Raw genomic sequence first — 55,701 nt, 5'->3', positions numbered from 1 at the left:
ATGATCGACGTTCCGATGGACCGAATCGCGGAACCGGAGGAGATGGCCGGCGCGGTCGCGTTCCTCTGTTCCGACGACGCTTCCTACATCACCGGGCACACGCTCCCGGTCGACGGCGGGCAGGCCGCGGACTGACTGCCGGCCCTCCCCGTCGGGGAACACTCAACACGCAACTATCCGAGGATTCGGCGGTATCGGTGCCGCGGTCGGATTACGCGTTCTTCCTCACGTCGCAGGGAAGCGACTCGAGACCGTAGAGACCGTTCAACGGCTGGAGATCCGATAGATCCGCGTCCAGTCGGTCGAAGCGCTCGAGCAGTTGCCCCAGGGCGACGTCGGCTTCCATCCGCGCGAGGTGGGCGCCGAGACAGAAGTGAACCCCCGTCCCGAACGCCATGTGGCGGTTCGGATGCCGCTCGGGCCGGAACTCCTCGGGCGCGTCGAAGACGTCCGGATCGCGGTTCGCGGCGCCCAGCCAGAGCGTGACGACGTCGCCGGTCTCGATCCGTCGCCCGTGTAGCTCGACGTTTTCCACGGCGATCCGCTTCAGCGATTGGATCGGCGACCGGTATCGGAGCACCTCCTCGATGGCCCGTCGACGGTCGACCGCTCCGGTTCGGATCGCGTCCGTCACCTCTGCCTCCTCGACGGACCAGATCGCGTTGGTGAGGAGATTCGTCGTCGTGATGTTGCCCGCGAGGAGCAACAGCATACAGAACCCGATCTGCTCGCCCCTGGTCAGCTCCTCCGCGTTCGCCGCGAGCGTGATCAGATCGTCCCCGCTGCCGCCGTCGCGCTCTTCCAGCAGCGTCGCGAAGTAGCCGCCCATCTCCCGCTGGGCCCGCTCCTGTTCCCGTTGCACCCGTTCCAGTTCCTCCTCGGTGTCGTCTTCGGGTCGCGCGACGAGCGCGTCCGACCAGGCTTTGAACTCCTCGCGGCGTTCGGCGGGGATCCCCAGCAGTTCGGCGATCACGATGACGGGAAGCGGAATCGCGAACTCGTCGACGAAGTCGAACCCGTCCTCGCCCTCGAGGTCGTCCAACAACTCCGCCGTCACCGCCTCCACTCGCGGCTGATACTCCCGGATGGCGCCGGGCTGAAATCGTTCGTCGACGACCCCGCGGAGTCGGGTCTGTTCCGGCGGGTCGGTCGAGATCATCGTCTGCAGCATCGGGAGGTCCTCGTCACCGTCGCTGTCGCCGTCGTTCGAGGCCTTCTCGGGGTCGAACGCGCGGTTCGCCGTGAACGTATCGTGGTCTCTGAGCACGCGCTCGACGTCTTCGTACCGGAACACGTCCCACGTCTCTCGCTGCTCGTCGAAGTGGACCGGACTCTCCGCTCGCATCTCGGCGTACCACTCGAACGGCGAGAGCTGCCCCTCGCGGCTTCGGATCGCGTTCGGTGACCGGCCCACGCCGACGACTGAATCGGGGGACTGCATGAGTTAATTGACTAATTAATCAGCCATAGCTCTTTTGGTGGCGTCCTCCGGCCGTGGAATTCGATCTAATACGCGGGAGAACCATCGCTGTCGCGGCGACGGACTCGAGACGGATCGAAGGGACTCGAGTCGAGTCAACGTAGCGACCGAATGCGATCCAGACGAAATCGGAACTGGTCGTTCGCTAGTTCTCGCGGGAGATATCGGCGAGAATTTCGTCGACGATCGTCTGCACCTGATCGACGGCGTCAGAGCGATCCGTCGTCGTCTGCGTGTGGATCCCCTGTTTGAGGAGGAAGAGGAGGTGATCCGCGGTCTGTTCGGGATCCACCGGTCGGAACTGCTCGCGTTCGATACCGGCGCGGATGATCCGCGCGACCGCGTCTCGGAGCCCGTCCTCTACCGCCGTCGTTTTACTGCGGAAGTCGTCGTCCCACGTCGCGTGCGCCCACAGTTCGACGAAAACCCGCGCGATCGCCGTCTCGATATCGGACGGCGGGGCGGACATCACCGCTTCGACCTGCGCCGGTTCCGGGTGCAGAATTTGGCCGACGAACCGCCGAAGTTCCGTCTCCGCGTCGGTGATCGGCTCCTCGGCCCGCTGGCCGAGGAATATCTCGACGAAGACGTCGAGCATCGACAGTAACAATTCGTCTTTGCTATCGAAGTAGTGGTAGATCAGCGACGGGTTCTGGCCCAGTTCGTCGCCGATATCCTTGATCGAGAGGTCCGCGTACCCGTGTTTGACGAGCGCGCGAAACGCGGCCTCTCTGATTCGTTGTTCGGTTTCGGGCTGACCGCTCATACTCGTCCGTAGGGAATCCCCTCATAAGCCGATATCTAGTCGACCGGTGCGACGCGCGCTTCCGAGCGGTACGAACCGAGTTGATCGACCGTCGAAGAGAGAACTTCGGCCGTCTCGGTCGCCGAACTCCGAAGGACCGGCGGAGCGATCGACGTCAACGATCGTCACAGCCTCGGAGAATGGATTTGTTGTGTGCCTTTCTTTCGGCGTGATTCGTAGTGGACCACCTGCTCCGTACATTTGCGAATTTACCAGTGGAACTAACCTTGATACAGATTGTGTTCCAAAACTACATTGGAAACAGAGCGCAGACATCTCAATGAATGCTCCGTCAGATTACGTCTTCATCCCATGTCCAGTGAGGGGCATCACCACGTCTGCATCTCGCGCAAGCGTTCCGCTTTCTCGATACGTCGCAAGTGCCGCAGGTGCGATTGCAGAGGTTGGTTCCACGTAGAACCCTTTCCTGTGGAGGCGATCTAACTCCGTCTGCACGGCTTCCTCCGGAATCGCAATCGCATCACCGTCGGTCGCAGCGATCGCATCTAGGAGCTGTTGTTTCCGCGTCGGCTCCCGGATCTGGATGCCGTCCGCGACATCGTTCTCACCCTCGGGAACCTCATGGAGTTCGCTCGCAATCGGAGCGTAACCGGCGGCTTGCGCACCGAGTAGACGCGGAACTGAATCGATCCATCCCGCTTCAGACAACGCCTCGAAACCACGGTACACGCCCAGGAACAGGGTCCCATGACCGAGTGGCATCACAATCGCATCAGGGACGCTCCAGTCACGTTGGAGTGCGACTTCGTACGCAAACGTCGCCGTTCCTGCGAAGAACGCTGGACTCCACGAATGACTCGCGTACCACGCGTCGCCAGATTCGACGGCATTGATGCAGGCATCAGTCACAGCTTGGCGCCCGCCTTCAATTCGAACAGGCGTCGCACCAGCCCGTTCGATCGCTCGGAGCTTCGACTGTTTCACCGACGCCGGGACATAAATCTCCGCATCAATACCTGCTTGAGCTGCGTAAGTTGCGATGGCAGCACCAGCGTTCCCCGACGAATCTTCCACGACTCGATCTGCGCCACACGCTATCGCATGGCTAATCGTCGTGGTTGCACCCCGATCCTTGAAGCTCCCTGTCGGGGAGACGTATTCGAGTTTGAATTGAGCGTCCCAGGTCGATGATGGGATCAGCGGCGTCATTCCTTCGCCGAGAGAGGGACCTTTCTCGACGGGAATGAACATATCAAAAGACCAGAGTCCGTCTCGCGTGTCGAACTGACCGGGGTCTGGCCGGTCGTGCTCCGGAAGCGGTTGCTGAGCGAAATCAAGGACACCGCCACACTCACACCGCCACTGATCACTGTATATCCGGCCACACGAGGAACAGACAAGTTCTGGGGTAGTCATACTCTTACTTTGTCACTGGGAATCATATGAATACCGATAGCGGTAGCGCGACGTCTTGACCGAAGACGGAAGCGGTCTCATCCCTTGGAGCGGCTCTGGTAGAAAGAGGACGCACTGATCGTTCTCTCCCAGCAACGTCCCGAGTAAGGCAATGAGAGGATATTAGAGACACGCGTCGAAAGCACCCTCAATGTCAGTCGTTGTCATTTCTACCGGTGGGACGATAGCTTCAACCAAGGACTCTGGTGGTGGAGCCAGTCCTGAATTGACCGGTGAAGACCTCATCGCAAGCGTCCCAGGGCTGAGCGATGACATCGAGTTGACTACAGACGACTTCTCGAATATTCCCAGTCCGCAGGTCTCAATCAGCCAGATGCACGAGCTCAGTGAGCTGGTAGCCGAGTATGACCGTGATGATACAGTGGATGGTATCGTTGTTACACAGGGGACGGACACCCTCGAAGAGGTAGCGTACTTCGTGGACCTCTGTTATGATGGCGATACGCCTGTCGTATTCACGGGCGCGATGCGGAATCCATCGCTGGCGAGTCCTGATGGTCCAGCCAATCTCCTCACGGCCATTCGAACGGTGACGAGCGACGGTGCTCGGGGACGTGGAGTCCTTGTCACTTTCAATGATCAGGTTCACGCAGCCAAGCTCGTCACGAAGACCCACTCGATGAGACTAGATACGTTCCAGTCGCCCGAGCTGGGCCCGCTCGCCGTTCACGACGAAGAGACGATCCGATGGCGAGCCAGCGTCGATCCGACTCCGACAATCGACGTCGATCCGGAGACACTGACGAACGAGGTCGCTGCCCTCACGGTGACAGCAGAGATGCCCCCTTCGCAAATACCTGAACCGGGTGATTTCGAGGCGGTAGTACTGGCAACTACCGGTTCGGGCCACATTCCGCCAGGAATCATTCCCCCGCTGGAAGCCCTCGCACGAGAGGATCTCCCACTTGTAGCTACGACGCGTTGCACGGAGGGGAGACTCGCCAGGTCGACCTATGATTACCGCGGTAGTGAGCAGACACTGTTGGACTTGGGCTGTTACTTCAGCGAGCGAAATCTCCAGAAGACGAGAATCGCGACGGTTGTCGCGCTCGCTGGTAGCAGCGTCGAGACCGTGTTTGACCGACCCGCAAGGGAGTAACGATTCGGTGCCGACTAGCCCGAATTCATTCGTTGCTGTTAGCGGACCTTCCCTCTCGCCTGCACCTCCCATAGCTCCTCGACCTGGTCGTCTCGGGCGCCGATGATGAGGTCGTGGAGGTTGATCGTCGTGCAGACGTGGGGGACGATGAACTCCAGCCGGTCGCCCACTGCAAAGGACTCGTCCGAGTTGCTGGTGTCGATCCACCCATGTTCCTCACTGGCGTTGGCGTATTCGATATCGTCCCGATTCTTCGGGACCGGCATCTGTGGTTTGTCCAAGGAGAACGTCTTGCTGCCTCCGTCGACGACGAGCCGGTCGTCGTCCGGAACGGAGATGACCGTCGTGATGACCGTTGCTGCGCAGTCGTCCTTCGATACCTCCCACGGGCGGAGTTCGAGTTCGCCAACGTCGTTGAAGGGATACATCCCGGGGTTGATTTCTGTGACCACCGGATGCTTGCCACTGTACCTCGACGTCGCCGTCCCGCCGACCTTCACCTCGTCCACGGGAATTCCAGCGGCCTCGATGTCGTCGACTACGTCCTCGGCAAGCTCCATCGTCTCCCTGCACAGTTCGTCGAATTCCGATTTGGTCTCCGCTTCAGCCTTTACGTGCGACTCGTACGCGAGGATGCCGTCGAACTCCAGATTGGCCGCCTCGTCGATTCGTTCCGCGAGAGCAACGGCCTCTGAGCCAGGAGCGACGCCAGTCCTGTGCAATCCCACGTCGACTTCGAGTATGACGTCGGCCGTTATATCGTGGTCTTGAGCGGCGTCCTGAAGAAGGTCTATCGTCGCGGCTGAGTCGACCGTCGTTGCCAATCTCTCGACCTTCTGTGAGAGCCAGCAGAATCGGTCGAGTTTTTGCTCGCCGACAACCTGATAGGATAGGTAGATATCGTCGATCCCGTTTCGCGCCATCGTTTCCACCTCGCCCAGCGTTTGACAACAGATTCCACCACCGTCGGTCATCTCGTCCTCGAGTGCTGCGAGTTCGGCGTTCTTGTGCGTCTTGATGTGGGAACGGAGCGTTACGCCGTTCTCGTCGGCAAATGCGACGTATTCTTCGATGTTACGCTCCATCGCATCGATGTCGACGAGCAAGGCCGGAGTTTCTAGGTCCTCGACCGGCTGATAAAGCGCCGGCGCCATCTCATCCGTCGTCCAAGCAGGCATAGTCCAAGGTAGAGTACCTCGAGATATTAATCCGTAGGAAGACACAAGAGATGTAGGAGAGTTCGTTCGAAACTAGCTTACCGAATTACCTTCAAAGGGAGGAGGTCTCTCCATCGGACACCCCAAAACGCCTATCCGGGGGTGGGAGAACGCTCGAGATCCCGAGAATGCGAGGTAGCCTTTGAAGATAGCCACAAGCGGAAGAGCTACTCGGAACGGAGTGGGGTCAAGGGGTAGAAGAATGAATACCATGCCGACGACGCCACCTATCGAGACGAGGAATACTTTCCGCCTGGTGTATCGTAACCCGCCTTTTTTCGTCATGAGCGCTCCGACGCCAGCAAAGAGAGCTATGTCCCCTTCGATATGTAGCCACAGTGTCCACTCTTCGAACATTGGCATATGTAACACTCAAAGACTGATCTCATACTGGTTATCACGCAACCCAATAGGTCCAGTTCTGATGAATGACTAATACACCCTCTGTACTGAACGAGTCGACAGCATCTCTCGCGGTGGCGGAGTGACCGTGGAGCACGTCGCTTGTCTGACTGGCTTGTTGGGTGACGATTATGGTTGGTCAGAGACGGCTGTTGACTGAAGCGTACCTTGTTGGGGTGGAACTCAGGACGGCGCTCGAAAGCGGGCAATCGTTTTGTAACGCTCTTCGAATGCTGAAGGACTCGTTCGATGCACTTGATGACGGCTATCCCGAGTGGCATCCAGCCCCTCATTCCTTCGAGGGGATAGTGCGATTGTTCCTGTACCGGGAACTCACGGGCGAGAGCTATCGCGAGCTCAGCAAGTATCCTGAACTTGCAAGCGTGTTTGGCCTCGAGAAAATCCCTGGCGAATCGGTGCTCTCGCGGACCTGGCACAACCGCTTCGACGACGCCACCAGGACGTTCGTCACCACGGCCGCACACTACGTCGTCAAAGAGATTCACGACCGTGACATCAACGTACCCGAAGCCCGACCGAAAGCCGAGGTGGTGACCCAAGACCGAGACCCGAGTGCGTTCCCGGACGAGCCGGCCGAGGACATCCCACTCGAGTTCACTGCCGAGCAGATCCAGCGGACGACCCGGCTGGCTCGTGACCACGGCTTCGACGGATTCGACTCCAGTCGTGGCGCGAACGCCACCTACGAGGATACCCAATTCTTCGAGTTACAGACGTTCATGGGGATGGTCGGCTGTGGCACACCCCAGGGCGCCAACCGCTTCCAGTATCGGCACGGGCCGGACAGTGGACCACACGGTGATACACACCTCAGAACGGTCAAACAGTTCGACCCCGAGACGTTGATAGAGGGATTCGACGCGGCGACCGACCGGCTGCTCTCGGTCATCGAGTCTGAAGCAACGTTCCGACGACCGGTGACGGCCGCGATCGACATCACGAACATCCCGTACTACGGCGACGTTGAAGGGATGTCGATGGTCAGCGGCACGAAAGACGAGGACTGTCGAGCCTTCAAATTCGCGACGCTGTCGATCATCGGGCAGAATATCCCGTTGGTCTTGGGGGTAGAGCCGATCAAGGAGAGTTCGGAGTGGGATAAGAATCCGCCAAACAAGATCCATCGTGTCGTCCGACGACTGGTGAAACGAGCCCAAGACCACGTCCCAATCGAGACGGTGCTGTGCGACCGCGAATTCGACTCACAGCACGTGTTTCAGACCTTGTCGAATCTCGGCGTGAACTACCTCATCCCGAAGCGAATCAACAGCACGGAGCGGGAGGTCATCGAGACGATGGACGAGGACGAACAGGAGGTCGCCGTGGAAACAGCTTCCGTCCACGTCGAAGCGGGAAGCCACCAGATGCGGTTCCTGTACGTGCCCTCGACGAAAGGCGATGGCACAGCAGTCTTCGCGACGAACCTCAGGGTCGGACCGGAGGAGGCAGAGACAGTCTGTCGCCGATACAGCCGCCGCTGGCAGATCGAAAACGAATACAAGAGCATCAAGCACGACTTCCTCGCGAAGACCTCCTCGAAGGACTACCGGGTGCGGTTGTTCTACTTCGTGTTCGCCGTACTCCTCTACAACATATGGCGGCTCACCGATTTCCTGCTGAAAGCTGACGTGGATGGACCGATGGACTATGCACCTGTGGTGACTGCTGGTGAATGCGTCGAGATCGTCGTCTCAGCGTTGATTCCGCCCGACTAGCGGACTGAACCCTGCTGGGTCCGCTGTCCTGGAGTGGGAACACTGTTCACCACCGCCAGAATCTGTCCAATATTTCATATTCTCTCGATAACCCCATCCAAAAGACGAGACATTACTGGTGAAACGGGAAATAGGTCCACAAAATGGCGGAGACTTTGACGAAAACTAGACTATCCTCCGAAACTCTGACGATCGTGAAATGCTGGGTTTCGTATATCGATATATGGTTTGCCGTCCTCGAGAACGCCGTATTTGATTCGCGCCGGTTGGTACTATCCGACGTCAAGCACCTGCTCGTCGGCTTCCGAGCTCTCCGGTACGCGACTTTTGGAAAACGAGCGGCAGCGGCGAGGCGAGAGGTGTGTCTCCCGATCTCGGACGACGCTGCGTCTCGAGACCGAACGCGCTCCGCGACCGAAGGGACTCGAGAACTGGAATCGGCGATGCAAGCGGAGTTCGCGCACGGACGCCGCGAGGAGTCGACCGGACCGTCAGGCGACGAACTCGGTGATCGTCTCGAACGACTCGTCCTCGATCGAGTCGGCGAGGTCGTCGCTGTCGATGTCGTCGGGGACGTGCTGGGGGTACTTCCGGCGGAAGTAGCCCACGATGTTCGTCAGATCTCGGCGAAGGAACTCGCCGGCGTTCTCGTGGTCGGTCGGCACGGCCTGGGGCCAGTCGAAGATCTTCACGCCCTCCTCGTTGACGAAGACGTTGTACTCGCTCATGTCCGCGTGGACGTACCCGTTCGCGTGCGCGTTAGCGATCTCGGAGACGAGCAGATCGAGGACCCCCAGCACCTGATCGGCCTCGAGTCGCGTCCGGGAGAGTTCGACGCCGTCCATCTTCTCCATGACGATGGCGTGGCGATTTTGATCGATCGGCTGGGGGACCGAGACGTCCGGGTAGAGCTCCTCTAAGATATCGTGTTCCCGCTCGGCGGCCTTCCGGGCGGTGTACATCCACGAGACGTGGTCGTTCTCCGAGGTGTAGTCGCGTTCCTTGTGGACCTCCCGGAAGTTCGTGTACCCCTCGCGGTGGTACTTCAGGGCCAGGGGCTTGTACGAGCGCACCTCGTAGACGTCGCTCTCCTTGCCGACGCCCAGCGGCGAGCCGAACTCGCCGATGGTATCGCGTTCGACGAGCGCGCGAAGGGCAAGCGCGTCGTACCCCTCGAACTGGAGGGTGTAGCCCTCGTACTGGATCGTCTTCTTCTCGATCAACCCGCGTTTCAGACAGCGCTCGAGCCGGTAGTCGACCTCCTCTTCGGTCAGGCTGGCGAACTTCGGGAGCTTCTCCCGCTGGACCCACTCCGAGAAGCGCATTCCCTGTTCGACCCCCGAGAGGAGATAGAAGTCCTCGTCCTCGAGCGCCGGGAGTTCCCCGGCGACGTTCCGCACCATAGCCCGGGATAGCCGGTGAGTACGTAAAAACGTCGTGACGTGGGGCGACTGGGCACGGTGGCTGCGGTATCCGCGATGGAAACGGATGCGCAGGCTCGATGCCGCTCGTGTGGCGCGTGGCAGTAACTGCGTGGATACCTCGGCCTGGTAAATCACATATTGCGATATAGAATTAACGTACTCGATCTCGAACGGGCGGCTTCAGTCGTCGGTCGCCGCGACGCGGTCACGCCCCGTTCTCGACGGGCCGCGTACACCAGTGACAGAACTCGAGGTCCGGGTCGAGGGACTCGCCGCAGTGATGGCAGGCGATCACGTCGACCTCGTCGGGGACGACCGTACGTGCTCACGGCCGCGCTCGTGTGTCCATGCGAGCGAGCAAGTACCGTCGAGGATTTGAGTCCCACGACGACCAGCATCGGTGCGACGGCGACCAGCGACTCGCGGGTCGGCGTTCCGGTCGTGAGTTCCTCGCCCACTGCCGGATCGACGAACAGCGCGGAGACGAGAAGCGAAGCGACGAGCGGGTCTCGCTCTCCTCTCGAGACGATCCGATGGGAATCGACTCGACCGTTCCGGACGACCTACGGTCGTCGAACGCGATTGGTCCCCGGTTTCGTCGGCCTGCGCTCGAACCACGGCCAGACATCAATACGAACGGTTCCTTTCCGAAAGAAATTTACTGCTCCGGGCGAGAATTTCGGTTGCGAACTGATGTGAACCCTCGGCGTAGCGACGTCGATCGCCGTCGACCGGTAACCGATACGAAGCGCCCCGAGAACGATTTCGGCCGTCCTCGCCTCGAGTTCGGAACGTCCCTGTCCCGCGATAGTGAGTGATTTCCGAGATGAACGTCCCGACGTGCCTCCGACACAGCGGATTGATCGCTCGTATCGAGTGGACGCGCCACCGCCGCGACTCCAGTAGTTCCGAAATCACACGACGCGGGTATCACGTCGCGTTATCCGTTCTCGCTGTCGGTCTCTGCTGGATCGCGTACTCGTTCGGGCGCGATCTCGCTTCGGGAGCGGTCGCACGGGTCGACGACCTGTGGGTCGTCGCCACCGTCGCGTTCGGTGTCGTGATCTGGCGAAGCGCAGTGTTGGTCCGAACGCGGTTCGAACGACTCGAGCCGGAATTTCTCCTCACCGGTGTTTCGACGAGGGTCGCCGCTGTTGGTCTCCTCCTGTTCGTCACTGCTCGAGCGTTCGCCGCACTCGCCGCGCCGACGATCGGCGTCGCAGTCGGACTGGCGCTCGGGCTCCGATCCCCGACGGTAGCCGTCATGATCGTCGTTGCGGTAACGGGACTGGTAACGCTCGCAGTCACGCTCGGCGCCGCAGGGCGGCTCGCCATCCTGCTCGTCGGACGGCGACTCGTTCAGGGCGGCCGCTATCGGGATCTACTCGTCGTCTTCGGGTGGATCCCGCTACTCGTCGTCGTACTCGTTCTTCGAGAGCTCTCGGTGTCCGTCCTCGTTCCGTTCGCGTGGCTCGACGGCCTACCGGTAGCGTGGTTCGTCGACCTCGCGCTTCTGGGCGCGAACGACCTGGCGACGGTCGATCCGTGGCACGGACTGAGTGCGCTCGGAACCGTACTCGTCGGGGTACCGCTGTTCGCGGGCGAGACGGCTGCGCTGGCCCGACGAATATGGGAAACGGAACCGGTCGACAAAACCGCCGCTTGCGGTTCGAAGTCACTGCTCGCTGAGGGGCGACTGGAACGGTGTCTCATCGATCGCGTTTCGCGGCCTACGCTCATGGTCGCGCGGGCGCGATGGCTCACGGAGCGGCGCGTCCCGCGCGGCGTTCTATCGACGGGATACGTCCTCCTGTTCGCGGCCGTGATCCTGCTTCCGGTGTTCAGTATCGCTGGACTACCGCTGCTGTTGCTGATCGGAATGTGCCTCGGCCTCGCGGCCGGTATCGTTCCCAGTGTCGATCCGATCGGCGTCGAGTATCGCACTCTCCCGCTGCTGCTTACGACGGTCGACGGGCGACAGTTCGTCGGTGGTCTGCTTCTGGCCGCGCTCGGAATCGGACTGCCGCTCGTCACGATGGTCGTACTTCCGCTGGGACTGGCGAGCGCTGCCGGCATCGCGGAGACGGTCGGAGTCGTACTGGTCGGCGTAGCCGTCTGCGCGTGTACTGCCGCGGTCTGTGTCGCGACCGGAATGGACGCTGATCGAGACGAATTCGTCCCCGTTCCGTTTTTCTTCACTGACGTTCCGGTGTACGCGCAAACGGGATCGGTGTCGTTCGTCCGACTCGGTGCCGTCTTCGCAATCGTCTCGCTCGTTACCCTACCGGCGGTCCTCGGAAACGCACCGTCAGTGTACGAAGCCGCGGGAGCGACCGGACTATCGATGGGTGCCGTTCGACTCGGCTCACTTCTACTGACGGTACTCGTCGCTGCCGGCGTTTCGAGAATCGCCTTCCGAATTGCGGTCCGACGGTTCCGGACGTATCGACTGTGACGTGTCCGGCGTTCGATCCGTACCGAGCGATACGAACGAAGCGGCGACGGAGAGCCCACAAACGACGCTGCCGAGTCGATGATCGAACCGCGATCGCTGCGGTGGTCGATCGATTCCCGAAGACATCTTGCTCGGGGCGGCGAGCGTGCGGTTCGCAGCGGGGACGGTACTCGAGGCACCGGACGGGTGCCCCCGATTACACACGTTAGCGCAGTCGAGTCGACACTGATTCAACGGTGGTCACGCGTCCGGCGCCGTCGCGATCGGTTTGCTCCGATCGGTGTCTACCGGCTACCAGAACTCGGGAATGTCACACTCACGTGCACACGCCGCCGCAGCGGTAGCACCGACGCAGACGGCACACGGTGCACACGTAGGAGCCGTCGGTACGGAGGCACACGGCGTACACACGTTCGCGCAGGTGAGACCGAACCCGAGGCAGCCGATCCAGCATTCGATCCCGTCGGAGTCTGCGAGCCCCACACCACTCGTGTCGGCGGGAAGCCCGTAGACGGCCTCCAGGCTATCGTCCGGAGCGATCTCGACGAACAACGTCGACTCGGAACCGCCTGCGTTCGTAACGGGAACGAACGCTCGAGTAGTCCCGGATTCGCGATCGAAGTTGGCGGCCGCGTCCTCGAGTTCGACCTCGACGACACCGGCATTGTTGAGCGCCTGCTCGAACTCGTCGCTCGACTCCAGCGTTTCGATGGCGTCCTCGGTGACGGCCTCTCCCAGCAGGAGGTCCTCGACGATCACGTCGCCGTCGTGAGCCGTCGCACGCACGAGCGAGTTCGAATTACGCTCGATCTCGGCGATTTCCTTTTCGGGATTGTAGCTAAACGTTTCGTCATCGCCAACCGGAAGGGCGATCCACTCTTCCGTGACGTGTCCCGGACCGGAGACGGTAACTCGCCTCGCTTCCGTCGGATCGGGTTGATCGAGACCGGCGGTCTCGAGGGCGGCACGGGATACCGCTTTCCGGAGGATTTCGGCGACTTCTCGTTCCGGGACCGACTCGTCGTCGGTTCGCGCCTGAACGGTTCCGATTCCGATGGCACCGATGCTACCGGTCGCGCCGATTCCTCTCAGGATGTCTCTTCCACCCACATTGAATTTTTGATCTACCATACTGTATTTCACTCATTACTGTATGGAGACATATTTTACACTAGGTGGAGATAGAATATAATATATTGCATAGCGACGTACTGTCCGTAATTAGAACCTGACGTATCGATGTCGATTCCGAATCGACGGAGCTACCGGTTCGTCGTCGACGATCGGTCAACACGAGCGCCCCACCGAACAGGAGACGCTCGGACCGACAGTTTTCGTCGAACGAGTTCCCGTTCAGAACGGGTCACTGCCACGCGAGAACCCTCCGTTCGACCGCGCGGAACGCGACGTCCATGCCGACGTAAACGATACTGATGAGGAACATGTACGCGATACTGGTGTCCAGCGCGAGGTTGTTCGAGGCGTTGATGATCTCGTAGCCGACGCCGGGCGCGCCGAACAGTTCCGCGCCGACGACGATCATCCAGCACCGACCGATGCTCGTTCGAACGGCAGTGAGAATGCTCGGTGCGGCGGTCGGGAGAACGAGATTTCGGAGCAGCGTTCGATCGGAATCGACGCCGAGCACGGACGCGACCTCGAGGTACTCCCTCGGGACGCCCTCGACGCCGCTGTAGGCGCCGTAGAGGGTGATCCAGAACGCGCCGATGAAGACGATAAACGCCGCGCCGGTGTGGTGGATCCCGAACCAGAGGATGGCGAAGACCACCCACGCCAGCGGCGGAGCCGGTCGGAGGAGTCGGACGACCGGCCGGAGGTAGTCGTCGACGCGAGTCGACCAGCCCATCGCCACGCCGACCGCGATTCCGGCGGCGTTCCCGACGACCAGACCGGGAACGTAGTGAAACAGACTCTGGCCGAGTTTGTACAGTCCGACCGGGACCGCCGTGGTTCCCGCGACCGGGAGGTCGACGGCGGTCCGCCGGACGAAGAGGTCGACGAACGCGCCCGCCGACGCGACCGGGCCCGGGAGGAGATACGACGGCGTCGTCGCCCGCGCGGCGAGCCACCAGAGGGTGAGGAAGGCGGCGATCCCGACCGTCCCGCGGACGAGTCGGATCGGATCGCCGCCAGCGAGTCGCGCCGTCCGACCGTCCGCCTCGAGGTCGATGTCGACGCTCATTCGCGAACCGCGTCGTACGCGTCGAAGTGGAACAGTTCCTCGGTCGAGACCACCGCGTCGGTGTTGCCGACGTCGGCGACGTATTCCGCGATCCGTTCGGTCGGATCGGTGATCCGGTGCGGGTCCGAGTAGAAGTTCGCCGCCTTCGACTCCATCGCCGCCGCGGCGCGTTCGTCGCTCGTCCCGGAGCCGATGACCGCACTCGCGTGTTCGGCGGCCGTCTCCGGGTTCTCGCGGATGAACTCGGTCGCCTCGAGGTGCGCCGAGACGAGTTCCCTCGAAAGGTCCGTCGCCTCGAGGACGCGCTCCTGGGCGAACATGACGGTGACGGGATGGTCGGGGAAGACGTCGCCCGACCACGCGACCGACTGAAAATCGCCGTCGCCGTCGCCGATGGCGGTCGCGTACGGTTCCTGAATCATCGTCGCGTCGAGGTCGCCCGACGCCATCGCCTGCGGGGTCCTCGCCGGCGGCACCGTCGATTTCGAGACGACCGAGTCCAGCTCGCCGAGGTCGAGGTCTCGCTCGATCCAGTAGCGCAACACCACGTCGGGAACGCTGCCGTCGGGTGCCGCACCGATCCGCGGTTTTCGTCCCTCTCGAGACTCGAACCGCGAGAACGCGTCGCGACCGTGCTCGTCGCACAGGGTCGCGAACGCCGACGTTCCCATCACGCGGAATCCCTCGCAGGAGTTCACGGTCAGAACGCCCGCCGCTTTCCCGCGATCGACGAGCACCATCGCCGGCGTGATGCCGAAGAAGGCGACGTCGATTTCGTCGCCGGCGAAGGCTTTGACGACGTCCGGCCCCGACGCGAACCGTTCGGGCGTCACGTCCGCGGAGACGTCGTCGTAGAGCCCCTCCTCGCTCATCACGTAGTGGTGCATGTTCGGATAGATCGGCACGTACGCGACCGACAGCGACTCGAGGCCGCCGCTTCCGGCGAGCGAATCGAGGCAGCCGGCCGTCGAGAGGCCGAGCGATGCGACTGCGGTACCGCGCTTCAGGACGGTTCGACGGCGCTGATCCAGCATTTATAATAAAACACCACCTGTTGATAATAGTAGTTCCTAATTTAATCTACCGAGTTGTTATGGGATCGCACTCTGGCTCACCGGAGATGCGATACGGACCAACGACGGTGGCCGTCCGTCGATCGGCAGCGAGACGACGCAACCACTAACACGGTCGCCGGCGACCGGTGGCGTATGAACGACCTCGCCGATCGGGAGTGGCGGCTGATCCGGGACGAGCCCCGCGAGGGTGCCGTCCAGATGTCTCTCGAGGAGATCGCGGCGCAAACGGCCCTCGAGGACGACCTGCGGACGGTTCGAGTCTACTCGTGGGAGCCGAGCACGCTGTCGCTGGGGTACCGACAGGACGCCGACACCGTCGACTGGGAGTACTGCGACCGCGAGGGGATCGACGTCACGCGCCGCCAGACCGGCGGGGGCGGGATCTACCACGATCGGGACGCGGACATCTCCTACACGATCGTCGCGCCCGCCGAGGAGGTGCCCGGCGACCTGATGGACTGCTACGGACTGTTCTGCGAGCCGGTCCTCGAGGGGCTCCGGGAGATGGGCGTCGACGCCGACTTCGCCGCGACCGAGCAGGCGTCGATCTACCAGCCCTCCTGTTACCTGCGGGACATCAACCCGGCCCACGACGTGGTCGCGCCCGCCGACGCGGGCGCGGCGGCGAAGAAGATCAGCGGCAACGCACAGTACCGCCAGCGCGACGTCGTCATCCAGCACGGGTCGATCAGCTACGACCTCGAGCCCGAGCGCCACGTCGGCGTCTTCGATACCGATCTCGAGCCGGAGACGTTCGCCGACCGCGTGACGAGCGTCCGCGAGCAGGCGGGGATCGATCGCGAGGCGGCCGTCGAGACGCTGGCGACGGCGCTGGGGGAGTGGTGTGACGCGGACGAATCGACGTGGCGGGAGGCCGAACTCGAGGCGGCCCGCGACCTCGCCGACCGCAAGTTCGGCGCGGACGCGTGGATCCGGAATCGAGAGGTGCTGGAAGCGGACGGCGAGTAACGGCGAGAAACGGATCGGTTGCGAAGCGGCGCGGATCGGCCGCCGCGTCGGCGAGGTCCTTAGCCGGCGATGGCCTTCCAGCTCCAGCCGGCGAGGATGATCAGGACGATCGCCATGGCGAAGAACACGCCCCACTGCGCGGCTCCGGAGTCGGCGATCGGGGCGAAGATATCGACCAGCCCGGTCGCCTGCATCGCGCCGAGCACGAGCAGCCACAGGCCCAGGATCGAGACGACCGCGATCCCGATCCAGTTGCGAGTCATCCACTTCGTCTCCGACTCGGCCTCCTCCTTGGAGGTCGTCGGCTTCTCCGTCGGCTCTCGATCCGGTTCGGACATAGGGGCGCCTACCACGGACGCGCGGGAAACGGTTCCACCTGCAGGATCCGGGGTTCGATCGAGTCCGCCGAAAGCGGCGCCGTGACCGTCTCGAGCAGTCGATACCCTCTCACTCGAGAACGCCGTCCTGCCGTCGGTGGAGCGTGCCCCGGACGACCGGCGCTGCCGGGAAGACGCTGGCATCGACGCGATCGATCTCCTCGACGGTCAGCGCCTCGTGGCCGACGAAGCGCGCGACCGTGTCGCGGGTGAGGTGACAGCCCCCCGCGACGCGGTGCCAGACGGGATCGAGCAGTTTCTGGCCGGTCTCGCGCCAGCCGTCGGCACCGACGTGCTCGAGGAAGCGGAACTCGCCGCCCGGTTTCAGCACCCGGACGACCTCCTCGAGCGCCGCGTCGGGATCCTGGACGGTACAGAAGACGACGCCGGCGAGGACGACGTCGAAGCTGTCGTCGGGGTAAGGCAGCGACTCGGCGCGGGCGTCTCGGAGGTCGACCGCGAGTCCGGCCTCACGGGCGGCCTCGGCCGCCCGCTTGCGCATGTTCGGGTCCGGTTCGATCGCGTGGTACTCGAGATCGCCCGCGGCGCCGTCGACGACGAACGGGAACATGTCCCCGGTGCCACAGCCCAGTTCGAGCACCCGTCCCGAGAGATCCCGAGCGAGGTAGCCGCGCTCGGCCTCGAGGGCCTCCGGTTCCGGGAGGAGGTCGTAGCAGGCGGCGAAGAGCGGGTGGTCGACCTCGTATTCGTCTGACGGTCGCGTCGCGGATTCGGGGGTCGAGTCGGACATCTCACTCGACGTGACGACGGAGCGAGAGGTAATGGTTTCCCGTGGCGGGGGCCGGTCGGGAACGCGTTCCGTTCGCAGCGGATCGGCGCCAGTTCGACCTCAGCGGATCGTGTCCGGAATGCGTTCGATCACGTCGGTCGCGACGACGCCCGGTCCGTGGTCGGCCGTCGCCAGTTCGCCGGACTTTCCGAGGATCCACGCGCCCAGTTCGGCCGCCTCGCGCCGGTCCGTCCCTTGGCCGAGCAGCGAGGCGATGATGCCGACCATCGTGTCGCCGGTGCCGGCGACGGTCATCGCGGACGTCCCCGTCTCGTTTTCGAGTCGCTCGCCGTCGGCCACGATCTCGTCGACGTCGCCGGTCAACGCCACGACGGCGCCGGTCTCCGTCGTGAACTCGTCGAGCGAACCGTACTCGTCGCGGATCGGTCCGACCTCCTCGCCGCTGGGGGTCAACACCGTGTTCGAGAGGTCGGCATCGAGCGACGGCTCGAGCGCGAGGGCGTCGACGACCATCGGGACGTCGACGGTGTCGATCGCCTCGCAGACGGCCTCGGGTTCGGCGTCGACGAGGCCGGGGCCGATCACGAGCGCGTCGGCCCACTCGCTCATCTCGCGGGTTCGTTCGACCGCGCTCTCCTCGAACTGTTCGCCCGCGTAGCGATCGACCAGCAGGTTCGGATCCTGCCCCGCGACGATCTCGTAGATCGGATCGGGGACGAACGTCCGGACGTGATCGGAGCCGGTTCGCAGCGCCGCGCGGCCGACGAGCGCCGGCTGGTTGGGGTACTCGATCGCCCCGGCGACGATGCCGATCCGGCCGTTGTCGATCTCTTCCTCGGAGATGTTCGAGAGCGTTCGCTGCAGTCGTCCCATACCGCACCTCGAGAAGCGGGACGGGTAGCCGTTCGGCAGGCGAGTTCCGGTCGTTTTCGGCCCTCGGTTCGGTTCGTATCGGTGCAAGCGGAAGCGGCGCGCTTCGAACCGAGAAACCGGGCGGTAGCGTGCGCTGTCGATCGGTCCGAACGACGGTGAGGACCGATCGACGATACCGCACGAGGGATGAGCGAACGCCGACAGGCGTGAGCGTTAGCGCGGAACCTTCGGTTCCGCGAACCATGCGAGTAGTGCGAGACCGAAGGTCTCGCATACCATGTGAACGGGCGCTTCGCGCCCGTGAACAGACGGGCCGTTGGCCCGCGAGCAGAAATCGGTTGGGGAGGGTGTGGCAATCCCCGTTGCCACGATGGCAGAACGCTTCGGTTCGCCTTCGAGTTGAGGGAAGTGTGGACTCCGACACTGTTCGATCCCGTCGTGTGCCACACCAAGGCATAGTACGTGGCCGTCGTAGTGCATCGTATGTTCGACGACAGAACCGACGCCGGCGAACGGCTCGCCGCCGAACTCGAGTCCCGCGGCCTCGAGGCCGACGTCGTCCTCGGGATTCCTCGCGGCGCCTTGCCGGTCGCGCGGCCGGTCGCGGACGCGCTGGACGCCGACCTCGACGTGGTGGTCGCCCGGAAGATGGGCGCGCCGGGGAACCCCGAGCTGGCGATCGGCGCGGTTGCCAGCGACGGCAGCGTCTGGTACAACGACGACCTCCTCGAGCGACTCGGCGTCTCCGACGACTACCTCGAAGAGATCCGCGAAGAGGAGGCCGAAAACGCCGCGGAAAAAGCGGATCGCTACCGGCCGCCGGACCGTTCGGGACTGCCCGACCTCGAGGGGAAGCGCGCGGTCGTCGTCGACGACGGCGTCGCGACCGGCGCGACCGCGACGGCCTGTCTCCGACAGGTGCAGGATTCCGGCGCCGAGTACGTCGCGCTGGCGGTCCCGGTCGGTTCGCCCCGCGGTATCGCCGACCTCGAGCGCGAAGCCGACGAGGTGATCGCTCTCGAGACGCCCGAGTCGTTCCGCGCGGTCGGCCAGTTCTACCGCGGGTTCGGCCAGGTGACCGACGAGGAAGCGATGGCGTACCTCGAGCGCTGAGAGGCCGTCAGTCGATCGGGATCCGGGTGACGCTCCGGGCGGGCGAACGGATCGGTACGGTCGCGTCCGCGTCGAACTCCCGGAACTCGGTCTCCGCCGACGCGAGCGGGTCCGCATCGCGGTCCCGCGCCTCGAGGTCCTCGAGCGTTCGTTTGATACCCAGATGGTGGCCCGCGCCGACGACGGCGACGACGTCGCGGCCCTCGCGGCGGAGCGCGTGAAGCCGCCGGCCCATCGATCGATCGCGGCGGTCGATCATGATCTCGGTCAGTTCCGGCAGGAGCAGCCGCATCTGTTCGATCGCCGGCTGGACGTCCTCGCCGCTGGTGATCTCCTCGAACGACGTCGTCAGCAGCTCGAGCTGTTTGGCCTGTCGGTCCGGTCCCATCCGCTGGGTGCGCGCGAACAGCTTCGGGAGCAGTTCCGGTCCGACGCGGTCGGCGAGCGCGGAGAGCGTCTCCGCGATCGGATCGTCGATCAGCGCGACGTCTATGTCCAGTTCGGCCGCGGTCTCGACGGCCGCCTCCATGTCGGTCTGGCCGGGATCGAGCCCGTACAGCCGGACGACCGTCCGCTGGACCGCCTGCAACACGGTGTAGGCCGCCGCCGTCGCCGGCGGTAACTCCCGGGCCAGTTCGAGGGGGCTGCGGCCGCTTCGCTCCTCGAGGCGGTCGTAGCGCTGGTCGTCGAGTTCGACGGCGACGACGTCCGGTTCGGTCTCGCGGATCGTCGACCGGACCCGACGCCGGTGGGTCGGCGAGAAGTGGACGCTCGGAACGATCGTGATGGTTCCCTGGGCGGTCATGCCCGTCGTGGTACGCTCGCCACGGCCTTGAAACGGTGACCCGACCGCGCCGGGAGGGCGAACTGGGAGAGCGACCCGTCGTCAGGGCCAGAGCCCGCGCGCTTCGTGGGCCTCGGCGACCCGCGAGAGCGCGACGGCGTAAGCCGCGTCGCGCCACGTCAGGTCCTTCGCCTCGACCTCGTCGCGGACGGCCGACCAGGCGTCGACCATCTCGGTCTCGAGTTCCTCGTGGACCCGTTCGAGGCTCCAGGCGCGGCGGTTGATGTCCTGGAGCCACTCGAAGTAGCTGACCGTCACGCCGCCGGCGTTGGCGAGGATGTCGGGGACCACGTGAATCCCTCGCTCCTCGAGGATGGTGTCGGCGGCGAACGTGGTCGGGCCGTTGGCGCCCTCGACGACGACGTCCGCGTCGATCGCGTCGGCGTTGTCCGCGGTGATCACGTTGCCGACGGCGGCCGGCACGAGGACGTCGACGTCGAGTTCGAGCAGTTCGTCGTTCGAGAGCCGATCGACGTCCGTGCCGACGGCGGCGGCGTAGGCGGTGACCGCCTCGGGCTCCTCGTCGTGGGACGGGATGTCGGCGACGTCGATCCCGTCGGGGTCGTAAACGGCGCCGTTGACGTCCGAGACGGCCACGACGGTCGCACCCCAATCATCGAGCAGGCGCGCCGCGTTGGCGCCGACGCTCCCGAAGCCCTGGACGGCGACGGTGACGTCCTCGAGCGGGTAGCCGTAGTAGTCGCAGGTCTCGCGCGTGACGATGGCGACGCTGCGGCCGGGCGCCTCCTCGCGGCCGTGGGAGCCGCCGACGACGGGGGGTTTGCCGGTGACGACGCCGGGGATGGTCTCGCCCTCCTGCATGCTGTAGGCGTCCATCAGCCAGGCCATCGTCTCCGGACCGGTCCCCATGTCGGGGGCGGGGATGTCCGTCGTCGGTCCGATCACGTCGCGGATCTCCTGGGCGAACCGGCGCGTGAGCCGTTCGGTCTCCGCGTCGGACAGCGACTTGGGGTCGACCACGACGCCGCCCTTCGCGCCGCCGAAGGGGAGGTCCATCACCGCGCACTTCCAGGTCATCCACATCGAGAGGCCGACGCACTCGTCGCGCGTCACTTCCGGATGGTATCGAAGGCCGCCCTTGTACGGCCCGCGGACGCTGTCGTGCTGGGCGCGGTAGCCGGTGAAGACGTCGACGCTCCCGTCGTCGCGCTCGAGCGGGACGGCCACCTCGTGGACCGCCGCGGGGTGTTTGAGCCGCTCGAGGACGGCGTCGTCGATCTCGAGGTGGGTCGCGGCGCGATCGAGTTGTCTGCGCGCGGTCTCGAGGGCGGTTTCGGGTTCGGTCGACTCGACCGAGCGGTGCTCTTCGGGTGGCGCCGTCGACTGCTGGTTCGAAGCCATGAAGTCGGAATTGGGTTACTCGATCGGTGTACCGCGATTACGCATGTCACCGCCGCAGTCGGGGCAGGTCGTTCCCGACGGCGCGCGAACGACGGTTCCGCAGTCGAAGCACTCGTAGGTCGATTCCTCGTCGGGAGTGAGTGGAACGTCTTTCATGGAGAGATCGGTCACGGCACTTAGGAATAATAAGGATATTAGGATAGGCATATTCGTAGGATAACTAGCGTCGACGGTTAGCCGGGGTTCACTATTCAACCCCTGGCGCAGCGTTTGCCGGGAGGCCGAGCTCGTCGAACAGCAGAACGAAGAGTTTCCGCTGGACCGCCCGCACGTGACGGTAGAACGCGGCCGAGGAGATGCCGAGCGCGTCGGCCATCTCCTCACCGGACTGCTCCCGAGGCGACTCGAAGTAGCCGCCGTAGTAGGCCAGCTGGACCACTTCGAGCTGTCGCTCGGTTAGTCGCTCGAGCAGTTCGCTCCGGAGGTCTTGTGCGGTCGTTCTGTCGACGGTCCGCTTGGCGTGGAGGTCGACGTCGTCGAACGCGTTCGAGACGACGTCGACGCTGTTCCCCGCGTCGACGGTCGGCGGAACGTCGACGACGACGCGCGCGCCGTCGGGGGACGCCTCCACGCTGCGGAGCACGACGCCGTGGTCCGCGAGGCGCAGCGCCAGAAATGGCGGCGCCAGTTCGAGCAGGACCGTCCCCCCGTGATCGTCCGTGGCCTCGGCCTCGGTCTCGCCGTCCCCGGCACCGACCGCTCGAGCGCCCTCGACGGCGACGAGATCGGTGGCTGCCGCTACGACGGCGTCCGCCGGGGCGCCCTCGACGGTCGCGAACACCGCGGCGCCGTCCTCGTGGAGGCGGACGCCGCCGTCGAACGAGAGGACGCAGTCGGCCCGCCGGGCCAGCCGCGAGAAGACGAAACCGTCGTCGCCGACGTCGAACTCGAGGCGGGTCCGGGAGTCCGTCAGCAGCGCCCGTTTGCGCTCGACGGCGGCGATGGCGGAGGCGATCGTCTCGCCCAGTTCCGCGAGGACGCTTCGCGTGACCTCGTCGAAGGCGTCGGGGCGGTCCGCGTAGACGGCCAGCACGCCGTAGGCGAACTCGTCGTAGGCCAGGGGCACGCCCGCGACGGACTGGTACTCCCGGGAGAGCGCCGCCGAGCGCCACGGCTCCTCGCGGAGCCCGTCGGCGACGTTCGAGACGACCGTCACCTCGCCGTCGGCCGCCGCGCGGGCCGCGGGTTCTGCCGCCTCGGAAAGCGAGAGCGAGACGCCGTCGAGGTAGTCCCGGCCGCGGCCGGTCCCGTCGTGGGTGTTCGGCTCGAGTCGTTCGCCCGGGGCGTCGGTCGTTCCGATCCAGGCGAACGCGAACCGGTCGGCCGCGGTCAGTCGCTCGCAGACGGCGGTCTCGATCTCCTCGCGGGTCTCGGCCCGGACCAGCGCCGCGTCGATCTCGCGGATGATCTCGTTGATCCGATCGAGTCGCGTGAGCCGCCGATTCTGGCGCTTGAGTTCCCGGTCGCGCTCGCGGAGGGACCGCTCGCGTTCGACCCGGTCGAGGGCGGCCTCGGCCGTCGCCGCCAGCAGGTCGGTCAGTTCGCGGTCGACAGCGTCGAACGCGTCGCGTTCCGACGACCCCGCGAGGAAGACGCCGTGATCGCCAAGCGGAACGACCGCCGCGCCCCTGATATCGGTCGTCGGATCCGCCAGCGCCTCGGCGTCGCGGACGTCCGCGAAGAACCGGGACTCGCCGTCGATGAAAGCCCGTCCCGAGACGCTGTCCTCGCCGACCGGGTGCCGCGAGAGCGGCCCGTGGAGGCGGTTCATCCCCGGCGAGGCCGCGACCGGCTCGAGAACGTTCTCGTCACTGTCGAAGAGGTAGACGCCGCTGGCCTCGAGGTCGAGCACGTCGGCGGCGTCGGCCGCGACGCGGTCGGCGATCTCGCGGTCGCTCTCGGCGTACAGCAGTTCCCGCGCGGTCCGGTGGAGGGCGGTCAGGGCCTCCTCGCGGCGCTTGCGCGTCGTGACGTCGCGACAGCTGTAGAGGGTCGTCCCGCCCTGGATCGAGACCTCGCGGACGTTGACCAGCAGCGTGTGTTCGCGGCCGGCCCTGTCGGTGGCCGTACACTCGATATTGGTCAGCACGCCCTCCCGCTCCAGTTCCTCGCGATCGAAGAGCTCCGAGCCCAGGAGGTCGTCGATCGTCCCCATCTCGTAGATCTCCTCGTCGGTGTAGCCGAAGATGAAGTGGACGTTCGGACAGACGTAGGTGAACTCCCCGTCGTCGTCCGCGATGAGGACCGTGTCGGTCATGTTGTTCAGCGTCACCCGGTGGAGCTCCTCCGACTCGCGCAGCTCCCGCTCGAGGCGGGCGCGCTCGGTGACGTCGTTCGCCCGCGCGAGCAGGGAGACGACGGCCCCCGAATCGTCGCGGACGGGGCGGACCGTCACCTCGAGCGTCCGCGGGTCGTCGGCCGTATCGGCTCCGGTGCCGGTTTCGGTTTCGACGCCGGCGTCCGTGTCCGTACCCCCGCCGTTCGCCCGCGCCCCGCGATCGAGTTCGAGGGTCACCTCGCGGTGGACGACCGCCCCGGTCGCCGCTCGGTCGACCGCGGTCCGGATCGTCGATCGGTCCTCCTCGAGGCGGTTCCACAGCGGGAGATCCGCGAACGGCTCCCCGCGAACGTCGGCGCCGGCCGCGTCGGGCGTTCCGCTCGCCTCGAGGGCGCGCTCGTTGGCCCGACGCACTCGCCCGTCGGTCTCCAGCACCCACGCGTACGTCTCGGGATCGTCGAACACCGCGCCGAACTGGCGGGCGCGCTCGCGACGCTCGCGCCGGTCGCGGCCCGCCTCGATCGCCCGTTCGACGGCCGCCTCGAGGGCCGAGGCGTCGCGGTCGGCCGGCACGTACTCCGTGACGCCCGCGGCGATCGCGTCGCCGGCGAGGCTCTCGCCGCCGTTGCCCTCGCGGGGCGCGAGGACGATCGGAACGTCCGGATCGCGGTCGCGGATCCGTTCGACGAGTTCGAGGCCGGTGGCGTCGGCCACCGACTGGGGCGTCAGGACGCAGTCGACCGACCGCGTCTCGAGGGCCTCGAGGGCCGCCGCCGCGCTCGAGACCTTCTCCTCGCTCCGCCGCGAGTCGAGCGAGTCGAGCAGCGACGCCGGGTCCGCTCCGGACGGTTCGACGACGAGCACGGTTCCACCGTCGTCGATTCCTGCGGTAACCATTCGTCGTACGTAGGGTCCCGGAGCGATAGAATCCATCGCTTCTCCTCGGCCCGTGCGAGGCGACGGACCGATACGCGTTCCCGTCTCGAGGCCCTGGTAGCAGCCATGCGCGTCGCCGTCACCGTCGACGATCGGGAGCCCGCGGGCCTCGTCGAGGCCGTCCGCGACCACCCCGACGTGACGGAGGTCGTCGTCGACCGGCTGTCGACCGGCGACCTCGCGATCGATTCGGTCGGTATCGAACGCAAGACCCTGCGGGACTACGTCGACAGCGCGATGGGTCGCTCGGGATCGGATCTCACCGATCAGGTCGAGCGCATGGCCGCCGCGTACGACCACTCTTACGTCCTCCTCGAGGGCGATTTCGCCGATCTCGCGACCCTGCGGACGGCCGTCTCCCCCGAGTCGGTCCGGGGCTCGATGGCCTCGATCACGGCCCGCCACGAGGTGCCGGTCGTCCCCTGTACGGACCGCGCGCACCTCGTCGACTACGCGATCCGATTGGGGCGAAAGCACGTCGAGGAGCCCTCGAGCCGTCGGCTCCCGGTCGGTTCCGTACCGAGCCGTCGCGAACCCACGACCAAGCGGATGTACGGCTGTATCGAGGGGATCGGTCCCGAACTCGCCGCGACGCTCTACGAGCGCTATCCCACCGTCGAGTCGCTGCTCGAGGCCTCCCTCGAGGAACTCACAGAGATCGAGGGAATCGGCGAGCGGCGGGCGCGGACGATCGACGCCGCGTTTCGCGAGGACGGACGCCCGGAGTAACGCCGCAGCGAGCGGCGATCAGCGGGCAGGAGCGCGGATCGTACGGTTCGATCGCGTCGGCACCACCGGCGTGTGACATTCTAACGCGGCTACCGGACCGTTCAGACTCAGGCCGGCCCCTTATCCCGGCCGACTGGCTACGGGCTGACGCGATGGTTGGTTTTCGAGACCGCTTACTGCTACTGACCGGTGGCGCGACCGCGATCGCGATCGGTGCCGTCCTGGCCAGCAGCGGCCTCGTCGACGTCGGAATCGGCGACCGGGTGAGTTCCGGCGTCGTCACGGGCGTCTCGCTGCTGGTGCTCTCGCTGATCGCCGCAGGGTGGTACGAATCGCAGGACCAGATATCCGACTCGTGACGTCCGCGGGGCCGACGGCGGTTGTAGCCGAGCCGTAGTACCTGACTCGAGGCGCACCGAGCGACGCGGATCGAATCCGGCGTCTAGTCGGTTCGATCGACCGGCCACGCCGTCTCCATCGGAACCCACTTCTCTTCGGGATCGACGTGACCCGCGCGGACGGCGTTGAGGACGGCTCCGAGCAGGAGACAGAGCCCGCCCAGGTACACCCACGTCAGGATCAACAGGACGGCGCCGGCGATCCCGAACAGGGCGACGCTCTCGGAGGTCGAGACGTAGAACCGAAAGCCGACGGCCAGGACGGTCCATGAGACCGCCGCGAAGGCCGTCCCGGGGAGCACCTCGCCGACCGAGACGTCGGGCTGGGGGAACAGGTAGTACATCGGGAAGAAGACCGCGAGCAGCAGGCCGGCCAGCAGCAGCGTGCTGCCGGCCGTCGTCCAGCCGCCGTTGACGACCACCGAGAGACTGATTCCAACGACGGTGACCAACGCGACGCCGACCGCGAACGTCGCCGTCACGAGGACGGTGTAGAGGGCCGTCACGAGCGTGACCGTCGCCGCCGTCGCCACGTACGACTCGTCCTTCGGGACGTCGTAGACCACGGTGAACGCGCTGTTTATCGCCTGAAACAGTCGAACGGCGCTCCAGAGCAGGACCGCCACGGCGAGCAGCGCCGCCCGCGTCCGAGCGCTGCCCTCGGTCATCCCCTCGAGGCCGCCGCCGGTCACCGTCCCCTCGAGTCCGGCCGCCGTCTCGAGCGTCGACACCAGCGGCTCGAGGCCGTCGACGAGCGAGACAGCGACCAGCGCCAGGATGACCAGCGGGACGAGCGTGTTGAACGCGTGGTAGGCAAGTCCCGCGGCCGTGACGCTGAGCTGGCGTTCGTGAGCGACCGCGACGACGTCACGAACGAGCGCGAGATGACTCGAGTCGGCCATATCCCGACCTCAACGATCGGTCGGAAATGGATTCGGCCGGCAGATTACGTCTTCCGACGGGCACGGGAGCGGACGCCGTCTTCAGGTGTACGACGGAAGCGTCGCGAGAAAAAAAGGACTCGAGCGACAGCGGCTACTCGTCGTGGCGAATGGCCTGTACGTGGCCGACGACGCCGCTTTTCAGTTCGACCTCCGGCCCCTGCGGGTCGTCGCCGTAGATCGTCCCGACTTCGCCGACGATCGGTTCCGTGTCCGTCGACTCGACGTCCTGATCGCCCTGTACGATCTCGACGGTGACGCCCTGTCGCAGTTCCTCGGCTGTCGGTCGTTCGTTGGACATGGGCGATGGTGGGTCGGTCGCGTCGAAAAGCGTAGTGCCTGCAGTCGTCGGAGCCGGTCGCTCGCTCGCGGTGACCGACGGATGGCGTCGACCTGAACACCCGGTCGGCGGTGGCGCGCGCTGTCGATCGGACCGAGCGAGAGCGAGGCGATCGACGAAAGTGCGCGAGGGATGAGCGAGCGGAGCGCGGCGCTACGCGCCGCGGTGAAGCGAACGGCGCAAGCCGTGAGCCTCGGAGTGAGCGAATCGGTTGGGGAGGGAGTGGCACTTCCCCGTTGCCACGATAGTGGTTGCAGTGTCCGCTCGGTTTCGTTCAACTCGCTGCATCAATCGAAGTTCAATCCTACAGTCGCAGTTCGAGTCCATCCGAGCGACGCGCCAATTCGAACGAAACCTCGATCGATCGAATTCAGACGACGTCGCCGCGGACGGTCACGCCGTCCTGCTGTTCGCGCCAGGCGTGAAGCTCCTGGGCCGCGGTCTCGGCGTCGGCTTCCTCGAGCCCGAGCATCTCGAGGGCCTGCGAGAGCGTCGGCAGCGCCAGTTCGCTCTCCCGGAGCTTGCGAAACGCCTCCTCGCTCGTGGTGCCGTCGGCCCAGAGACAGACGCCGCGGGGGTCGAGTAACTGGGTGTAATCCTCGCGCAGTTGCGCTCCGCGCAGCCGCTGGGTGACGTTGTCCTCGAACGGCGAGTTACAGACCTCGAGGTGGATCGGCTCGTCGTCGCCCAGCAGGTGGGCGGCGAGACACTGCTCGGGGGCGGCGTGGCCGTTGGCGTTGGCCCGCAGGTACTCCGGATGCGCGGCCGCCCAGTCGGCCCGGACGGACTTGCCGATCCCCTCGATATCGTACTCGGCGGCGAGTTCGTCGGCGTCGACCTCGCTATCGCCGCTGTCGTCGCGCATCAGTACGTCCTTGGTCACGTAGACGTCCAGTCGCTCGACGGGATCGAGCCCGAGCGCGACGTCGCCGAAGGCCCACACTTCCCGGACCGGAACCGGCATGCGCTCGCTCTCGACGGTGTCGACGAGGGCTTCGAGGCGGTCGACCGCGTCGTCGCGGTCAAATCCATTCATGACGCGTACGTGCGGGCTCGAGTCGCAAAACGGTTTCTTCGGAGCCTCGAGACCGCGGCGGGCGACGGGCGGCGGAGCCGTCGATCGTCGCTCGAGACTCGAGCCGGCCGCGGCGGTTGTGTCAGGAGAGGACCTTTTTTATCGGTTCCCGGCGAACGGAATCCCATGCGACACCGGATCTTCAACGAGGACGGCGACGAGGAACTCGTGTTCGTCATGGGCTGGGGCAACCGCTGGACCCACGAGAACGTCAGCTGGCTCATCGGGACGCTGACCGAGGCCGGCTACCGGGTCCACGCCTTCGAACTCCCGACGAACATCGACGACTTCAAAGCCGACTGGCTCGAGCCGATCGCCGAGTACGTCCGCGACCTAGAGGAGTACCAACTGCTCGGCCACAGCGCTGGCGCGCTGATCGCCCAGGCCCTGGACGGCGCGGACAACCACGTCTACCTGAGCCCGTGGTGGGGCTACGGCGAGACGGTCCCCGAGCCGCTGCTCGAGGCCGTCTCGAAGCTACCGACGACGCTGCCCTGTCTCCCGGTGTCCGGGCTCGACCGCGAGGCGATCGGCGAGGAGGCCACCGACCACCAGCTCGAGACGACGCCGAACTGGGTCTCGCCGGCGTTCGTCCGCGAGACGCGCCGCGCCCAGGAGGAACTGCTGACGATCGACCACGACGCGGTCGTCTTCTGCTCGCTGCGCGACCCCGTGATTAGCCTCCGGCCGATCGGCGAGCGCGTCCCCGCCGAACACGTCGTGCTCTACGACGGCGGCCACGAGCTGTTCTCCTCCGCGAGCCGCGACCGCCACGTCGAGACCCTGCTCGCCGCCCTCGAGGACGGTGCCGCGGCCGTCGAGGACGACGAGTCCGAAGAAGAAGCGGATCCGGTGCCGGCCTGAAGGCCGCGGCTCGCCCGTCGTACGACGACGGGTTCGCGACGGTCTCGCTCGAGTCCGCTCAGTCCGGAAGCGAGAGCACGATGGTCGTTCCCTGCGACTCCTCGACCAGTTCGACGCTCCCGCCGGCCTGCACGACGATCGTCCGAACGATCCAGAGGCCCAGCCCCTCCGAGTGGATCATCGGCGACTCGATCCCCTCCTCGAGGACGGTTCGCTCGGTCGCCGGCAGTCCGGGGCCGTCGTCGGCGACGACGACATCGACGCCCTCGCGCGTTCGCCGAACTGCGATGCGAACCGCGGGATCCGCCCGCTCGCTGTGTTCGATTGCGTTGTCGAGCAGTTCCCGGAACGCGCGTTCGATCTTCGGCGTCGTCCGAACGGAACACACTTCGGGACGGTCGGTCTCGATGGTCGCCGACGGATAGCGATCGCGGACGTCGTCGACGACGGCGTCGATCGCCGCGGTGAGGTCCAGTCGGCGGACCGGCTCGTCCCCGTCGAGGACGGCGTCCCGGAGACACCGCGTCTTGGATCCGAGTTCGACCAGTCGATCCGTCTGGTGTTTGATCTCCTCGAGGTACGGGTCGACGTCCGCCGGAACCTCGTCGTTCGCCTCGAGGAGTTCGGCGTTACCCCGGATGACGTTACAGTTGTTCCGCAGGTTGTGCCGCAGGAGTCGGTGCAGGACGCTCGTCTGCTGGAGCGCGTGCTCGAGTCGGTCGGTCGTCCGCTCGTGGCGTCGCTGATTCGAGCGCACGAGCGCGTAGACCAGGCAGGTCGAGCCGACGACGAAGACCCAGCCCTTCGCGGTCTGGAGCCGCGCCGTCGTCTGCGGATCGCCGATCAGTCCCAGCACGACGTAATCGGTGACGACGATCCACGACGTCCCGACGAAAAGGTACGTGAACGCGATTCCAACGGCGCTCTGGAGTCGACCGATCATCGTTCCATGGTGTGTTCGGCTGCAATCGGCGGCACTCGTCGACGCTCTCCCCCGATATGTTTGAGACTGTCTGACTAGCATTAAAGACTTTTCCCGTCGCCGTCGTCGAACGCGTCGATCGGCCGGTCGTCGGTCGGCGATAACCCGTCGGACGCCGTCATACCCGTCCGCTTCCGGTCTCGCGAAAGAGCTTCTCGACACGACGGCGCGGGAGCGGGGCGGCCGGGGGACGAAAAGACGAAACGGACATACGCGTTCGTCGGTAAGGTGGCGGCGATGGACTGTAATCGGTGTGACGAGGAGGCGGTGATGCACGCCGCCTACTCCGGGGCACACCTCTGTGCGGATCACTTCCGCGAGTCGGTCGAGAAGCGAGTGCGCCGCCGGGTGCGCCGGGACGATCTGGTTCCGCGAGACGCGACCCCCGAGAACCCCCAGACGTGGGTGATCGGCCTCTCCGGCGGCAAGGACAGCGTCGTCCTGACGCAGATCCTCCACGACACGTTCGCCGAGGATCCGCGTATCGAACTCGTCGGCCTGACGATCCACGAGGGGATCGAGGGCTACCGCGACAAGTCGGTCGACGCCTGCGTCGAACTCGCCGACGACCTGGGGATCCGCCACGAACTCGTCTCCTACGAGGAGGAGTTCGGCGTCCGGATGGACGACGTCGTCGAGGACGACCCCGAGAACATGGCCGCCTGCGCCTACTGCGGCGTCTTCCGCCGGGACCTCCTGGAGAAGTACGCCGAGAACCTCGAGGCCGACCTCCTGCTGACCGGCCACAATCTCGACGACGAGGCCCAGACGGCGCTGATGAACTTCCTCGAGGGCGACGTCGAACAGATCGCGAAACACTTCGACGCCAGCCTCGGCGCCCTCTCCGAGCGCGAGGAACAGAGTGAGTTCGTTCCGCGTGCAAAGCCGCTTCGGGACGTCCCCGAAAAGGAGGTCGCACTCTACGCCCACGTAAACGACCTCCCGGCCCACATCACGGAGTGTCCCCACGCGAGCGAGGCCTACCGCGGCGAGATCCAGCAGTTGCTCTACGAGTTAGAGGAGAACCACCCCGGCACCCGCCACTCGATCCTCGCGGGCTACGAGGATCTGGCCGCGATCGCCGCCGACGAGTTCAGCGGCGACGACGGCGCCGAACTGCGCGAGTGCACCGAATGCGGTTCGACGACGACCCGCGAGATCTGTCGGAAGTGCTCGCTGCTCGAGTCGCTGGTCTGAACTGACTCGAACGGAAACGAGCGTCAGAGGGCGGTATCGCAGTAGTCACACGTCGTGCGGTCCGGATCGTTCGGCGCGCCGCAATCCGGACAGTTCGCCGGCCGCTCGGCGCCGCTCGTCTCGTCCGCGCGGCCGTCGCGATCCGCGTCTCCGTCGGAACCCAGCGGTGCGCCGCAGTCCGGACAGTAGCGGACCGCCCACCCGCCGTCGTCCGTTTCCTCACCGACACTGTCGTACTCGAGAGCCGAACCGCAGTTAGGGCAGTAGTTAGGCGATCCGGCGCTCCCGTCGTCTCGCGTCCGGTTTCGGTACACTTGCACGGTGCCGATCGCGAGCAGCGGCACGAATATCGCCCAGCCGATCGGCCCCATCGCGACGATCGTCACGAAGAGGAGATAGCCGACGACGAGGGCGCCGACGACCTGCAGGGCGAGTCGGAGGGACATACTAGCTCTCGTGTCCGCAATCCAACTAATGCGTTCCGGCGACGGCACTCCGCCCGGTACTGTCGCCGAGCGACCGACGCTACGGGGATCCGACTCGTTCGCCCGTAGGCGGATCTGGAGGCCTACCGTCGTATACGGTCGTAAACGGGTGATAAAGCGACTGCGATCGTTCTCGAGACTCGTCACTCGGGGACTCGAGACGAACGCCGAAAAACGGATCCGATCCGTCGATCGATCCGCGAGTAGTGGTGAGTGGTGTGTCGTATCGCGGACCGCCTGCCGCGGACGGCGGATGGTGTGTCAGGTGCGTCGATGCCGTCGCAGTGGCGGTTCGAGCAGCGCTCGCGCGCGGCGCGTCGATTACCGGATCACGTCGACGCCGTGCTGTTTCTCGACCTCTTCGCGGCCGCCGTCGCTGTGCGCGTTGGAGCCTCGCGTCCGCGAGCCCGCTTCCTCGACGTTGTTGCTCGCGTCGAAGTCGGCCTGGTTGAATCCCTCGATGCTCTTGCGGGACTTGTCGGCCTGCTTCTGGGTCGTCGGACCGAGCACCTGCGCGCTCTGGACGCCGGTCATGATCGCCATAACCCGCACCTTGCCCTTGTAGTTGTCCTGGATCCGCGCGCCCCAGATGACGTTCGCCGAGGCCTCGAGGCGCTCGGTGATGTTGTCCGCGATGCCCTCGGCCTCTTTCAGCGTGAGGTCGGGGCCGCCGGTGATGTGGACCAGTCCGCCGCTTGCGCCGCGGTAGTCGACGTCCAGCAGCGGGTGGTTCATCGCGTCCTTGACGACCTCGTCGGTCTTGTTCTTGTCCTGGGTTTCGCCGACCAGCATGACGGCGACGCCGCCCTGGTTCATGATCGTCGACATGTCGGCGTAGTCCAGGTTGATCAGCGAGGGCTGGGTGATCGTCTCCGAGATACCCTTGACGGTCTCGGCGATGATCTGGTCCATCACCGAGAACGCCTTGCCGATCGGGAGGTTCGGAACGTAGTCCAGCAGCCGGTTGTTGTCGAGGACGATGATCGAGTCGGCCTGATCTCGCAGCTTCTCGAGGCCTTCCTCGGCCTTGACCGTCCGCGCACGTTCGACATTGAACGGCGTCGAGACCATACCGACGACGATCGCACCCTGTTCCTTGGCGATCTTGGAGACGACGGGAGCGGCGCCGGTACCGGTTCCGCCGCCCATCCCGGCGGTCACGAACACGAGGTCCGCGTCGCCGAGGACCTCCTTGATCGTGCTCTGGGCCATCTCGGTCGCGCGTTCGCCCATCGATGGGTCGCCACCCGCGCCGAGCCCGTTAGTGAGGGACTTGCCGACCAGGATCTTCGTGTCGGCCTCGATCATCTTCAGGTGCTGCTTGTCCGTGTTGATAGCCACGGTGTCGGCACCGTCGACGCCGATGTTGTACAGCCGGTTGATCGTGTTGTTACCCGCACCGCCGCAACCGACGATGACGATTCGGGGGTCGCCGAACTCGTCCTCGTCCATGTCTTCCATCTCCCGGGACTCCTGTTCGGCGTTTTCGAGTGCGTCTTGAACGATATCCTGCATCGTTACACCTTGGCCCAGTTGTGTTTGCCGGACTGCTCGCTCGGTCCGTCGCTCTGTTCGTTGATCATCTCGCGAACGGCCGACCGGATCGCTTCGCTCCGGTTCGGGAACTCGCCCGAGTCGACCAGTTGTTCGACCTCCTCGATCTGCTGTTTCGGAATTCGCAGTGTCACACGCTCCATTGTTGTATTCCCCTTGGGGTAAGACGGCGCGCGCCCCTGTCAGACGCGACGTGTCTTACACGGAGCCGCCCGAGATCGGGCGTTTTTCGGCGTTTGCCGACCGTTGTAAGACGACCGTCTTACGCGAATAAGTGGAATACTGCCATACACAATAAAACTTTCGTCGGACGCGACTATCCGTGTCTTACACAGGTCCTTATGACGGAGTGTCACGTCCGAGCACGTCCGCCGCCGGCGTCCGACGACCGCAGCCGGGACAGAACGACCAGTCCGAACGGACCTCGTCACCGCACTCACAGAACAGCCGTCGCGACGCCTTCTCTCCGCAGTTGGGACAGAAGACGTGGTCGTCCGCGACCGGCTCGCCACACTGTCCACACTGGACGGGACCGTCGTCGTCCACCGCCGACTGCTCGTCGGTACTGGCGGGGGCGGTGTCCTCGACCGGATCGTCCGACTGATGGGTGACGCTGCGCGCGCGGTCGCCCGCGGCTTCCGGCCGCCCGTCGCGGGCGTCGTCCGCGAGCGAAACGGTGACGGAGATCTCGTTCGGTCCGCGGCGGTCGCGCGTGCGGGCGCCTCGGTCTAGCTCCCGAAGGCGTTCGTCGATCCGTTCGTCGACCCGCCGGCGGATCAGGTCGTCGATCGCGCCCGTGCTGGCCTCGTTCGCCGCGCCGTCACGTTCCGACCGTCCGTCGGCCCCGAGATACGAGCGCAGCGCCTCTCGCATCGCTTCGCTCTTGGAGATCTCGAGCGCCTCGAGTTCGTCGACGAGGTCGTCGTCGGCGCGGAACGTGATTTTACTCATTCGGAGCTACGCGAGTATTGATACTCCAACTATATCAATCATGTTGATCGCGCTGTAAGACACGGCGGTCGCACCGACGCGAATAATAACCCTTATGTGACCGACGGCGACTATGTTGAGGTACGCCCGCCCTTAGCTCAGACTGGTAGAGCAGTCGACTGTAGATCGACTTGTCCCCCGTTCAAATCGGGGAGGGCGGATTTTCTCCGAAAATCCGACCGACACGATTTGAGCTTGTGAGTCGCAGCCCCGGAACGGCGCGAAGCGCCGCACGCCCGGAACGTCTCACTCCGTTCAAATCGGGGAGGGCGGACTTTTTGGGATTCAAAACGACGAGCGGCGCGAGTCGCTGGAATCCCGAAACGGAGATCCCGACACGATTCGAACATGAGAGTCGCACGCTCGCGAGCGAAGCGAGCGAGACCGTCTCTCAGCTGTTCAAATCGGGGAGGACGGACGTTTCCACATTTCAACCGGCGAACGTAGCGAGCCGCTGGAATCTGGAAAAGCGAACCTCGAGTCGGTTTGGACACGTCAGTCACAGCGCGCAAACGTAGATAGTGAGTTGGCCGTCAGACACTGTTAGGAGATGCTCTTCGATCGTCTCCAATAACGCCGAAAGTCGACTGGAGGTATTCGTCTCCGTTCTACCGGCCGTACGGAGAAAGTGGCGGCTCAATCGAAGACGTGGACGTCACCGGTCAGGTTGTCCTCGATGTAGTCCCAGTCATAGTCGACGCCGAGTCCGGGGCCGTCGGGAACTTCGACGCGACCGTTCTCGTCGATGGCCTCGAGTTGGTCGGAGTACCCGCCCTCGTAGAGGGGCGGCGTGGTGTTGTCGCAGTCGGGATGGACCAGCGCGAGTTCGTAGTAATTCGTATTCCGCGTGGCGGCGATACAGTGGCGGTGAGCCGGTCCGGGCGCGTGGAACTCGACGTCCAGCCCGAACGCCTCGGCCATGTGAACGACTTTCATCGCGCCGGTGATGCCGGCGTCGTACTCGGGATCGGTCCGGACGAAGTCGGTCGCGTCGTTGACGACGAAGTCCGCGTGGGGTTCCAGCCCGCGGACGTGTTCGGTCTGGAGAAGCGGCGTCTCGAGCATCTCGCCGAGTTTCCGGTGGCCGTGCTGGGAGATGCCGCCGTCGCGGTAGGGATCCTCGTACCAGAAGAAGTCGTGGTCGTCGCAGGCGCGGCCGACCTTGAGCGCGTCCGCGAAGGTCTCGTACTCGCAGGCCGGATCGAACATGAGATCCATCTCGTCGCCGACGCGCTCGCCGACGGCGTGGACGGTCTCGACTTCCCGCTGGATGTCGCGAGCCTCGTCGCTGCCGCCCCAGCCGTGGATCTTGAACCCCCGGTACCCCATCTCGAGACACTCCTCAGCGAAGTCCGCGAACGCCTCCGGCGAGTCGAGGCCCCCGTTCTCGTCGCCGTGGTAGGTGGAGGCGTAGGCCGGAAATTCAGTCCGGTAGGTGCCGAGCAGCTCGTGGATCGGCGCGTCGTAGTACTTGCCGGCGAAGTCCCACAACGCGATATCGAGCGGCCCGATCCCCATCCGGTCGTACTTCCGGAGCGCGCGCTTGATCTCGCTCCAGTGGCGCTCGCGCTTCAGGGGATTCTTCCCGACGAGGTACTCCGCGTACGTCTCGATCTGGTCGGGCGCGGTCGACGTGACGAGAACGTACTCGCCGGTGACGTCGACGTCGGTGTGAACCTTGAGCGCGAGTTGGGTCGCCTGGAGGGTGGAACCCGGTTCGTACACCAGGTTGAAGCCGTTGCCGTCCGTTCCCAGGTCCTCGAGCGGATACTCGAACTCCATCGTCTCGATGCGCGTAATCTCAGGGGCCATGCTCCCACCAATCCGAACAGAGTCGCTTAAGCGCTCCGTCTGCGCCCGATATTTACCGCTTGTCGGGTAGTTTCAGAAAGCGTGTGCGAACAGGTTTCCCGACCCGAAGACCTCGGCGGCAGGGAGGCGAGCGATGTCCGAGTTCGTCTCGGCGCGCGAACTGTATGACACGCGGGTCGGACGCCGTCGTCCATCCCGCCCGTCAAGCGACCGATTCCCACGTTCGCCGTGTGCTCGAGCAGCGTGAAATTCGAACTGAATTCTCAGTTCGCGCGAGTACAGATTGCACACGGGGGATCGGTGACGGTCGCCCGGAACCGCGAGCGCGGCCGCGACGTCGACGCCGTCGCCTGCGATCGTCGCCCCTTCGAGTGAGTAGCGAGATGCTTGCTAGCAGTAGGCAGAACTATTAATGATATGTCTATTGAATGGTAGAACGGGCTGGAGTGGTAGGTGATAGTGGTGGTTCGCTCCAGCCCGCTTTCCTCTTAGGAGCCGTTGCCCTTTAACTCTACGACACTAGTTAACACACAGCAGTAAACGTGCCCAAATATTCCAGATCATCAACTCGAGAGGGGGTTCTAGCCTGCCCGATCCCGAGGTGATCGTCGCCAGCGTGCATCATACTCTTGCTTTCGACGGGAGTCGCCTGAACGCCTGTGTCGTCGATCGCGACCCGCACCCGTCGACGGCGAGATCCGTTCTCGACTCGTCGGACGAATGTCGACGGCGGTGGTAACGGGACGGCCTGCGGTGGCCGAGAGCGTCGTCCGACGGCGGCCCGACATAACCGCAACCGATCCACGGGCAGAGCGTTACGCCGCGTCGTCGGCCGCCGGCAGCGTAAACGAGAACGTCGCCCCTTCGCCGGGCTCGGCGTCGACCCAGATCTCGCCGCCGTGGCGCTCGACGATCCGCTCGCACAGCGCCAGCCCGATTCCGGTTCCGGCGTGTTCGTCGCGGCTGTGGAGGCGCTGGAAGACGTCGAAGATCCGCTCCTGATCCTCGGCCTCGAGACCGATTCCCTCGTCTGCGACCGAAACCGTCCATTCGTCGCCGCGGCGCTCGGCGGAAATCTCGATCCGGGGCGGCTCGTCGCCGCTGTACTCGATGGCGTTGTCCAGCAGGTTCTGGAGGAGTTGGCGCAACTGGTCGGTGTCGCCGTCGACGCGGGGCAGCGGCTCACTGTGGATTTCGGCGTCGTGCTCCTCGATCGTGAACTGCAGGTCGGCGAGGACCTCCTCGAGCACGTCGTCCAGAGCGACCGGCTCGAGGGGGTCGCCTCGCGTATCGACCCGGGAGTACTCGAGCAGGCCGTCGATCATCGCGCGCATGCGGTCGGCGCCGTCGACCGCGAACTCGATGAACTCCCGCCCGTCCTCGTCGAGGTCGTCCCCGTACCGACTCTCGAGCAGTTGCAGGTAGCTCGAGACCATCCGCAGGGGCTCCTGCAGGTCGTGGCTGGCGGCGTAGGCGAACTGCTGGAGGCGCTCGTTCGACTCCTCGAGTCGCTCGACCAGTTCCTCGAGGCGGCGCTCGCGCTCGATCCGCTCGGTGATGTCCTGTGCGAAGCTCAGGCCGGCGAAGATCTCGCCGTCGGCGTCCCGTAGCGGCGTCGCCCACACCTTCCAGTGGCGGCCGACGACATCGGCCCGGGTGCTGCCGGACTCGCCGTCCTCGACGGCGGCCCGGAACAGCGGTTCGAGGTCTTCCACGGCGTCGTCGGGGTAGAGATCCGGCATCCTCGTCCCCTCGATCTCGTCCGCGCTGGGTGCGGGGTCGCCGACCTTCTCGCCGGCCGCCAGCGTGTATCGGAGATCGTGGTCGTAAACGCCGACCGTCCCGTTCGGGAAGTGTTCGGCCAGCGTCCGGTAGAGTCGCTCTGACTCAGCGAGCCGACGTTGAGCCTCCCGACGCTCGGTGACGTCGATCATGGTGACGACCCCGCGGGTCACCGTGCCGTCCTCGTCGCGGACCGGCATCCCCTCGAGTTCGACGATCCGTTTGGCGCCGTCGGCGGCGTCGATTTCGACGACGTCGGGCTCGGTAACCTCCTCACCGGCGGTGACCCGGGCCAGCGTCATCTCTTCGGGGGCGACCGGCTCTCCCGAGTTGGCCCACCGCACCGGATACCGTTCGTACTCGTCGACGGAGTCTGCGTCGAAGACGTCGCCGCCCCAGATCTCGTGGGCGACGTCGTTGGCCTCGACGATCTCGCCGTCGGCCTCCGCGACGACGACGCCGACCGGAAGCACCTCGAAGAGGGTCTCGAGTTGCTCCGCGTACCGCTCGAGTTCGCGTTTGCGCTGGTTGCGGTCGGTGACGTCGCGGACGACGCCGACGCGACCGACGCCGTCGCCGATCTCCAGCGGCTGAAACCGACTCACGACCGGGATCGGCTCGCCGTCGGTCAGGAGTTGTTCCTCGAGTTCGGCGACGGCGGTCTCGCCCGCGAGGATCTCCCGCTGGAGGTCGTCGCCCTTCGAGACCTGGTCCTCGCCGAACGCGACCGACGCGTGGGTGCCGATCAGCGACTCCCGGTCGGTCCCCAGCATCGACGCGAACGCCTCGTTGACCGTGATGAACCGCCTCTCGCCGTCGAGGACGTAGACCCCCTCGTCGATCGTCTCCACGATCCGGCGGTACTGCTCGAGTTCGCGCTCGCGTTCCTTGCGTTCGGTGACGTCGGCGATGATTCCCTCGACGAAGTCCCCCTCGTCGTCGACGACGCTGCGGCCGTAGTCCCTGACCCATCGCCGCTCGCCGTCGGCGGTCTCGATTCGGTACGTTTCCGAGAAGATCTCCGCCTCGTCCGCCGCCTGCTGGACGGTTTCGTACGTCCTCTGGCGGTCCTCATCGAGCATGACGTCCTCGCCCCAGCTCACGTCGCCTCTCTCGAGCGCGTCGGGTGCGTATCCGGTCAGCGACTCGCAGGCGTCGCTGACGAACTCCATCGGCCAGTCCCGCTCGTTGCGACAGCGGTAGACCATCCCGGGGACGTTGTCAATCAGCGTCGAGAGCTGTCGCTCGCGTTTCTCGAGTTTACGCTCGTACTCGCGGCGCTCGGTGACGTCGCGGGCGACGGCGATGACGTACTCCCGGTCGAGTTCGACGTGGGCGGCGTTGACCTCCACGGGGTAGGTGGAACCGTCCTTGCGCCGGTGGGCCCCGTCGAAGGTGAGCCGCCCCTCAGCGCGCAGCTCCTCGACGAACGACCGCCACGCCTCGCGATCGGGAATCTCGGTCTCGAGATCGGGAACCGTGAGCTCGAGGAACTCAGAGCGGGAGTACCCCCGCCGCTCGCAGGCGGTGTCGTTGACGTCGAGATACCGGCCCGTCTCGGGGTCGACCACCAGCACGCTGTCGGTGGAGTGATCGAGCAGGGTTCGAAACAGTTCGAGTTCGCGTTCGCGTTCCTCGCGCTCGGTGACGTCGCGGTCGGAGACGATAATGGAGACGACGTCGCCGTCGTCGTTCGTGACGGGCCTGAAGTAGCCGCTCAGGGTGTACCGCCGGCCGTCGGGGCGAGTGAGATCGGTCTCGAAGTCGACGTACTCGCCGGCCGCGGCCCGCTCGGTCCACCGTTTGACGTCGTCCCCGACGTCGTCGCCCTCGCCCCACCACGGCGTCTCCCAGAACGGCTCGCCGGTCACGTCCTCTAAGTCGGCGTCGATGTACTCCATGGCCGTCCCGTTGATGTCGAGGACCGTCCCGTCGGGCTCGAGCAGGCCCACGAGGATGTTCGGGTCCTCGAAGACCGCCGCGTACCGTCGCTCCTTCCGCCGGAGTTCCCGCTTACGGGCCTCTCGCTCGGAGACGTCGCGGATGATGCCGGTGAAGTATCGCTCGTCGTCGTACTCGACCTCGCTGAACGAGACTTCCAGCGGGATCTCGGTGCCGTCGGCGCGAACCCCCGGCAGTTCGACGAACTCCCAGTCGAGCGTCCGTTCGGCGCCCGCCAGATACCGCGCCAGCGCCTCGTAGTGCCGGTCGACCAGTCGGTCCGGCATGAGCGTCGTCAGCGATTCGCCGACGAGGTCGTCCGGTTCGTAGCCGAAGACGGTCTCGACTGCGGGGTTGATCGTTCGAATCGTGCTCTCCTCGTCGACCGTGACGATCACGTCGCTGGCCGCCGCCGTGATCGCTCGGTACTGTTCCAGTTCGCGGTCGCGCTGTCGTCGCCGCAGTCGCTCGCCGACGTCCCGGACGACGCCGACGGTCCCCTGCAACTCGCCGTCGTCGACCAGCGGCCCGATTCGGACCTCGCACGGGATCGATTCGCCCTCGACCGTGTGGACCGTCATCTCGAGATCGAACGGCTCACCCCGTCGGTCGCTCGTCGCGAGTCGCTCCTCGAGGCGCTCGCTGTCGGTCTCGGAGAGGACGAAGGAGACGTGTTCGCCGCGGAGCTCGTCGCGCTCGTAGCCGACCAGTTCGCGGAAGTCGTCGTCGACCGCGACGAAGCGATTGTCAGTATCGAGCCGGCAGACGCCGCCGTCGACGGTCGCCACCAGCGTTCGAAACTGCTGGAGCGCCTCCGCGTCGCCGCCCCAGTCCGCGTCGGAGGCCTCCACTCGTTCACTCATATAGTCGGAAATGACCGGCGGGTCGGATAAGTGTCACGCGCGATTCGCTCGACCGACGGACGTGGCGCGTCCGGCCCGGCCGAGCCATCGAACCGCCTGCCGGCGTTCACTCGTCGCTCTCGTCGACAGCCGGCAGCGTAAACGAAAACGTCGCGCCCTCACCGGGCTCGGAGTCGATCCAGATCTCGCCGCCGTGGCGCTCGACGATTCGCTGACAGAGCGCCAGGCCGATCCCCGTCCCCGCGTGTTCCTCGCGGGTGTGCAACCGCTCGAACACCTCGAAGATGCGGTCGGCGTCTTCCGGATCGATTCCGATCCCCTCGTCCGCGACCGAGATCACCCACTCGTCGTCGCTCTCCGCGGCGATACCCTCCGCTCGAGGCTGCGGCTCGGCCGGCCCGTCCGCGGCCGCGTGGCCGGACTCGCGGCGCTCGGCGGTGATCTCGATCCGCGGCGGCTCGTCGCCGCTGTACTCGATGGCGTTGTCCAAGAGGTTCTGGAACACCTGCCGGAGCTGATTGATATCGCCCTCGACGCGGGGGAGGGACTCGGTCTCGATCTCGGCGTTCTCGTCCTCGATCCGGAACTGCAGATCGGCGAGGGCCTCGTCGACGACCCGTTCGAGGTCGACCGGCTCGAGGGGGTCCCCGCGGGTGGTGACCCGAGAGTACTCGAGGAGGCCCTCGATCATCGCCTTCATCCGGTCGGCGCCGTCGACCGCGAAGTCGATGAACTCCGCGGCGTCCTCGTCCAGTTCGTCCTCGTACCGCGACTCGAGCAACTGGAGGTAGCTCGTGATCATCCGCAGGGGCTCCTGGAGGTCGTGGGAGACGGCGTAGGCGAACTGCTGGAGGCGCTCGTTTGACTCCTCGAGTTTGCGCCGGTACGCCCGGCGCTCGGTGATGTCCTGGGCGACGATCATCCCCGCGTAGATCTCGCCGGCCGCGTTCTCGACGGGGACGACGTGCACGCGCAGATAGCGGTCGTTGAGTTCGACTTCGAACTCGCGTTCCTCGCCGTCGAACGCGGCGCGAAACTCCGGTTCGAGTTCCGCGACGAGGCGGTCCGGATACACCTCGGAGACGTTGTTTCCGAGCCGCTCGTCGGGGTCGATACCGACCTCGTCGAAGTACTGGCCGCCGATGGCGGTGTACTCGAGATCCTCGTCGTAGAGCGCGACCGCGCCGTCCGGGAAGTTCTCGACGAGCGTCCGGTGGCGCCGCTCGCTCGTCTCGAGTTTGCGCCGGTACTCCCGGCGGTCGGTGATGTCGGCGGCGACCCCGACGATGCGGACGATCTCGCCGTCGTTGCGGACCGGTACGGCCTGGGCGTGGACCCACCGGACGGAGCCGTCCGGCCGGACGACGCGGAACTCCTCGTCGTACTCGGTCTCGGGCAGGGCCGCGTAGGCCTCCCGAACCCGCGCTCGGTCGTCCGGGTGGATCGCCTCGAGGAACGAGTGCGGGTCGTCGTAGAGCGAGTCGCGGTTCCGGCCCCAGACGTCCTCGTAGATCGGGTTGATGTACAGTATCTCCTCGGCGTCGGGCGTCGACATCCAGACGATCTCGTCGAGATTTTCCGCGAGGGTCCGGAACTTCGCCTCGCTCTCCCGGAGTTCCTGCTCGCGCTCCTTGCGCTCGGTGACGTCGCGGAAGTAGACCGAGACGCCGCTCTCGGAGGGATAGACGGTCGCCTCGATCCAGAACCCGAGCAGGTCCGAGTAGTGTTCCAGCCCGGTCGATTCCTGCGTTTCCATCGCCTCGTCGAAGCGGTCTCGCACCTGCTCGAGCTCCGCCGTCTCCGAGTAGACCTCCCCGAGGCGCCGACCCAGCAGTTCGTCCTCGGGGACCCCGAGGAGCTCCGCCGCGCGCTCGTTGACGTGCGTGAACCGGTACTCCTCGTCGACCGCGTAAAACGCGTCCGAGACCCGTCCGAACACCTCGCGAAGTTCGCTCTCGAGGGCCCGTTCGCGCTCCTTGAGGTCGGTGACGTCCTCCGCGGCCGTGACGACGCGATCGGTCGCCCCGTCGTCGGCGATCGGGGCGGCGCTGATCGACAGCCAGCGTCGCTCCCCGTCCTCGTCCCCGCCCGGGCGTTCGACCTGCAACACGCGGTCGTAGATCGGTTCTCCGGTCTCGAGCGCCCGGGACGACGGGTACTCCTCGACCGACAGCCGCCGACCGTCCTCGTCGTAGAGCAGCCCGTCCTCCGGGGAGAACGATTCCGGCTCCTCGACCCCGAAGAGCTCGGCGGCGCGGTCGTTGATCCGCGTGATCTCTCCGTCGGCGTCGAGCACGAAGCCGCCCACGGGAATGGTATCGAGAATCCGGTCGATCAGATCCCGCTCGCGCTCGAGGCGGCGCTCGTGGCGGAGCCGATCGAAGGTCGCCTCGAGGCTCGAGGCGACGACCTGCGCGAGCATCCGGTCGCCCTCGTCGAAGGCGCCGCGCTCCGCGGAGCTGATGAAGGCGACGCCGTGATCCCCGATCGGCAGGACCATCTCGCTGCCGATCGGCGTGTCCGGATCGTACGCGTTCGGCGCCTCGCTCACGTCGGCGTAGAACGCCGGTTCGCCCGACTCGAAGACGTGCCAGGCGACCCCCTCGTTCGGTTCGAACGTCGGCAGGTCGCCGAGCAGTCGCTCGGTCGCGTCCGTCCAACTCGCGGGTCTGAGCGCCGTCGCGTCGTCGTCGTAGAGGTAGATCCCGTTGAGCGTCATCCCGAGGATGTCCCGGAGGTGATCCGTGGCCCGCTCGGCGACTCCCTCGCGCGAGGACTCCTCGAGCCACTCGCTGACGGCTACGTTGAGCCGCCGCAACTGGGTGGCCCGGCGGTGTCGGTCGGTGACGTCGTAGTAGAGTTCGATCCGCCCGCCGGCGTACCGGCCGGACTCGATCGGTCGGCTCCGGTGCTCGAGCCAGCGTTCCCCACCGTCGGAACCGGCCGTGACGCGACAGTCGAAGCGCTCGTCGTAGCTGTTGTCCTCGTAGGTCGCGAGGACGGTGTCGGCGAAGGCGTCGCCGTCGGCGACGCGGTGGCGGATCGTCTCGTCGATCAGCTCGCGCTTGTCGCGACCGATGACCGCGTCCCGGTCGAATCCGAAGTACTCGCCCGCGGTCTCGTCGGCCCAAGCGACGTCGAAGGAGTCGTCGAGGAGGAAGACGCCAACGTCGGCCTCGTCGAGGACGGTGGTGATCGTCTCGTAGGACTCCATGGCCGTCTCGGCGCGCTCTCGGCTGCGTTCCAGATCGCTGACGTCGCGGGCGACGCCGATCGTCCCGCGGAACTCGCCGTCCTCGAGCAGCGGGTTCACTCGAAGCTCGGTCGGGACGCGATCGCCGTCGGCCGTCTCGATCGCGACCTCGAAGACGCCGGCGGCGTCCCGATCGGCCGATAGCCCCTCCTGAATCTCGCGTTCGATACGCTCGATGTCGTTTGCGTCGAGGATTCGGGAGACGTGGTGGCCGATCAGCTCGTCGCGCGCGTAGCCCGTCCGGTCGACGATCACGTCGTTGACCGCGACGACGGTGCCGTCGGCGTCGAGCTGGTAGAGGCCGTCGTCGATCGTGTTCACCAGCGTCCGGTAGCGCTGGAGAGCGGTGGTCTCGTCCGCGTCGTCCCAGAAGTCCCCGCCGCGTTCCCCCGCTCGTTCACTCATACACCCAGTAGAGACGCCTGACCGGAAAAGTTCCACGTACGCTCGAGGGGCGCTCGGAGGATAGAAGGGGTAATCGCTTCGGCTCGCCCCTCCGTTCAGTCGAGCGAGAGCCCCGAGGCGTCGTCGTCGACGGGGGTGAAGTCCGTGGATCCGCACTGGCAGCCGTCCCGTTGCCCGATCGGTCGAAACTCGCCGGCGGTGATCTCGAATGCCGCGTAGAGGGCGCCGCACTCTTCGCACATCGCGATCGTTCGTCGATTCTCCTCAGGCATGCGTCGTCTCTCTCGAGAGGGGCACAAAGTATCCTCTGCGAGGACAATCGTAACGACAACACAGTTGTCACGGCTGTAACAACGGAACGATCCCGACGACCACAGGCGATCGCCGGCCGGCCGTTTTTCACTCGGCCGACGGTAGCACGGCGTATGAGCGAGGACGGTCCCAGCCGCGACCGGGCACAGGACAGCGCCGAACGGCGGAAATCTCGGCGGGCCGAGACGACCGAGTCGATCCTCGAGGACGTCGGCCGCGACCTCGGCGAACTCGAGTATCCGGTCACGAGCGAGGAGCTCGCCTCGGAGTACGCCAACGAGGCGATCGACATGCCCAACGAGACGGAGTCGCTGGGCAGCGTCTTCGACCGCCTGGCCGGCGAGCAGTTCGACACCGCCGAAGAGGTCCGCGAGGCGGTCTACGGCGAGGTCACCGGCGAGGCCGGAAGTCCCAACGAGGCCAACGCCGAGCGCGACCTCTCGAGTCTCGACGAGGAGAAACAGGGGTCGCTCGGCGAGGGCGGCGGCGACTCGCTGTGAGCCCTCGACGGCCGTGAGGGCGGATCGGCCTCCCGTCTCTCGATTGTGATAGCAGAACGGATTTACGTCCCGGTCCCCTGTTCTCGCGTATGGATTACGAAGCGAGTCTCGACCGGGCGATGGACGACGTACCGGACATCGGCGGCGACGAGGAGCGACTGCAGATCCCCGACGCCGTCCCCCAGAAGGACGGCGCCTTCACGCGCTTTACGAACCTCGGCGAAATCGCCGACGTGCTCTCGCGCGAGGACGAACACCTCCACCGGTTCATCCAGCGCGAACTCGGTACCAGCGGCAAACTCGAGGACGGTCGCGGTCGGTACAACGGCACCTTCTCCGAGCAGGACTTCAACGCGGCCGTCGACGCCTACGTCGACGAGTACGTCCTCTGTTCGGAGTGTGGCCTGCCCGACACCCGCCTCGTCCGCGAGGACCGCACGCCCATGCTGCGCTGTGACGCCTGCGGTGCGTTCCGCCCCGTCACCAAGCGCTCGACGAGCAGCCAGCAGCAACAACAGCAGGACGCCGTCGAAGAGGGCAAGACCTACACCGTCGAGATCACCGGTACCGGCCGCAAGGGCGACGGTGTCGCCGAGAAGGGCGAGTACACGATCTTCGTCCCCGGCGCCGAGGAGGGCGACGTCGTCGACATCTACATCAAGAACATCTCCGGCAACCTCGCGTTCGCTCGCCTCGACTGAGGGCGGCCGCCGTTCTACCGAGCGCTAGTTTCGCGACTCTCCCGCCGTCGGCGCCAGCCGCTGCTGCTCGTCGGGGAGGCGAATCACCTTCTCGCGGCCGATCCGATAGCGCTCGACCGCGCCGTCGTCCTCGAGCGACGAGAGGAGTTCGCTGATCGTCGACGGCGACCAGCCGTACTCGTCGACGAAGCGCCGCTGCTTGAGTCGGCCGCCGTGTTCGGTCAGAACGACGCGGACGTACTGAGCCGGCACGCAGCCGTGCTCGAGGATCTCGCTCTGGCTCGTGGGACCGGTTGCAGGGTCGAGCAGGGCGGCTTTCGACCCCGGAGGCGACTCCGGACTCGGATCCGAACCGGACTCGAGTCGCGCGTCGGCGTCGCGGTCGCGCTCGGGTCGGCCGTGTCGATCGGGCCCGCCGTGGCGGTCGGAACGGTGCCAGTCCGTCGAATCGTGACGGTCGCGACGGTCGTGGTGCGGATCGTCTACGAGCGTCGACTCGTCGACGGCGGCATCGGAACGGGAACCGACCCGAACCAGGGATTTGACCGTTTCGAGACTCGCTCGGACGGTGCGCCGAACGCGGCGGACGAATCGGGAGGTGGAGGGGGATCGTCGGGACATCGGGGAAGCCTCGATCACTAACCTGACCGTGGTCGTTACAAATCTTTTCCCGCCGCCGATCGATCGCGTTCCGACCGCGAAATTAAAGTCAGTTTGTGCTAGTTACACACTCGTGGGAGTATCGTTCGACCTCTTCGGAACGCTCGTGACCGCCGAGAGACCGTCCGACCCGGCCGCAGCCGTGGCCGAGGAACTCGCGGACCGCGGCGTCGCGGTCCCAGACGACTGGAACGAGGCCTACGCCGAGGCCCACGTCGACGCCCCCGAGGGCGCCGAGGTGCCGCTGCCGGCTCACGTCTCGCGCGCGCTCGCGAGCCGCGACGTCAGCTACGAGCGCAACGCGGCCCGGCGAGCGGTCGTCGCGGCGTTCGACCCGACGGTCGAGACCAGACCGGGCGCCGTCGAGGCCGTCGCGGCCGCCCGCGAAACGGGGCCGGTCGCGATCTGTTCGAACTGCAGCGTCCCCGAACTGGTCGGCCGCACCCTCGTCCGCTCGGCCTTCGAGCGCGACGACTTCGACGCGATCGTGACCAGCGTCGGCTGCGGCTGGCGCAAGCCCGCGCCCCAGATCTTCGAACTGACCGCCGATCGCCTCGGCGTCGATCCCGCCGACCTCGTCCACGTCGGCGACGACCCCCGGGCCGACGGCGGCGTCGAGAACGTGGGCGGAACGGCGCTGTTGCTCGAGGACTGTCCGCTCGAGACGGTCCCGGACCGCCTGTCAGCCCTCGAGGAGTCGCGGGAATCCCGCGGAGAGTCACGGGAATCATGACCTCGCGGCGAGACACCGCGAGTGCGAACGGAACGCGGCCCCGCGATCGGGGCCCGGAGGGACGACCGTGCTACTGACGACGATCGCGCTGTTCGGGCTGGCCTTCAGCCTCGACCTGCTGGTCGGCGAGCCGCCGAACGCGCTCCACCCGGTGGCGTGGTTCGGCCGACTGGTCGGCGCGCTCGACCGGGAGTGGGCCGCCACCGAGCGCGGGCAGCGGCTGGCCGGGGTCGGCATCGCCGTGCTCGCGCCGCTGTGTCCCGCGATCGCCGCGGGCGGCGCCGTCGTGATCGCCGGCGCCCGATCGCCGCTCGCGGGGGCCGTCGTCGCCGGAATCGTCCTCTTTCTGACGACCAGCCTGCGCTCGCTGCTCGAGTTGACTCGGGCGGTCGTGGACGCCACTGCGGCCACCGCAACTGCGACGGTGACCGCCGGAACGGAGGGTGCTGACACCAGTTCCGAGGCCGGAGCCGCCGACGGCCTCGAGACGGCCCGCGAGCGGGTTCGGGGCCTCGTCGGTCGCGACACGTCAGCGCTCTCGGCGGCCGAGATCCGCAGCGCGGCGGTCGAGAGCGCCGGCGAGAACCTCGCGGACGGGCTGGTCGCGACGCTCCTCCCCTTCGCCCTCCTCGCGCCGATCTCGCTGCCGGCCGCGGCGGCCGCCGCGGCGTGGGTCAAGGGCGTCAACACGCTGGACTCGATGCTCGGTTATCCCGCGAAGCCACACGGCACCGCGAGCGCACGACTCGACGACCTCGTGATGTGGCTCCCCGCGCGGCTGGCCGCGGTCACCGTCGCCGTCGCCGCGGCCGACCCGCTCGCGCTCTGGCGGGCAAGGAGGTGGGCCCGGGATCCGCCCTCGCCCAACTCCGGATGGCCCATGGCCGCCCTCGCCTGCGTCCTCTCGGTTCGACTGCGCAAGGCGGGCGTCTACGACCTGAATCCAGGGGCCGAGCTGCCGACGGTCGCCGACGGCGAGCGGGCCATCGCCGTCGTCGGTCGGGCGGCCGTCGCCGCCCTCGTCGTCGCCGTCCTCCTCGCGGCGGGCGTGACGGTGATCGCGCCGCCCGGAGGCGGACAGCCGGTCCCGACGGGCCCGACCGCCGGTATCGGCGCCGCGTTCGGCGCGGGCGTCGCACCCCCCATCGACGCGCTCGCCGGAGCGATAGGGACGTTGCCGGACCTCGAGGTGATGGTCGCGTGATCGGGGGACTCGCCGCCGTCCGCGGCGCGCTGGGCTTCCTGACGCGGCTGCCGGTCGGCCACCGCGACGGCGACTGGGCGGCGTTTCGCTCGAGTCCGGCAGCGTTCCCGGTCGTCGGCTACGTCGCGGGCGCGCTGGCCGCCCTCCCCCTGCTCGCGACCGAGGCGCTCCCGGCTGCGACCGTCGCGCTGGGCTACCTGCTGGCCGTCTACGCCGTGCTCGGGATCCACCACCTCGACGGGGTCGCGGATCTGGGCGACGCGCTCGTCGTCCACGGCGACCGCGAGCGCCGCCGGGAGGTCCTGAAGGACACGACGACCGGCGTCGGCGCGCTGCTGGCGGTTTCCCTGGTCGTCGTCGCGCTGGCGCTGGGCGGGCTCTCCCTCGCCGGACTCCCTCCCCGTCGCGCGATCGGCGTCGCGGTCGCCGCCGAAGTCGGGACGAAACTCGGGATGGCCGCGATGGCCTGTTTCGGTACGGCGAGCGACGACGGGATGGGCAGGCAGTTCACGACGGCGTCCGATCCGCTCTCGTTCGTCGCACCCGCCCTGATCGCCCTGCCGGCCGCCGCGCTGACGTGGCCGAACCCGGCGGCGGCGGTCGCCCTCGGCGGCGCCCTCGCGGGGATCGGCCTCCCCTGGAACTGGGCGACGGGCCACCTCGGCGGCGTAAACGGCGATATCTTCGGCGCGGCCAACGAGATCGGCCGCGTCGCCGGCGTCCACCTGGGGGTGATCGCGTGGACGCTGTCGTGATGTGCGGCGGGAAGGGGACCCGCCTCGAGAGCCCCCGCGAGAAACCGCTGCACCCGATCGACGGGGTCGCGATGGTCGATCGCGTGCTCGCAGGCCTCGAGGAGAGCCGCGTCGACGCCGTTTACGCCGCCGTCTCGCCGAACGCCCCCGAAACGCGAACGCACCTCGAGTCGACCGACGGCGTGACGACGATCGAGACGGACGGCGACGGTTACGTGGCCGACCTGGTGGAACTGCTCGAGCGGCCCGCGATCGAACCGCCGATCCTCACCGTCGCGGCCGACGTCCCGCTGCTCGAGGGGGCCGTCGTCGATCGGATCGTCGAGCCCTACCGCGACCGCGATACCACCGCGTCGCTGACCGTCGCCGTCCCCGTCGCGCTCAAGCGCCGGCTCGGCGTCAGCGTCGACGCGACGCTCGAGGCGGACGACCACCTCGCGCCGACCGGGGTCAACGTAGTCGGCGATTCGGACGAATCCATGACACGCGTACACTACGACCCGCGACTCGCGATCAACGTGAACCGACGCGAAGACGCCCGCACCGCGACAGCGCAGCTGTCCGCGGCGGCCACGGAGGACCGCTGAGATGCGCGTGATCCTCCCCGCCGGGACGACCGAGACGGCCCTGATCGACGGCATCAGCGCCGCCGGCGCCACTCCGGAGCTGATGGAACACACCCCCTCCGCGGACGTCGAGATCCTCGAGTACGGGAAGCCGACGACGGCCCCCGTGACGCCGGTGAGTCCGAACGGCTGTCCGACGCCGGCCGCGGTGACCCGGGCCGTCCGAGAGGTCGTCGGCTTCGATACTACCGTGGTCGACGCCGGCCTCGCTCAGCCGACGGGCGCGCCGACGGTCGATCTGGGCGTCGAGCCCGGAGCCGACGTCCGCGAGGTCGAGGCCGTCCCCGACGCGGCGGCGATCTTCGACCGCGCCCGCTCGTTCGGCGCGAGCCTCCCCGACGACGACCTCCTGATCGGCGAGACCGTGCCGGGCGGGACGACGACCGCGCTGGGCGTGCTCACCGCGCTGGGCGAACCGACCGGCGTCTCCTCCTCGCTCCCGAAGAACCCGATCGAACGCAAACGGCGGGTCGTCGACGAGGCGCTGGCGGCGAGCGACCTCGAGGCCGGCGACTGCGAGGCCGACCCGCTCGCGGCGATCCGCGCCGTCGGCGACCCGGTCCAGGCGACGGTGGCCGGCGTCGCGGCCGGCGCGCTCGAGTCGGGCACCGACGTGACGCTGGCCGGCGGTACCCAGATGGTGGCCGTCGCGACGGCCCTGCGCCACGCCGACGTCGACGACCCGCTGTCGATCGCGACGACCTCGTTCGTCGAAGACGAGCAGGGCGACCGGCTCGGCGAGGCCTGCTACCGGCTGAACTGCGAGCTGACCGTCACGGATCCCGGCTTCGATTCGCGCGACCACGTCGCCATGGCCCGGTACTGCGCCGGCGAGGCCAAGGAGGGCGTCGCGATGGGCGGCGCGCTCTCGCTGGTCCCCGACGGCCGGATGGACGAGGTACTGGATCGACTCGAGGCGGTCTGCGACCGGCTCGGCATCGACGCCGACGGGGGACCGGGCTCGGATCCGGAGGCAGAGACGAACCCGGAGACGGAGGGCGACCGTGGACCCTGACTCGGTGCGCACCGGAGAGCGCGTCCCCCACGGCGGCGAGACCGACCGGGATATCCTCGACTTCTCGGCCAACACCAACCCCTACACGCCCGACGGCGTCGAGGCGGTATACGCGGACGCCCTCGAGGACTCGCGGCGCTATCCGGACGACGACTACCCCGAGTTCCGGGCCGCCGCGGGGGAGTTCGTCGGCTGCGAGGCCGAGCGTGTGATTCCGACCCCCGGCGGCCTGGCCGCGATTCGGCTGGCGTTGGAGGTCTCCCTCGAGCCCGGCGACGAGGCGCTGGTTCCGTTTCCGAGTTTCGGCGAGTACGCTCGCGAAGTCCGCCTGCAGGGTGCGTCGCCGCGGTTCGTTCCGCACGACGAGATCCTGGCGGCGGAGCGCGACGCGCTCGAGGACTGCGCGCTGGCGATCGTCTGCACGCCGAACAATCCGACCGGCGACGCGGCCGATCCCGACGCGCTGGCCGCGTTCGCAACCCGCTGTGGAGCCGCGGGAACGACGCTGCTGGTCGACGAGGCCTTTCTGGGGTTTACCGACCTGCCGTCGGCCGCTCGCCTCGAGTCCGAAGACGTGATCGTCGCCCGCTCGCTGACCAAACTGTTCGGCCTGCCGGGGCTGCGGGCCGGATTTGCGGTCGCGACGGGCGAACGGCGCGAGGCCCTCGAGACGGCCCGCCGCGCCTGGTCGCTGGGCACGCCAGCGGCTCGAGTGGGCGCGCACTGTCTTCGACGGGACGCGTTCGTGCGCGAGACCCGGAAGCGGGTCGCCGGCGAGCGCGAGCAAATGCGCGAGGCGCTCGCCTCGCGGTTCGACGTCCGGCCGTCGGACGCGCCCTACCTGCTGTGTGACGTCGGCGAGCGGGACGTCGACAGCGTGATCGCCGCGGCCCGCGCGGACGGCGTCGCGATCCGCGACGCGCGGACCTTCCGCGGCCTCGACTCGCACGTCCGCGTCGCCGTCACGGACCGCGAGTCGAACGATCGGCTGCTCGCGGCCCTCGGCGTCGCCGACGGATCGGAATCCGACGACTCAAGTACCGGACGAAAGCACTGACGCCGTGGATGACCGCGACTGATCCCGCGTACGAGGCGGTCCGCCGAGACGGCGTCCTTCGGGTGGCGCGCCCGGAGACGGAGTGGCTCTCGACCGGCTGGAACGGCGGCCGCCGGACCGCCGACCGCGCCTACAACGTCACCGTCCCCGACGGCTGGGACCGGACCGATCTCGAGGCGTACGTCGACGAGCGCCTCGAGCGCGCGGGCTTTGCCGCCGGCGGGCCGACCCTCTTGACCGGCGTCGAGCAGGCCGACGCCCGCGGCGCGCGGCGCGGTTCCGTGACCGCCTACGCGACCGCCGGCGTCTCGAACCCGGCCGCGTTACCGATGGACCCGGAGGACGACTCGAGTCCCGCCGACCCCGGCGGGGCGGACGGCGACGCGGCGCCGGGCCGCGGCACCGTCAATATCGTCGTCGGCACGACGCGGGCGCTCGCCCCCGGCGCGCTGGCGAACCTGATCGCCGTCGCCGCGGAGGCCAAAGCCGCGACGCTGCTCGCCGAGACCGGCGTGCCGGGCACCACGACGGACGCCGTCGTCGTCGGCCACGATCCGACCGGCGAGCGGGCCGCCTTCTCCGGGAGCGGCACCGACGTCGGGAGGGCGACTCGAGCCTGCGTCCGGGAGGCCGTCGGGGCGTCGCTGCGGGCCCACTACGCGGACCGCGACGAGGACCCGCCCGAATCGGCCGCGGACGCGACCTACGGCGTCTCGACGGACGTCCGGGCTGAGGTCTTTCGGCCGTCGCTCGACGAACAGTCGTGATCGGCGGGTGCTATCGAATCGAGCCCTAATTGACAGTCAAGATGGTTCGGGTGCCGTCTCACTCGAGGTTAGGAGCCAGCGTAGTTCGGGAATCCGACGTACGGTGGCGCGCTGTGCCGTGGTGAGTGACCAACGAACCGCGGCACGAACTGTGCGAGGGATGAGCGACCGAAGGGAGCGAATCGGTTGGGGAGGGGGTGGCAACTCCTTGTTGCCAGGATCAGCAGGACGCTGGTTTCCGTCTCAATCCTATTCGATCCGACTGTACTATTTCCAACTCGAGTGAACGCATCGAGCGGGAATACAACTCCTCGAGTCCGGTCCCGAAGATCGAAGATACACCCTTTACCCGTCTCGAGCCCAACGAAGGGCCAATGGCGGGGGACGCAAACGAGAACGACGATCCGACGACCATCCGCTCGCTGGCGCTGTCGGCCGAGGACGCGGCCAACGCCTACGCGTACACGCGTGAGAATCCCGGCGAGGCCGTGCTTCGCGTGACGCCGCCGTTCCACGGCCGCATGCGGGCGCGAATCCACGTCTACCGGCGCGACGATACCGAACTGACCGGTGCGATCCACGTCCCGCCCGCGGACGTCATCGAAGACGACGTCGTCGCCGACTACCCGGACCTCGAGAGGGAACTCGAGGACGCCGACCCGTCCGAGACCGAGCGGCTCCGCAAGCGCCACGCCGAGGCCGTCGAGGAGTGGCAGGCGCGAGCGGAGGCGTCGATCGTCGACGCGGTGGAACTCGAGATCGACGCGGGACCCCACCGCGTCGACGTCAAGCGCCTCGGATAGGCCGGAGACTCGCGCCATCATCGCCGCGACGTCGATTCACAGATTCCACGTCACACCCCCGCTGTCCTGCACTTTCACTTTCACTCCGGGTGGATCGGTTTAACGTACGTTCCGTCTCATCGATACGTATGGCACTGATCGTCGACCGAACCGATGACCGATCCGAGCCGACCACCAGAGACGAGGGCACCGCGCTGGAGTTCGACCCCCGGCGGCGTCGCATCGACGTCACCGATCTCCACGCCGCCGGCATCGAGGAGTTCGTCGAATCGAGTGTCGACACCGACGACGTCTCGCTCGAGCACCGCCTCGACCGGACGTACCTCGTCATCGAGGAGTAACGTCGGTAGCTGAATTCGCACACGCACACGCTCCGCCGGCGTCCCTGTCAGACGCCGACGGATCCCCTGTCACACGCGCCGCCGAATCGCCTGTCACACGGTTCGGCGGCACCCCTGTCACGCACCCCGCCGGACCGCCTGTCACGGGCCAGCGGAACAGCCGTCACACGCCACGAGAACACGAGAGTGGGATCGGAATTGGGGCCGATAGACTATCGGGGCCGGATTCGGGACCGAACCCACGCGGCGAGGGTCTCGGGAAGCGCGTCTCGCGCGTCCGGCTCGACGACGAACCGCTCCGTGTCCGACCGCTTTTTCACCGCGCCGAGGAATCCGTCCGTCGCGTCCAGTTTGATCGCGGCCAGCACCGGCGTCGACGACTCGAGGGCGCGCGTCGTTTCCCGAACGAACCGGTCGCTCTCGAGTTGCATCGGCGCGATCTCGTCGATCACCACGCAGTCGGCGTCGTCGACGGCCGACGGCAGCGCCGTCCCGGCGAGGCGGTCGACGGACGAGACGTCGACGGTGTACTTACCGACGGTGGGGGCGGACGCCCCCGACTCGAGGTGCTCGTCGCGTCCGCTCGAGGCGACGGAATCTTGGCTCACCCCGTCGACGCGGGCCAGCACCGCGCGCTCGCCGCTCGCGACGTCGACGATGTCGAACCCCGCGCGCCGGCCCGCCTCGCGGCGTTCGGGACTCGAGAGGCCGCCGACCGCGTAGCCGTCCTCGCGCAGGCGCGAGACGGTCCGCTCGAGGGCGGTCGTCTTGCCGCTGCGGGGCGGGCCGGTGACGAGGGCGTTGGTCGCGTCCGACATCGGTGCTCCGGCGTTCGTAATCGGACCGTTCGGCCGCCTCGAGACTAAAACCCTCCGCGACCCGTCGCCCGACTGATCGGTCCCCCGTACCGTTTTTGTCGGGGTCGTGGGAGAATATCGCATGCCTCGAGGGCGAGCGAGCGAACGGCGGGGATCGACGACGAGCGCGTCTCGACGACGCGTGCTCTCGAGGGCGGGCGCCGGGCTCCTCGGAGCCGCTGGCGTCGTCGGGACGGGGACGGAGACGAGTGCGACGGCAGGGACGGAACCGAGCGTGCAGTCGAGTCAGGAGACAGCCGTCGCCGACCAGCCGCTGTTCGACGCCCACACCCATCTGATCCCCGCGGAGACCCTCGACAGGGAGCCCCTGCACGCGGACGATCTGGTGTCGTGGATGGACGCGGTCGGGATCGACCGCGCGGTCGTGCTGGCGCTCGATTCGCCCGAGAGCTATCCGGTCCAGGCACCGAGTTGGTGGATCCTCGAGCAGGTCGCCGCCTATCCCGACCGGCTCGTCCCCTTCTGTACGGTCGATCCGCGGACGCTGGTCTACGAGGAGGACTTCTCGGCCGTCACGAACCTCCTCGAGCGCTACGTCGAGCGGGGCGCGCGGGGCTTCGGCGAACTGAAGGCCGGGTTGCCGGTCGACGACGCTCGACACGAGCGGCTGTACGAACTGTGTGCCGAACACGGGCTTCCGGTCGTCCTCCACCTCGACGATAAGACGATGCTCGACGCGGTCGGCCTGCCGCGCTTCGAAAACGTGCTGGCGTCGTTCCCCGACGTCGATTTCGTCGGCCACGCCCACGGCTGGTGGGCACACATCTCCGCGGACGTCGAAGAATCGGATCTGGGTCGGTATCCGGAGCGGCCGGTCGAACCCGGCGGCCGGGTGCCGGAG

General features: G+C 66.5%; 54 protein-coding genes and 1 tRNA gene (2 of these 55 cut by a window edge). 24 read left to right on the top strand and 31 right to left on the bottom strand.

Annotated features, from left to right (window positions below; translation table 11 throughout):
• Positions 1-135, top strand: the final stretch of a protein-coding gene (locus HTZ84_RS01640; RefSeq protein WP_174679084.1) for an SDR family NAD(P)-dependent oxidoreductase. It extends 636 nt beyond the left edge of the window; only the last 135 of its 771 coding nucleotides appear in the window; the start codon falls outside the window, past its left edge; it ends in the stop codon at positions 133-135.
• A 76-nt stretch (positions 136-211) separates the two neighbouring features.
• Here HTZ84_RS01640 and HTZ84_RS01635 read toward each other — a convergent pair whose 3' ends face one another.
• From HTZ84_RS01635 to HTZ84_RS01625, 3 genes are all read right to left on the bottom strand, one after another.
• Positions 212-1,441: a cytochrome P450 gene (locus tag HTZ84_RS01635; RefSeq protein WP_174679083.1), complete on the bottom strand. Its 1,230-nt coding sequence runs from the start codon at positions 1,439-1,441 to the stop codon at positions 212-214.
• Between the two features lie 184 nt (positions 1,442-1,625).
• A complete protein-coding gene (locus tag HTZ84_RS01630) occupies positions 1,626-2,246 on the bottom strand; it encodes a TetR/AcrR family transcriptional regulator (RefSeq protein ID WP_174679082.1) in 621 nt (206 codons plus the stop codon).
• 336 nt (positions 2,247-2,582) lie between these two features.
• The gene (locus HTZ84_RS01625) at positions 2,583-3,662 is read right to left on the bottom strand and encodes a pyridoxal-phosphate dependent enzyme (protein ID WP_174679081.1); all 1,080 of its coding nucleotides are present in this window, start codon (positions 3,660-3,662) and stop codon (positions 2,583-2,585) included.
• A gap of 190 nt (positions 3,663-3,852) precedes the next feature.
• On the opposite strand from HTZ84_RS01625, the gene HTZ84_RS01620 reads away from it, so the two are divergent.
• Complete coding sequence (locus HTZ84_RS01620) at positions 3,853-4,821, top strand: asparaginase (protein ID WP_174679080.1); 969 nt, start codon at positions 3,853-3,855, stop codon at positions 4,819-4,821.
• A 38-nt stretch (positions 4,822-4,859) separates the two neighbouring features.
• On the opposite strand, the gene HTZ84_RS01615 is transcribed toward HTZ84_RS01620, so the two are convergent.
• Complete coding sequence (locus HTZ84_RS01615) at positions 4,860-5,999, bottom strand: alanine racemase (RefSeq protein WP_254611691.1); 1,140 nt, start codon at positions 5,997-5,999, stop codon at positions 4,860-4,862.
• A 72-nt stretch (positions 6,000-6,071) separates the two neighbouring features.
• Positions 6,072-6,401, bottom strand: coding sequence for a hypothetical protein (locus tag HTZ84_RS01610; RefSeq protein WP_174679079.1), 330 nt, complete (start codon positions 6,399-6,401; stop codon positions 6,072-6,074).
• 170 nt (positions 6,402-6,571) lie between these two features.
• On the opposite strand from HTZ84_RS01610, the gene HTZ84_RS22710 reads away from it, so the two are divergent.
• Positions 6,572-8,176, top strand: a complete 1,605-nt coding sequence (locus HTZ84_RS22710) for a transposase (protein ID WP_174679078.1) — start codon at positions 6,572-6,574, stop codon at positions 8,174-8,176.
• Positions 8,177-8,667: 491 nt separating this feature from the next.
• Here HTZ84_RS22710 and HTZ84_RS01600 read toward each other — a convergent pair whose 3' ends face one another.
• A complete protein-coding gene (locus HTZ84_RS01600; protein ID WP_174679077.1) occupies positions 8,668-9,579 on the bottom strand; it encodes a serine/threonine-protein kinase RIO2 in 912 nt (303 codons plus the stop codon).
• 226 nt (positions 9,580-9,805) lie between these two features.
• On the bottom strand, positions 9,806-9,895 hold the full coding sequence (locus HTZ84_RS23240; RefSeq protein ID WP_455429265.1) for a DUF7575 domain-containing protein: 90 nt from the start codon (positions 9,893-9,895) through the stop codon (positions 9,806-9,808).
• Positions 9,896-10,426: 531 nt separating this feature from the next.
• On the opposite strand from HTZ84_RS23240, the gene HTZ84_RS01595 reads away from it, so the two are divergent.
• Positions 10,427-12,055: a hypothetical protein gene (locus HTZ84_RS01595; protein ID WP_174679076.1), complete on the top strand. Its 1,629-nt coding sequence runs from the start codon at positions 10,427-10,429 to the stop codon at positions 12,053-12,055.
• Between the two features lie 291 nt (positions 12,056-12,346).
• Here the strand turns inward: HTZ84_RS01595 and HTZ84_RS01590 are convergent, their stop codons facing one another.
• From HTZ84_RS01590 to HTZ84_RS01580, 3 genes are all read right to left on the bottom strand, one after another.
• On the bottom strand, positions 12,347-13,186 hold the full coding sequence (locus tag HTZ84_RS01590) for a hypothetical protein (RefSeq protein ID WP_254611689.1): 840 nt from the start codon (positions 13,184-13,186) through the stop codon (positions 12,347-12,349).
• A gap of 232 nt (positions 13,187-13,418) precedes the next feature.
• Positions 13,419-14,258, bottom strand: a complete 840-nt coding sequence (locus HTZ84_RS01585; protein WP_174679075.1) for an ABC transporter permease — start codon at positions 14,256-14,258, stop codon at positions 13,419-13,421.
• Positions 14,255-15,292, bottom strand: a complete 1,038-nt coding sequence (locus HTZ84_RS01580; protein WP_174679074.1) for an ABC transporter substrate-binding protein — start codon at positions 15,290-15,292, stop codon at positions 14,255-14,257. The genes HTZ84_RS01585 and HTZ84_RS01580 overlap by 4 nt, the downstream gene beginning before the upstream one ends.
• Positions 15,293-15,466: 174 nt before the next feature.
• Between HTZ84_RS01580 and HTZ84_RS01575 the strand changes: the two genes are divergently transcribed.
• On the top strand, positions 15,467-16,303 hold the full coding sequence (locus tag HTZ84_RS01575; protein ID WP_174679073.1) for a lipoate--protein ligase family protein: 837 nt from the start codon (positions 15,467-15,469) through the stop codon (positions 16,301-16,303).
• Between the two features lie 59 nt (positions 16,304-16,362).
• Here the strand turns inward: HTZ84_RS01575 and HTZ84_RS01570 are convergent, their stop codons facing one another.
• The 3 genes from HTZ84_RS01570 to HTZ84_RS01560 form a co-directional block, all read right to left on the bottom strand.
• The gene (locus HTZ84_RS01570; RefSeq protein WP_174679072.1) at positions 16,363-16,641 is read right to left on the bottom strand and encodes a hypothetical protein; all 279 of its coding nucleotides are present in this window, start codon (positions 16,639-16,641) and stop codon (positions 16,363-16,365) included.
• Positions 16,642-16,750: 109 nt separating this feature from the next.
• Entirely contained in the window at positions 16,751-17,431 is a 681-nt protein-coding gene (locus tag HTZ84_RS01565) for a class I SAM-dependent methyltransferase (protein WP_174679071.1), read from the bottom strand.
• Between the two features lie 99 nt (positions 17,432-17,530).
• On the bottom strand, positions 17,531-18,304 hold the full coding sequence (locus tag HTZ84_RS01560; RefSeq protein ID WP_174679070.1) for an NAD(P)H-hydrate dehydratase: 774 nt from the start codon (positions 18,302-18,304) through the stop codon (positions 17,531-17,533).
• A gap of 483 nt (positions 18,305-18,787) precedes the next feature.
• Here HTZ84_RS01560 and HTZ84_RS01555 point away from each other — a divergent pair, with 483 nt between their 5' ends.
• Complete coding sequence (locus HTZ84_RS01555; protein ID WP_174679069.1) at positions 18,788-19,417, top strand: phosphoribosyltransferase; 630 nt, start codon at positions 18,788-18,790, stop codon at positions 19,415-19,417.
• A gap of 7 nt (positions 19,418-19,424) precedes the next feature.
• Here HTZ84_RS01555 and HTZ84_RS01550 read toward each other — a convergent pair whose 3' ends face one another.
• The 4 genes from HTZ84_RS01550 to HTZ84_RS01535 all read right to left on the bottom strand — a co-directional run bounded on the left by HTZ84_RS01550 (position 19,425) and on the right by HTZ84_RS01535 (position 24,858).
• Entirely contained in the window at positions 19,425-20,222 is a 798-nt protein-coding gene (locus HTZ84_RS01550) for a TraB domain-containing protein (protein WP_174679068.1), read from the bottom strand.
• Positions 20,223-20,303: 81 nt separating this feature from the next.
• Complete coding sequence (gene gdhB / locus HTZ84_RS01545; protein ID WP_174679067.1) at positions 20,304-21,623, bottom strand: glutamate dehydrogenase GdhB; 1,320 nt, start codon at positions 21,621-21,623, stop codon at positions 20,304-20,306.
• 15 nt (positions 21,624-21,638) lie between these two features.
• Positions 21,639-21,779 carry a rubrerythrin-like domain-containing protein gene (locus tag HTZ84_RS01540; RefSeq protein WP_174679066.1) on the bottom strand — a complete coding sequence of 47 codons (141 nt, stop codon included), beginning with the start codon at positions 21,777-21,779 and terminating at the stop codon, positions 21,639-21,641.
• Between the two features lie 91 nt (positions 21,780-21,870).
• On the bottom strand, positions 21,871-24,858 hold the full coding sequence (locus tag HTZ84_RS01535) for a bacterio-opsin activator domain-containing protein (protein WP_174679065.1): 2,988 nt from the start codon (positions 24,856-24,858) through the stop codon (positions 21,871-21,873).
• A 105-nt stretch (positions 24,859-24,963) separates the two neighbouring features.
• Here HTZ84_RS01535 and HTZ84_RS01530 point away from each other — a divergent pair, with 105 nt between their 5' ends.
• Together HTZ84_RS01530 and HTZ84_RS01525 are read left to right on the top strand one after the other, a co-directional pair.
• The gene (locus HTZ84_RS01530) at positions 24,964-25,626 is read left to right on the top strand and encodes an ERCC4 domain-containing protein (RefSeq protein ID WP_174679064.1); all 663 of its coding nucleotides are present in this window, start codon (positions 24,964-24,966) and stop codon (positions 25,624-25,626) included.
• 152 nt (positions 25,627-25,778) lie between these two features.
• A complete protein-coding gene (locus tag HTZ84_RS01525; protein ID WP_174679063.1) occupies positions 25,779-25,985 on the top strand; it encodes a hypothetical protein in 207 nt (68 codons plus the stop codon).
• 83 nt (positions 25,986-26,068) lie between these two features.
• Here HTZ84_RS01525 and HTZ84_RS01520 read toward each other — a convergent pair whose 3' ends face one another.
• The 3 genes from HTZ84_RS01520 to HTZ84_RS01510 form a co-directional block, all read right to left on the bottom strand.
• A complete protein-coding gene (locus HTZ84_RS01520; protein WP_174679062.1) occupies positions 26,069-26,926 on the bottom strand; it encodes a YihY/virulence factor BrkB family protein in 858 nt (285 codons plus the stop codon).
• Positions 26,927-27,059: 133 nt separating this feature from the next.
• A complete protein-coding gene (locus tag HTZ84_RS01515) occupies positions 27,060-27,266 on the bottom strand; it encodes a DUF2196 domain-containing protein (protein WP_174679061.1) in 207 nt (68 codons plus the stop codon).
• Between the two features lie 409 nt (positions 27,267-27,675).
• A complete protein-coding gene (locus tag HTZ84_RS01510; protein WP_174679060.1) occupies positions 27,676-28,341 on the bottom strand; it encodes a DUF7095 family protein in 666 nt (221 codons plus the stop codon).
• 165 nt (positions 28,342-28,506) lie between these two features.
• On the opposite strand from HTZ84_RS01510, the gene HTZ84_RS01505 reads away from it, so the two are divergent.
• On the top strand, positions 28,507-29,244 hold the full coding sequence (locus HTZ84_RS01505) for an alpha/beta fold hydrolase (RefSeq protein ID WP_174679059.1): 738 nt from the start codon (positions 28,507-28,509) through the stop codon (positions 29,242-29,244).
• A gap of 58 nt (positions 29,245-29,302) precedes the next feature.
• Here HTZ84_RS01505 and HTZ84_RS01500 read toward each other — a convergent pair whose 3' ends face one another.
• A complete protein-coding gene (locus tag HTZ84_RS01500; protein ID WP_217468186.1) occupies positions 29,303-30,187 on the bottom strand; it encodes a sensor histidine kinase in 885 nt (294 codons plus the stop codon).
• A 276-nt stretch (positions 30,188-30,463) separates the two neighbouring features.
• Here HTZ84_RS01500 and ncsA point away from each other — a divergent pair, with 276 nt between their 5' ends.
• Entirely contained in the window at positions 30,464-31,423 is a 960-nt protein-coding gene (gene ncsA / locus HTZ84_RS01495) for a tRNA 2-thiolation protein NcsA (RefSeq protein ID WP_174679058.1), read from the top strand.
• A gap of 23 nt (positions 31,424-31,446) precedes the next feature.
• On the opposite strand, the gene HTZ84_RS01490 is transcribed toward ncsA, so the two are convergent.
• The 4 genes from HTZ84_RS01490 to HTZ84_RS01475 form a co-directional block, all read right to left on the bottom strand.
• A complete protein-coding gene (locus HTZ84_RS01490) occupies positions 31,447-31,869 on the bottom strand; it encodes a zinc ribbon domain-containing protein (protein WP_174679057.1) in 423 nt (140 codons plus the stop codon).
• Positions 31,870-32,229: 360 nt separating this feature from the next.
• On the bottom strand, positions 32,230-33,423 hold the full coding sequence (ftsZ, locus tag HTZ84_RS01485; RefSeq protein ID WP_174679056.1) for a cell division protein FtsZ: 1,194 nt from the start codon (positions 33,421-33,423) through the stop codon (positions 32,230-32,232).
• 2 nt (positions 33,424-33,425) lie between these two features.
• On the bottom strand, positions 33,426-33,605 hold the full coding sequence (locus HTZ84_RS01480) for a ribbon-helix-helix domain-containing protein (protein WP_008894261.1): 180 nt from the start codon (positions 33,603-33,605) through the stop codon (positions 33,426-33,428).
• A gap of 196 nt (positions 33,606-33,801) precedes the next feature.
• Entirely contained in the window at positions 33,802-34,413 is a 612-nt protein-coding gene (locus tag HTZ84_RS01475; RefSeq protein ID WP_174679055.1) for a double zinc ribbon domain-containing protein, read from the bottom strand.
• A 126-nt stretch (positions 34,414-34,539) separates the two neighbouring features.
• On the opposite strand from HTZ84_RS01475, the gene HTZ84_RS01470 reads away from it, so the two are divergent.
• Positions 34,540-34,613, top strand: a tRNA-Tyr gene (locus tag HTZ84_RS01470).
• A 475-nt stretch (positions 34,614-35,088) separates the two neighbouring features.
• Here HTZ84_RS01470 and HTZ84_RS01465 read toward each other — a convergent pair.
• Positions 35,089-36,264: an enolase C-terminal domain-like protein gene (locus HTZ84_RS01465; RefSeq protein WP_174679054.1), complete on the bottom strand. Its 1,176-nt coding sequence runs from the start codon at positions 36,262-36,264 to the stop codon at positions 35,089-35,091.
• A 243-nt stretch (positions 36,265-36,507) separates the two neighbouring features.
• Between HTZ84_RS01465 and HTZ84_RS22990 the strand changes: the two genes are divergently transcribed.
• Complete coding sequence (locus HTZ84_RS22990; RefSeq protein ID WP_256402100.1) at positions 36,508-36,639, top strand: hypothetical protein; 132 nt, start codon at positions 36,508-36,510, stop codon at positions 36,637-36,639.
• A gap of 440 nt (positions 36,640-37,079) precedes the next feature.
• Here HTZ84_RS22990 and HTZ84_RS01460 read toward each other — a convergent pair whose 3' ends face one another.
• The 3 genes from HTZ84_RS01460 to HTZ84_RS01450 all read right to left on the bottom strand — a co-directional run bounded on the left by HTZ84_RS01460 (position 37,080) and on the right by HTZ84_RS01450 (position 44,780).
• Positions 37,080-40,850 carry a PAS domain S-box protein gene (locus HTZ84_RS01460; protein ID WP_254611688.1) on the bottom strand — a complete coding sequence of 1,257 codons (3,771 nt, stop codon included), beginning with the start codon at positions 40,848-40,850 and terminating at the stop codon, positions 37,080-37,082.
• Positions 40,851-40,956: 106 nt separating this feature from the next.
• Positions 40,957-44,508 (bottom strand): PAS domain S-box protein, encoded by a 3,552-nt coding sequence (locus tag HTZ84_RS01455; protein ID WP_174679053.1) that lies wholly within the window; start codon positions 44,506-44,508, stop codon positions 40,957-40,959.
• A gap of 95 nt (positions 44,509-44,603) precedes the next feature.
• Positions 44,604-44,780 carry a hypothetical protein gene (locus tag HTZ84_RS01450; RefSeq protein ID WP_174679052.1) on the bottom strand — a complete coding sequence of 59 codons (177 nt, stop codon included), beginning with the start codon at positions 44,778-44,780 and terminating at the stop codon, positions 44,604-44,606.
• Between the two features lie 153 nt (positions 44,781-44,933).
• Between HTZ84_RS01450 and HTZ84_RS01445 the strand changes: the two genes are divergently transcribed.
• Both HTZ84_RS01445 and HTZ84_RS01440 read left to right on the top strand, forming a co-directional pair.
• Positions 44,934-45,320 (top strand): DUF5789 family protein, encoded by a 387-nt coding sequence (locus HTZ84_RS01445; protein ID WP_174679051.1) that lies wholly within the window; start codon positions 44,934-44,936, stop codon positions 45,318-45,320.
• Between the two features lie 89 nt (positions 45,321-45,409).
• Positions 45,410-46,021: a translation initiation factor IF-2 subunit beta gene (locus HTZ84_RS01440; protein ID WP_174679050.1), complete on the top strand. Its 612-nt coding sequence runs from the start codon at positions 45,410-45,412 to the stop codon at positions 46,019-46,021.
• 24 nt (positions 46,022-46,045) lie between these two features.
• Here HTZ84_RS01440 and HTZ84_RS01435 read toward each other — a convergent pair whose 3' ends face one another.
• Complete coding sequence (locus HTZ84_RS01435; protein WP_174679049.1) at positions 46,046-46,642, bottom strand: helix-turn-helix transcriptional regulator; 597 nt, start codon at positions 46,640-46,642, stop codon at positions 46,046-46,048.
• A 112-nt stretch (positions 46,643-46,754) separates the two neighbouring features.
• Here HTZ84_RS01435 and HTZ84_RS01430 point away from each other — a divergent pair, with 112 nt between their 5' ends.
• From HTZ84_RS01430 to HTZ84_RS01390, 9 genes are all read left to right on the top strand, one after another.
• A complete protein-coding gene (locus tag HTZ84_RS01430) occupies positions 46,755-47,414 on the top strand; it encodes an HAD family hydrolase (protein WP_174679048.1) in 660 nt (219 codons plus the stop codon).
• A gap of 67 nt (positions 47,415-47,481) precedes the next feature.
• The gene (locus tag HTZ84_RS01425; protein ID WP_174679047.1) at positions 47,482-48,618 is read left to right on the top strand and encodes a CobD/CbiB family cobalamin biosynthesis protein; all 1,137 of its coding nucleotides are present in this window, start codon (positions 47,482-47,484) and stop codon (positions 48,616-48,618) included.
• Positions 48,618-49,373, top strand: a complete 756-nt coding sequence (cobS, locus tag HTZ84_RS01420) for an adenosylcobinamide-GDP ribazoletransferase (protein ID WP_394353292.1) — start codon at positions 48,618-48,620, stop codon at positions 49,371-49,373. The genes HTZ84_RS01425 and cobS overlap by 1 nt, the downstream gene beginning before the upstream one ends.
• Positions 49,373-49,960, top strand: coding sequence for an NTP transferase domain-containing protein (locus HTZ84_RS01415; RefSeq protein ID WP_174682508.1), 588 nt, complete (start codon positions 49,373-49,375; stop codon positions 49,958-49,960). Before cobS ends, HTZ84_RS01415 begins: the two co-directional genes overlap by 1 nt.
• A 1-nt stretch (position 49,961) precedes the next feature.
• Positions 49,962-51,014: a nicotinate mononucleotide-dependent phosphoribosyltransferase CobT gene (cobT, locus tag HTZ84_RS01410; protein WP_174679045.1), complete on the top strand. Its 1,053-nt coding sequence runs from the start codon at positions 49,962-49,964 to the stop codon at positions 51,012-51,014.
• Positions 51,004-52,071: an aminotransferase class I/II-fold pyridoxal phosphate-dependent enzyme gene (locus HTZ84_RS01405; protein WP_174679044.1), complete on the top strand. Its 1,068-nt coding sequence runs from the start codon at positions 51,004-51,006 to the stop codon at positions 52,069-52,071. The genes cobT and HTZ84_RS01405 overlap by 11 nt, the downstream gene beginning before the upstream one ends.
• An 8-nt stretch (positions 52,072-52,079) precedes the next feature.
• Positions 52,080-52,838: an adenosylcobinamide amidohydrolase gene (locus tag HTZ84_RS01400; RefSeq protein WP_174679043.1), complete on the top strand. Its 759-nt coding sequence runs from the start codon at positions 52,080-52,082 to the stop codon at positions 52,836-52,838.
• 374 nt (positions 52,839-53,212) lie between these two features.
• On the top strand, positions 53,213-53,641 hold the full coding sequence (locus tag HTZ84_RS01395; RefSeq protein ID WP_174679042.1) for a hypothetical protein: 429 nt from the start codon (positions 53,213-53,215) through the stop codon (positions 53,639-53,641).
• Between the two features lie 128 nt (positions 53,642-53,769).
• Positions 53,770-53,982 carry a hypothetical protein gene (locus HTZ84_RS01390; RefSeq protein WP_174679041.1) on the top strand — a complete coding sequence of 71 codons (213 nt, stop codon included), beginning with the start codon at positions 53,770-53,772 and terminating at the stop codon, positions 53,980-53,982.
• A gap of 212 nt (positions 53,983-54,194) precedes the next feature.
• Here the strand turns inward: HTZ84_RS01390 and HTZ84_RS01385 are convergent, their stop codons facing one another.
• A complete protein-coding gene (locus tag HTZ84_RS01385; protein ID WP_174679040.1) occupies positions 54,195-54,800 on the bottom strand; it encodes a nucleoside-triphosphatase in 606 nt (201 codons plus the stop codon).
• A 121-nt stretch (positions 54,801-54,921) separates the two neighbouring features.
• On the opposite strand from HTZ84_RS01385, the gene HTZ84_RS01380 reads away from it, so the two are divergent.
• Positions 54,922-55,701: the 5' portion of an amidohydrolase family protein gene (locus HTZ84_RS01380; RefSeq protein WP_174679039.1), read on the top strand. Its footprint extends 252 nt past the window's final position; 780 of the gene's 1,032 nt are visible here — the first part of the coding sequence; the start codon lies at positions 54,922-54,924; its stop codon lies off the right edge, out of view.

The organism is Haloterrigena gelatinilytica (genome assembly GCF_013342145.1).
GTDB classification, from domain to species: domain Archaea; phylum Halobacteriota; class Halobacteria; order Halobacteriales; family Natrialbaceae; genus Haloterrigena; species Haloterrigena gelatinilytica.
Note: the sequence above shows the minus strand (reverse complement) of the source record. Positions and strands in the feature narration are given on the sequence as shown.

Excerpts from the sequence above, each read along its gene's own strand:
- HTZ84_RS01635 (WP_174679083.1), bottom strand. The coding sequence starts at position 1,441 with ATGCAGTCCCCCGATTCAGTCGTCGGCGTGGGCCGGTCACCGAACGCG.
- HTZ84_RS01630 (WP_174679082.1), bottom strand. The coding sequence starts at position 2,246 with ATGAGCGGTCAGCCCGAAACCGAACAACGAATCAGAGAGGCCGCGTTT.
- HTZ84_RS01625 (WP_174679081.1), bottom strand. The coding sequence starts at position 3,662 with ATGACTACCCCAGAACTTGTCTGTTCCTCGTGTGGCCGGATATACAGT.
- HTZ84_RS01620 (WP_174679080.1), top strand. The coding sequence starts at position 3,853 with ATGTCAGTCGTTGTCATTTCTACCGGTGGGACGATAGCTTCAACCAAG.
- HTZ84_RS01615 (WP_254611691.1), bottom strand. The coding sequence starts at position 5,999 with ATGCCTGCTTGGACGACGGATGAGATGGCGCCGGCGCTTTATCAGCCG.
- HTZ84_RS01610 (WP_174679079.1), bottom strand. The coding sequence starts at position 6,401 with ATGCCAATGTTCGAAGAGTGGACACTGTGGCTACATATCGAAGGGGAC.
- HTZ84_RS22710 (WP_174679078.1), top strand. The coding sequence starts at position 6,572 with ATGGTTGGTCAGAGACGGCTGTTGACTGAAGCGTACCTTGTTGGGGTG.
- HTZ84_RS01600 (WP_174679077.1), bottom strand. The coding sequence starts at position 9,579 with ATGGTGCGGAACGTCGCCGGGGAACTCCCGGCGCTCGAGGACGAGGAC.
- HTZ84_RS01595 (WP_174679076.1), top strand. The coding sequence starts at position 10,427 with ATGAACGTCCCGACGTGCCTCCGACACAGCGGATTGATCGCTCGTATC.
- HTZ84_RS01590 (WP_254611689.1), bottom strand. The coding sequence starts at position 13,186 with ATGGTAGATCAAAAATTCAATGTGGGTGGAAGAGACATCCTGAGAGGA.
- HTZ84_RS01585 (WP_174679075.1), bottom strand. The coding sequence starts at position 14,258 with ATGAGCGTCGACATCGACCTCGAGGCGGACGGTCGGACGGCGCGACTC.
- HTZ84_RS01580 (WP_174679074.1), bottom strand. The coding sequence starts at position 15,292 with ATGCTGGATCAGCGCCGTCGAACCGTCCTGAAGCGCGGTACCGCAGTC.
- HTZ84_RS01575 (WP_174679073.1), top strand. The coding sequence starts at position 15,467 with ATGAACGACCTCGCCGATCGGGAGTGGCGGCTGATCCGGGACGAGCCC.
- HTZ84_RS01570 (WP_174679072.1), bottom strand. The coding sequence starts at position 16,641 with ATGTCCGAACCGGATCGAGAGCCGACGGAGAAGCCGACGACCTCCAAG.
- HTZ84_RS01565 (WP_174679071.1), bottom strand. The coding sequence starts at position 17,431 with ATGTCCGACTCGACCCCCGAATCCGCGACGCGACCGTCAGACGAATAC.
- HTZ84_RS01560 (WP_174679070.1), bottom strand. The coding sequence starts at position 18,304 with ATGGGACGACTGCAGCGAACGCTCTCGAACATCTCCGAGGAAGAGATC.
- HTZ84_RS01555 (WP_174679069.1), top strand. The coding sequence starts at position 18,788 with ATGTTCGACGACAGAACCGACGCCGGCGAACGGCTCGCCGCCGAACTC.
- HTZ84_RS01550 (WP_174679068.1), bottom strand. The coding sequence starts at position 20,222 with ATGACCGCCCAGGGAACCATCACGATCGTTCCGAGCGTCCACTTCTCG.
- gdhB (WP_174679067.1), bottom strand. The coding sequence starts at position 21,623 with ATGGCTTCGAACCAGCAGTCGACGGCGCCACCCGAAGAGCACCGCTCG.
- HTZ84_RS01540 (WP_174679066.1), bottom strand. The coding sequence starts at position 21,779 with ATGAAAGACGTTCCACTCACTCCCGACGAGGAATCGACCTACGAGTGC.
- HTZ84_RS01535 (WP_174679065.1), bottom strand. The coding sequence starts at position 24,858 with ATGGTTACCGCAGGAATCGACGACGGTGGAACCGTGCTCGTCGTCGAA.
- HTZ84_RS01530 (WP_174679064.1), top strand. The coding sequence starts at position 24,964 with ATGCGCGTCGCCGTCACCGTCGACGATCGGGAGCCCGCGGGCCTCGTC.
- HTZ84_RS01525 (WP_174679063.1), top strand. The coding sequence starts at position 25,779 with ATGGTTGGTTTTCGAGACCGCTTACTGCTACTGACCGGTGGCGCGACC.
- HTZ84_RS01520 (WP_174679062.1), bottom strand. The coding sequence starts at position 26,926 with ATGGCCGACTCGAGTCATCTCGCGCTCGTTCGTGACGTCGTCGCGGTC.
- HTZ84_RS01515 (WP_174679061.1), bottom strand. The coding sequence starts at position 27,266 with ATGTCCAACGAACGACCGACAGCCGAGGAACTGCGACAGGGCGTCACC.
- HTZ84_RS01510 (WP_174679060.1), bottom strand. The coding sequence starts at position 28,341 with ATGAATGGATTTGACCGCGACGACGCGGTCGACCGCCTCGAAGCCCTC.
- HTZ84_RS01505 (WP_174679059.1), top strand. The coding sequence starts at position 28,507 with ATGCGACACCGGATCTTCAACGAGGACGGCGACGAGGAACTCGTGTTC.
- HTZ84_RS01500 (WP_217468186.1), bottom strand. The coding sequence starts at position 30,187 with ATGATCGGTCGACTCCAGAGCGCCGTTGGAATCGCGTTCACGTACCTT.
- ncsA (WP_174679058.1), top strand. The coding sequence starts at position 30,464 with ATGGACTGTAATCGGTGTGACGAGGAGGCGGTGATGCACGCCGCCTAC.
- HTZ84_RS01490 (WP_174679057.1), bottom strand. The coding sequence starts at position 31,869 with ATGTCCCTCCGACTCGCCCTGCAGGTCGTCGGCGCCCTCGTCGTCGGC.
- ftsZ (WP_174679056.1), bottom strand. The coding sequence starts at position 33,423 with ATGCAGGATATCGTTCAAGACGCACTCGAAAACGCCGAACAGGAGTCC.
- HTZ84_RS01480 (WP_008894261.1), bottom strand. The coding sequence starts at position 33,605 with ATGGAGCGTGTGACACTGCGAATTCCGAAACAGCAGATCGAGGAGGTC.
- HTZ84_RS01475 (WP_174679055.1), bottom strand. The coding sequence starts at position 34,413 with ATGAGTAAAATCACGTTCCGCGCCGACGACGACCTCGTCGACGAACTC.
- HTZ84_RS01465 (WP_174679054.1), bottom strand. The coding sequence starts at position 36,264 with ATGGCCCCTGAGATTACGCGCATCGAGACGATGGAGTTCGAGTATCCG.
- HTZ84_RS01460 (WP_254611688.1), bottom strand. The coding sequence starts at position 40,850 with ATGAGTGAACGAGTGGAGGCCTCCGACGCGGACTGGGGCGGCGACGCG.
- HTZ84_RS01455 (WP_174679053.1), bottom strand. The coding sequence starts at position 44,508 with ATGAGTGAACGAGCGGGGGAACGCGGCGGGGACTTCTGGGACGACGCG.
- HTZ84_RS01450 (WP_174679052.1), bottom strand. The coding sequence starts at position 44,780 with ATGCCTGAGGAGAATCGACGAACGATCGCGATGTGCGAAGAGTGCGGC.
- HTZ84_RS01445 (WP_174679051.1), top strand. The coding sequence starts at position 44,934 with ATGAGCGAGGACGGTCCCAGCCGCGACCGGGCACAGGACAGCGCCGAA.
- HTZ84_RS01440 (WP_174679050.1), top strand. The coding sequence starts at position 45,410 with ATGGATTACGAAGCGAGTCTCGACCGGGCGATGGACGACGTACCGGAC.
- HTZ84_RS01435 (WP_174679049.1), bottom strand. The coding sequence starts at position 46,642 with ATGTCCCGACGATCCCCCTCCACCTCCCGATTCGTCCGCCGCGTTCGG.
- HTZ84_RS01415 (WP_174682508.1), top strand. The coding sequence starts at position 49,373 with ATGTGCGGCGGGAAGGGGACCCGCCTCGAGAGCCCCCGCGAGAAACCG.
- cobT (WP_174679045.1), top strand. The coding sequence starts at position 49,962 with ATGCGCGTGATCCTCCCCGCCGGGACGACCGAGACGGCCCTGATCGAC.
- HTZ84_RS01400 (WP_174679043.1), top strand. The coding sequence starts at position 52,080 with ATGACCGCGACTGATCCCGCGTACGAGGCGGTCCGCCGAGACGGCGTC.
- HTZ84_RS01395 (WP_174679042.1), top strand. The coding sequence starts at position 53,213 with ATGGCGGGGGACGCAAACGAGAACGACGATCCGACGACCATCCGCTCG.
- HTZ84_RS01390 (WP_174679041.1), top strand. The coding sequence starts at position 53,770 with ATGGCACTGATCGTCGACCGAACCGATGACCGATCCGAGCCGACCACC.
- HTZ84_RS01385 (WP_174679040.1), bottom strand. The coding sequence starts at position 54,800 with ATGTCGGACGCGACCAACGCCCTCGTCACCGGCCCGCCCCGCAGCGGC.